General features: G+C 29.6%; 54 protein-coding genes and 1 other annotated feature (1 of these 55 running past the window's edge). Of the genes, 9 read left to right on the top strand and 45 right to left on the bottom strand.

Annotation, left to right across the window (positions count from 1 at the left end; all coding sequences use genetic code 11):
- From trpC to N4A55_RS09795, 15 genes are all read right to left on the bottom strand, one after another.
- Positions 1-176, bottom strand: the 5' end (the start) of a protein-coding gene (gene trpC, locus N4A55_RS09865) for an indole-3-glycerol phosphate synthase TrpC (protein ID WP_293755656.1). The gene continues 610 nt to the left of window position 1, outside the view; 176 of the gene's 786 nt are visible here — the first part of the coding sequence; it begins with the start codon at positions 174-176; its stop codon lies off the left edge, out of view.
- A gap of 12 nt (positions 177-188) precedes the next feature.
- Positions 189-1,202, bottom strand: a complete 1,014-nt coding sequence (gene trpD / locus N4A55_RS09860; RefSeq protein ID WP_293755654.1) for an anthranilate phosphoribosyltransferase — start codon at positions 1,200-1,202, stop codon at positions 189-191.
- Positions 1,199-1,774 (bottom strand): anthranilate synthase component II, encoded by a 576-nt coding sequence (locus N4A55_RS09855; RefSeq protein ID WP_293755651.1) that lies wholly within the window; start codon positions 1,772-1,774, stop codon positions 1,199-1,201. The genes trpD and N4A55_RS09855 overlap by 4 nt, the downstream gene beginning before the upstream one ends.
- A gap of 26 nt (positions 1,775-1,800) precedes the next feature.
- A complete protein-coding gene (gene trpE, locus N4A55_RS09850; RefSeq protein ID WP_293755648.1) occupies positions 1,801-3,195 on the bottom strand; it encodes an anthranilate synthase component I in 1,395 nt (464 codons plus the stop codon).
- Positions 3,196-3,706: 511 nt separating this feature from the next.
- Positions 3,707-5,494: a YARHG domain-containing protein gene (locus N4A55_RS09845; RefSeq protein ID WP_293755645.1), complete on the bottom strand. Its 1,788-nt coding sequence runs from the start codon at positions 5,492-5,494 to the stop codon at positions 3,707-3,709.
- Positions 5,495-5,604: 110 nt separating this feature from the next.
- Positions 5,605-7,068, bottom strand: coding sequence for a coproporphyrinogen dehydrogenase HemZ (gene hemZ, locus N4A55_RS09840; RefSeq protein WP_293755642.1), 1,464 nt, complete (start codon positions 7,066-7,068; stop codon positions 5,605-5,607).
- 45 nt (positions 7,069-7,113) lie between these two features.
- Complete coding sequence (locus N4A55_RS09835) at positions 7,114-7,740, bottom strand: MBL fold metallo-hydrolase (protein WP_293755640.1); 627 nt, start codon at positions 7,738-7,740, stop codon at positions 7,114-7,116.
- 74 nt (positions 7,741-7,814) lie between these two features.
- On the bottom strand, positions 7,815-8,264 hold the full coding sequence (gene dtd / locus N4A55_RS09830) for a D-aminoacyl-tRNA deacylase (protein WP_293755638.1): 450 nt from the start codon (positions 8,262-8,264) through the stop codon (positions 7,815-7,817).
- 17 nt (positions 8,265-8,281) lie between these two features.
- A complete protein-coding gene (locus N4A55_RS09825) occupies positions 8,282-10,492 on the bottom strand; it encodes a RelA/SpoT family protein (RefSeq protein ID WP_330666369.1) in 2,211 nt (736 codons plus the stop codon).
- A 336-nt stretch (positions 10,493-10,828) separates the two neighbouring features.
- Positions 10,829-11,341 carry an adenine phosphoribosyltransferase gene (locus N4A55_RS09820; protein ID WP_293755635.1) on the bottom strand — a complete coding sequence of 171 codons (513 nt, stop codon included), beginning with the start codon at positions 11,339-11,341 and terminating at the stop codon, positions 10,829-10,831.
- A 248-nt stretch (positions 11,342-11,589) separates the two neighbouring features.
- Positions 11,590-13,665: a single-stranded-DNA-specific exonuclease RecJ gene (recJ, locus tag N4A55_RS09815; RefSeq protein WP_293755633.1), complete on the bottom strand. Its 2,076-nt coding sequence runs from the start codon at positions 13,663-13,665 to the stop codon at positions 11,590-11,592.
- A 58-nt stretch (positions 13,666-13,723) separates the two neighbouring features.
- Positions 13,724-15,877, bottom strand: coding sequence for a protein translocase subunit SecD (gene secD / locus N4A55_RS09810; protein ID WP_293755630.1), 2,154 nt, complete (start codon positions 15,875-15,877; stop codon positions 13,724-13,726).
- 213 nt (positions 15,878-16,090) lie between these two features.
- Positions 16,091-17,446, bottom strand: a complete 1,356-nt coding sequence (scfB, locus tag N4A55_RS09805; RefSeq protein ID WP_293755680.1) for a thioether cross-link-forming SCIFF peptide maturase — start codon at positions 17,444-17,446, stop codon at positions 16,091-16,093.
- 128 nt (positions 17,447-17,574) lie between these two features.
- Positions 17,575-17,715, bottom strand: coding sequence for a six-cysteine ranthipeptide SCIFF (scfA, locus tag N4A55_RS09800; protein ID WP_113675541.1), 141 nt, complete (start codon positions 17,713-17,715; stop codon positions 17,575-17,577).
- Between the two features lie 95 nt (positions 17,716-17,810).
- Positions 17,811-18,206 (bottom strand): TIGR04086 family membrane protein, encoded by a 396-nt coding sequence (locus N4A55_RS09795; RefSeq protein ID WP_293755624.1) that lies wholly within the window; start codon positions 18,204-18,206, stop codon positions 17,811-17,813.
- Between the two features lie 140 nt (positions 18,207-18,346).
- On the opposite strand from N4A55_RS09795, the gene N4A55_RS09790 reads away from it, so the two are divergent.
- Entirely contained in the window at positions 18,347-19,195 is an 849-nt protein-coding gene (locus N4A55_RS09790; RefSeq protein ID WP_293755622.1) for a PHP domain-containing protein, read from the top strand.
- 72 nt (positions 19,196-19,267) lie between these two features.
- Here the strand turns inward: N4A55_RS09790 and yajC are convergent, their stop codons facing one another.
- From yajC to N4A55_RS09775, 3 genes are all read right to left on the bottom strand, one after another.
- The gene (gene yajC / locus N4A55_RS09785; protein WP_293755619.1) at positions 19,268-19,648 is read right to left on the bottom strand and encodes a preprotein translocase subunit YajC; all 381 of its coding nucleotides are present in this window, start codon (positions 19,646-19,648) and stop codon (positions 19,268-19,270) included.
- Between the two features lie 202 nt (positions 19,649-19,850).
- The gene (gene tgt, locus N4A55_RS09780) at positions 19,851-20,972 is read right to left on the bottom strand and encodes a tRNA guanosine(34) transglycosylase Tgt (RefSeq protein WP_293755616.1); all 1,122 of its coding nucleotides are present in this window, start codon (positions 20,970-20,972) and stop codon (positions 19,851-19,853) included.
- A gap of 145 nt (positions 20,973-21,117) precedes the next feature.
- Positions 21,118-23,430 carry an EAL domain-containing protein gene (locus N4A55_RS09775; RefSeq protein WP_293755614.1) on the bottom strand — a complete coding sequence of 771 codons (2,313 nt, stop codon included), beginning with the start codon at positions 23,428-23,430 and terminating at the stop codon, positions 21,118-21,120.
- Positions 23,431-23,709: 279 nt separating this feature from the next.
- Here N4A55_RS09775 and aroC point away from each other — a divergent pair, with 279 nt between their 5' ends.
- Entirely contained in the window at positions 23,710-24,807 is a 1,098-nt protein-coding gene (gene aroC / locus N4A55_RS09770) for a chorismate synthase (protein WP_293755611.1), read from the top strand.
- Between the two features lie 50 nt (positions 24,808-24,857).
- On the opposite strand, the gene N4A55_RS09765 is transcribed toward aroC, so the two are convergent.
- Positions 24,858-25,292: a Fur family transcriptional regulator gene (locus tag N4A55_RS09765; RefSeq protein WP_293755609.1), complete on the bottom strand. Its 435-nt coding sequence runs from the start codon at positions 25,290-25,292 to the stop codon at positions 24,858-24,860.
- Positions 25,293-25,467: 175 nt separating this feature from the next.
- On the opposite strand from N4A55_RS09765, the gene N4A55_RS09760 reads away from it, so the two are divergent.
- From N4A55_RS09760 to N4A55_RS09740, 5 genes are all read left to right on the top strand, one after another.
- The gene (locus tag N4A55_RS09760) at positions 25,468-26,364 is read left to right on the top strand and encodes a metal ABC transporter solute-binding protein, Zn/Mn family (RefSeq protein ID WP_293755607.1); all 897 of its coding nucleotides are present in this window, start codon (positions 25,468-25,470) and stop codon (positions 26,362-26,364) included.
- Positions 26,365-26,377: 13 nt separating this feature from the next.
- Positions 26,378-27,070: a metal ABC transporter ATP-binding protein gene (locus N4A55_RS09755; RefSeq protein WP_293755605.1), complete on the top strand. Its 693-nt coding sequence runs from the start codon at positions 26,378-26,380 to the stop codon at positions 27,068-27,070.
- A 2-nt stretch (positions 27,071-27,072) separates the two neighbouring features.
- On the top strand, positions 27,073-27,876 hold the full coding sequence (locus N4A55_RS09750) for a metal ABC transporter permease (RefSeq protein WP_293755603.1): 804 nt from the start codon (positions 27,073-27,075) through the stop codon (positions 27,874-27,876).
- 117 nt (positions 27,877-27,993) lie between these two features.
- Positions 27,994-28,362, top strand: a complete 369-nt coding sequence (locus tag N4A55_RS09745; protein WP_293755600.1) for a GntR family transcriptional regulator — start codon at positions 27,994-27,996, stop codon at positions 28,360-28,362.
- 55 nt (positions 28,363-28,417) lie between these two features.
- Positions 28,418-29,263 carry a CPBP family intramembrane glutamic endopeptidase gene (locus N4A55_RS09740; protein ID WP_293755598.1) on the top strand — a complete coding sequence of 282 codons (846 nt, stop codon included), beginning with the start codon at positions 28,418-28,420 and terminating at the stop codon, positions 29,261-29,263.
- 71 nt (positions 29,264-29,334) lie between these two features.
- Here N4A55_RS09740 and N4A55_RS09735 read toward each other — a convergent pair whose 3' ends face one another.
- Positions 29,335-29,538 (bottom strand): hypothetical protein, encoded by a 204-nt coding sequence (locus N4A55_RS09735; protein ID WP_293755596.1) that lies wholly within the window; start codon positions 29,536-29,538, stop codon positions 29,335-29,337.
- 178 nt (positions 29,539-29,716) lie between these two features.
- Here N4A55_RS09735 and N4A55_RS09730 point away from each other — a divergent pair, with 178 nt between their 5' ends.
- Positions 29,717-30,817 (top strand): hypothetical protein, encoded by a 1,101-nt coding sequence (locus N4A55_RS09730; RefSeq protein ID WP_293755594.1) that lies wholly within the window; start codon positions 29,717-29,719, stop codon positions 30,815-30,817.
- A gap of 126 nt (positions 30,818-30,943) precedes the next feature.
- Here the strand turns inward: N4A55_RS09730 and lspA are convergent, their stop codons facing one another.
- Complete coding sequence (gene lspA / locus N4A55_RS09725) at positions 30,944-31,390, bottom strand: signal peptidase II (RefSeq protein ID WP_293755591.1); 447 nt, start codon at positions 31,388-31,390, stop codon at positions 30,944-30,946.
- A gap of 191 nt (positions 31,391-31,581) precedes the next feature.
- On the opposite strand from lspA, the gene spoVB reads away from it, so the two are divergent.
- Positions 31,582-33,114 (top strand): stage V sporulation protein B, encoded by a 1,533-nt coding sequence (spoVB, locus tag N4A55_RS09720; protein WP_293755589.1) that lies wholly within the window; start codon positions 31,582-31,584, stop codon positions 33,112-33,114.
- A 580-nt stretch (positions 33,115-33,694) separates the two neighbouring features.
- Here the strand turns inward: spoVB and N4A55_RS09715 are convergent.
- The 24 genes from N4A55_RS09715 to N4A55_RS09605 all read right to left on the bottom strand — a co-directional run bounded on the left by N4A55_RS09715 (position 33,695) and on the right by N4A55_RS09605 (position 57,090).
- Positions 33,695-34,129 (bottom strand): hypothetical protein, encoded by a 435-nt coding sequence (locus tag N4A55_RS09715; RefSeq protein ID WP_212691191.1) that lies wholly within the window; start codon positions 34,127-34,129, stop codon positions 33,695-33,697.
- Positions 34,130-34,200: 71 nt separating this feature from the next.
- Positions 34,201-34,404 carry a hypothetical protein gene (locus tag N4A55_RS09710; protein WP_293755585.1) on the bottom strand — a complete coding sequence of 68 codons (204 nt, stop codon included), beginning with the start codon at positions 34,402-34,404 and terminating at the stop codon, positions 34,201-34,203.
- 140 nt (positions 34,405-34,544) lie between these two features.
- Positions 34,545-34,754 carry a hypothetical protein gene (locus N4A55_RS09705; RefSeq protein ID WP_293755583.1) on the bottom strand — a complete coding sequence of 70 codons (210 nt, stop codon included), beginning with the start codon at positions 34,752-34,754 and terminating at the stop codon, positions 34,545-34,547.
- Between the two features lie 717 nt (positions 34,755-35,471).
- Complete coding sequence (locus tag N4A55_RS17055) at positions 35,472-35,600, bottom strand: hypothetical protein (RefSeq protein ID WP_443083830.1); 129 nt, start codon at positions 35,598-35,600, stop codon at positions 35,472-35,474.
- A gap of 81 nt (positions 35,601-35,681) precedes the next feature.
- Positions 35,682-35,928, bottom strand: a binding site (T-box leader).
- Between the two features lie 58 nt (positions 35,929-35,986).
- On the bottom strand, positions 35,987-36,913 hold the full coding sequence (metA, locus tag N4A55_RS09700; RefSeq protein WP_293755580.1) for a homoserine O-acetyltransferase MetA: 927 nt from the start codon (positions 36,911-36,913) through the stop codon (positions 35,987-35,989).
- A 134-nt stretch (positions 36,914-37,047) separates the two neighbouring features.
- On the bottom strand, positions 37,048-38,229 hold the full coding sequence (locus N4A55_RS09695) for an iron-containing alcohol dehydrogenase (protein WP_293755577.1): 1,182 nt from the start codon (positions 38,227-38,229) through the stop codon (positions 37,048-37,050).
- Between the two features lie 18 nt (positions 38,230-38,247).
- Positions 38,248-38,730 carry a hypothetical protein gene (locus tag N4A55_RS09690; protein ID WP_273319363.1) on the bottom strand — a complete coding sequence of 161 codons (483 nt, stop codon included), beginning with the start codon at positions 38,728-38,730 and terminating at the stop codon, positions 38,248-38,250.
- Between the two features lie 360 nt (positions 38,731-39,090).
- Positions 39,091-40,740 carry an amidase family protein gene (locus N4A55_RS09685; RefSeq protein WP_293755573.1) on the bottom strand — a complete coding sequence of 550 codons (1,650 nt, stop codon included), beginning with the start codon at positions 40,738-40,740 and terminating at the stop codon, positions 39,091-39,093.
- A gap of 125 nt (positions 40,741-40,865) precedes the next feature.
- Positions 40,866-41,486, bottom strand: a complete 621-nt coding sequence (locus N4A55_RS09680) for a histidine phosphatase family protein (protein WP_293755570.1) — start codon at positions 41,484-41,486, stop codon at positions 40,866-40,868.
- Between the two features lie 78 nt (positions 41,487-41,564).
- On the bottom strand, positions 41,565-42,527 hold the full coding sequence (locus N4A55_RS09675) for a hypothetical protein (RefSeq protein WP_293755567.1): 963 nt from the start codon (positions 42,525-42,527) through the stop codon (positions 41,565-41,567).
- A 28-nt stretch (positions 42,528-42,555) separates the two neighbouring features.
- Positions 42,556-42,999: a hypothetical protein gene (locus N4A55_RS09670; RefSeq protein ID WP_293755564.1), complete on the bottom strand. Its 444-nt coding sequence runs from the start codon at positions 42,997-42,999 to the stop codon at positions 42,556-42,558.
- Positions 43,000-43,212: 213 nt separating this feature from the next.
- On the bottom strand, positions 43,213-44,301 hold the full coding sequence (locus N4A55_RS09665) for a GGDEF domain-containing protein (protein ID WP_293755562.1): 1,089 nt from the start codon (positions 44,299-44,301) through the stop codon (positions 43,213-43,215).
- 189 nt (positions 44,302-44,490) lie between these two features.
- Positions 44,491-45,195 carry a TVP38/TMEM64 family protein gene (locus N4A55_RS09660; RefSeq protein ID WP_293755560.1) on the bottom strand — a complete coding sequence of 235 codons (705 nt, stop codon included), beginning with the start codon at positions 45,193-45,195 and terminating at the stop codon, positions 44,491-44,493.
- Positions 45,196-45,275: 80 nt separating this feature from the next.
- A complete protein-coding gene (locus N4A55_RS09655; RefSeq protein ID WP_293755558.1) occupies positions 45,276-46,646 on the bottom strand; it encodes a radical SAM protein in 1,371 nt (456 codons plus the stop codon).
- Between the two features lie 251 nt (positions 46,647-46,897).
- Positions 46,898-47,461, bottom strand: coding sequence for a TetR/AcrR family transcriptional regulator (locus tag N4A55_RS09650; RefSeq protein WP_293755555.1), 564 nt, complete (start codon positions 47,459-47,461; stop codon positions 46,898-46,900).
- Between the two features lie 121 nt (positions 47,462-47,582).
- On the bottom strand, positions 47,583-47,729 hold the full coding sequence (locus N4A55_RS09645; RefSeq protein ID WP_293755553.1) for a hypothetical protein: 147 nt from the start codon (positions 47,727-47,729) through the stop codon (positions 47,583-47,585).
- Positions 47,730-47,989: 260 nt separating this feature from the next.
- Positions 47,990-48,790, bottom strand: a complete 801-nt coding sequence (spo0A, locus tag N4A55_RS09640) for a sporulation transcription factor Spo0A (RefSeq protein ID WP_293755551.1) — start codon at positions 48,788-48,790, stop codon at positions 47,990-47,992.
- Positions 48,791-48,982: 192 nt separating this feature from the next.
- Positions 48,983-50,266, bottom strand: a complete 1,284-nt coding sequence (spoIVB, locus tag N4A55_RS09635) for a SpoIVB peptidase (protein ID WP_293755549.1) — start codon at positions 50,264-50,266, stop codon at positions 48,983-48,985.
- Positions 50,267-50,520: 254 nt separating this feature from the next.
- The gene (gene recN / locus N4A55_RS09630; protein WP_293755547.1) at positions 50,521-52,218 is read right to left on the bottom strand and encodes a DNA repair protein RecN; all 1,698 of its coding nucleotides are present in this window, start codon (positions 52,216-52,218) and stop codon (positions 50,521-50,523) included.
- A 53-nt stretch (positions 52,219-52,271) separates the two neighbouring features.
- Positions 52,272-52,730: an arginine repressor gene (gene argR / locus N4A55_RS09625; RefSeq protein WP_293755544.1), complete on the bottom strand. Its 459-nt coding sequence runs from the start codon at positions 52,728-52,730 to the stop codon at positions 52,272-52,274.
- A gap of 64 nt (positions 52,731-52,794) precedes the next feature.
- Entirely contained in the window at positions 52,795-53,655 is an 861-nt protein-coding gene (locus tag N4A55_RS09620; RefSeq protein ID WP_293755541.1) for an NAD(+)/NADH kinase, read from the bottom strand.
- A 92-nt stretch (positions 53,656-53,747) separates the two neighbouring features.
- Positions 53,748-54,560 carry a TlyA family RNA methyltransferase gene (locus N4A55_RS09615; RefSeq protein WP_293755538.1) on the bottom strand — a complete coding sequence of 271 codons (813 nt, stop codon included), beginning with the start codon at positions 54,558-54,560 and terminating at the stop codon, positions 53,748-53,750.
- Positions 54,561-54,607: 47 nt separating this feature from the next.
- A complete protein-coding gene (gene dxs / locus N4A55_RS09610) occupies positions 54,608-56,479 on the bottom strand; it encodes a 1-deoxy-D-xylulose-5-phosphate synthase (protein WP_293755536.1) in 1,872 nt (623 codons plus the stop codon).
- A 29-nt stretch (positions 56,480-56,508) separates the two neighbouring features.
- Positions 56,509-57,090: an Mg2+ and Co2+ transporter CorB gene (locus N4A55_RS09605; protein ID WP_293755533.1), complete on the bottom strand. Its 582-nt coding sequence runs from the start codon at positions 57,088-57,090 to the stop codon at positions 56,509-56,511.
- Positions 57,091-57,671: the final 581 nt, after the last annotated feature.

Here is a 57,671-nt window from a genome sequence, read left to right as displayed (position 1 = left end):
GCTTTTTTTATTTCACCAATAATTGATAGACCTTCTTTTTTCATAGCGTCATAAAATGATGGTCTGGTCTTAACTTTACTAATCTTTTGTAATAATGTATGGATATCATAATTTTTACCGATAATCCTCTTTTTCTTCATTTTTATAATGTCTTCTAGGTATATTCTATCTCTCATTTCATCACCTCTCTAAAAACTATTTGAATATCTAATAAATTCTTCTAATTTTAATCTTGCTTTTCCTGAATCTATAATTTCTCCTGCAATATTTATTCCTTTTTCAAGAGAATCTGCTTTTCCTGCAACATAGATGGCAGCTCCTGCATTAAGAACTAATATATTCCTCTTAGCCCCTTTTTTTCCATCTAACAATTTCCTTATTATCTCTGCATTCTCCTGAGCTGTACCTCCAGTAATATCCTTCATCTTGGCTTTTTCTATCCCATACATACGTGGATTTATTTCATAGGTTTTTATACTCTTATTATTTAGTTCTGTGACTTTACTATCACATGTAATAGTCAATTCATCTAAACCATCTTTTCCATGAACAACTAAGGCTCTTTCAACTCCTAGATTACTTAATACATGAGCAATCTTATTCATCATATTTTCATCATAGACACCAACTATCTGTGCATTCGCTTTTGCAGGATTAGCCAATGGACCTAATATATTAAATATTGTTCGAAATCCTAAGTCCCTTCTAACTGGTGCAACATATTTCATGGTTTGATGATACTTAGGAGCAAATAGAAAGCATATACCAATATCCCTTACCATTAATTCTGACTGTTTAGGAGTAAGGTCAATATTAATGCCCAATCTCTCTAGCACATCTGCACTCCCACAATTACTTGATACAGAACGATTTCCATGCTTAACTACCGGAATTCCTGCTGCTGCTATCACTATTGATGTTGTTGTTGAGATATTATAGGTTGAAAACCCATCTCCACCAGTACCGCATGTATCCACTGTATATAGATCATTAAGGTTTACTGGAACTGCTTTTCTTCTTAAAACTTTTGCACCTCCAGTAATCTCCTCTATTGTTTCACCCTTTATAGTCATTGCAGTCAAGAAACTTGCTATTAATATATCACTAACTTCTCCTGTCATTATCTTTTCAACACAATCCATCATCTCTGCCTCTGACAAATCAATACCTAATTTTAATTTATTAACAACATCTCTTATCATACACAGCACTCCTCATCTACAAAATTTTTAATTAATCTTTTCCCCTCATCTGTCATTATAGATTCAGGATGAAATTGTAATCCAATAATATTTAATTCCTTATGTTTAACAGCCATTATTTCTCCATCACTTGTTGCCGCTATGTTTTCTAAACATAAAGGCAAACTTCCTTTTTCAATTGCCAACGAGTGATATCTTGCAACTTTCAAAGGGTTCTTTATACCTCTAAAAATATACCTGTTATTATGTTTAATCAAACTACTTTTCCCATGAAATAAGGATTTGGCATGAGTTATATTTCCCCCAAAAGCTTGACCAATACATTGATGTCCCAAGCATATACCTAGTATGGGTATCTTACCAGCAATAATTTTAATAATACTTAAGCAGTTACCCGCATTATTAGGTATTCCCGGACCAGGTGAAATAATAACCTTCTCAGGATTAAGTTCCAATATTTCTTCTCCAGTGATTTTATCATTTCTATATACTCTAATATCTTTTATGAACTCACCAATATATTGATATAGGTTATAAGTAAAAGAATCATAGTTATCAATAATTATTATCATTTTTAAGTCCTCCTTCATAACGATTATCAGCTTTTTATAGCTATTATCAAACCTTTTACCTTATTCTCAGTCTCTTCATATTCTTTAACTGGGTCAGAATCAGCAACTATACCTGCTCCTGCCTGTAAATATAATGTATCATTCTTAACTACCATAGTTCTTATAGCAATACACATATCCATATCACCATCAAATCCAAAATATCCAATAGCCCCTCCGTATATACCTCTCTTTTCTTTCTCCAACTCATCAATAATCTCCATAGCTCTTATTTTAGGAGCTCCAGATAAAGTACCCGCTGGAAGGAAACTCATTAATACATCAAACATATCTTTATCATCCCTTTTTGTACCACAAACCAACGATACTAGATGCATAACATGAGAATATTTGTGCACTTGCATAAAAGATTTTATTTTAACAGAAGATATCTTTGAGACTTTCCCCATATCATTCCTACCAAGGTCAACCAACATTACATGTTCTGCCTTTTCTTTTTCATCATTCAGTAAATCATCAGCCAATTCCTTATCTTCCTTATCATTCACCCCTCTTTTTCTTGTCCCTGCTATTGGACAATTAAGTATTTTCCCTTTTCTCAATTCAACCAGCATTTCTGGAGAACTACCTATAACATTATAACTACCAAAATTAAAATAAAACATATACGGAGATGGATTAACTTGTCTAAGTTTCCTATACAGCTCAAAAGGAAGTATCTCACTTTTCCCACTCCATCTTCTAGAAATAACCACTTGAAAAATGTCTCCCTCGTAAATATATTCCTTAGCCCTTTTCACTGCATCCTCAAATTCTTCCTGTGTACTATGACTATGAAATGAAACCTTTACTCTATTGTTGCATCTCTCATTACATTTGATATTTTTCTGTAGATTATTTTTTATAATATTAATCTTCTTATTAGCTCTTAAACTTGACATTTCATCCTCTTTTTCCAAAACGATAATATTAATTTTGTTAAGAAAATGATCATACGCAATCAATTCTTTAACAAACATCATATGTAAATCTGGTAACTTTACCTTGTCATTATTTTCATTTGGTAGATATTCATATTGTCTTATAATGTCATACCCAACAGTACCTACAGCTCCTCCTATAAACGGAATATTAGTTGTATTAATCAAATCGTATCTCTCTAAATATGATTTAACAATATCAAGTGCCCTACCTTCTTCCTTTCTCTCAACTCCATTTTCACTAATGAATACTTGATATTCAAAAGCTTTAATTACTATAAAAGGATCAATACACAAAAACGAATATCTACCCTTAGGCTGCTCTTTACTCTCAAGGAGAAAACCTACCTGATCTTTCACATATTTCTTAAACAACGTTATAGGTGTCTCTGTATCTCCTGAAATTGTTTCCACATAAGGTACTAGTTTAATTTTATCCATCACACTACCTCCATTTAATTCTGAATACAAAAAAACCACTCCACCCCCTATTGGGACGAAATGGTTTTTCGCTAATGCCACCCAACTATAGATTCAGTAATCTATAAGTCTATTTTAATAATAAACTTATAATAATAAAAAAACGGTACTCTCGTCATGTTGAGACGAAAGACCGTTAACCACTCAAATCTATGCTATATTTTCAGATACAGAATTACATCGATATCCTAACTCAATAACGGGAGTTCCCGGCATCAACTACTCAGTCCATAACCTTTCATCTAGCATCTCATGGAGCCATTCCTATTCATCATCTATACCGTACCTCACACCTACCGACGGCTCGCTGTAATAAATTCAGAAAAGTACTCTTTCCAATCACAGATTTTTAAAATATTTTATCAGATTATAACATATTTTATTATGTTTGTAAATATTTAAATTAATATTTTAATATTTATTAAGTTAGTAAGCGTAGCTTATAATTCATGATTAATAGGTATAGAAATACTTACATCTCTTCAACTTCTACTTCAAGTGTATCTGGTTCAAAATAATACCAAGCAACAATGACTGTATCTTTACATTTTCTGACTCCAATTATATATCTTCCTTGTTCGTCTATACCTTCATATGCGAAATACACTGAATCATTATCATCTGTTTTAGGAATATATGAACCCTTATGATTGTCCTCATAGTCATAATCTTTATGTAGAATATTCATTGCTTTCTTTATGCCATTATAATCTTTCTTTGTGACATAATTCCCAAATCCTAATGAAAATCCTTTTTCACTATTTGTTTTTTCTATTTCTTCAACTTTAATGCTAACAGTATCTTCTGATATACATATCTCACCTCTACCTTTATTTCCCCACAAATCGTCATTAAATGAAAAAATTCCTTTCCCAAAATAGTCAAATTTAGTTTCTGTTTTTATTTCTGCCAAACCCTTTTCCTCTGAACTGCTAACTAATGTTATCATTGCACTTTTATTATCCTCTAAAAAATGTAGTTTTATCATATTAACACCGTCATTAACATTAATAAATGAAGTATCGTACCATTCCCCTTCATACTTAGAAAAATTATAGATAGTGTAATCTGTAACACCTTTATCTGTTTTTGTTTTTAATATACTTTTAGTTTTTCTATCACATTGAACCTCAATAAATCCATTATCATCTACTATTTTAAAATCCCAAAAAGCATTTTTTTCTGCAATCTCTTTTATTAAGTTATAAGAATATATATCATGCAATTGGTCATGCTCTACATAATAAATAGGATATGTTTTATTTTTTAATTCAATCTTTAATAATTTATATCCTCTATATTCAAGAGCTTCTTTTGTTGGATGATTATAGCTTTCTATATCCTGTATTATAATTTCTTCTTCATTTATTTTTTCTTTTACTTCTTCTTTTACTTCTTCTTCACTATCTGCAGATAAATAATAAAATATTTTATCTCCAAACTTTACAGCTAGCGGTTCATGTTTATCGGTTTTAATATTAAAATCAAGGGCCAATTCATCAATGCTTATGTCAGTGACATCTTGTATAATGAGTTTCCCACCAGTTAATTCATTCTCACTTACCATAGATGGGGATGCCTTAACTAACTTTCCCCCTTGATAATACTCCTCTTGTATAGGTTGCAAATACAACTTATTATCTAGTATAAACCACTTGCCCATATATGCTCTAATTCTATTATCACCAATATACTGACTAAAATGAAATGAGTAAGTTCTGTCACTATTAAATGTATATAATTCCCCATATCCAGCTGCAACATAAGGTGAATCATGCCATAACCCAACTAAGCTTTGTTCAACAGTAGTTAAATTATTAGATAAAACATTGAAGTTTTTTTCTATTTTTAGTATTAAGTCTATATTAAGCCTATCGTTTTCATTTAATAACACGTTTATATCAGTAATTGTTTCATCTGGCTCATACCAACTTTGCTTTCTAAAGAAAATATCATATTTGGAAGTACTAAATACATAACCATACTTAGCAAAAATTGCATTTCTTAATATACTCAAATTTTCCTTTGATATATTACTAATTTCCTTGAATGTAATAGTAGAATTTAGGTCTACTTCTATTTCATTGAATACTAGCTTGTATTCTAAGATATTATCGTCAATAACTTCTTTATCTTCTTCAATTTTATCTGCATTTTCTAAATCAGAGTTATCTATTTTATCAGTATTACTTAAATTTTGGTTTTGACAACCAACTAAAAAAAATAATATTGCAAATATCACTAGATTCTTTTTAAACATATCATATAACCCTCCTAAGATTATGAATACAAAGCTTAATTTTTCTATTACTATTATTAGCACAGTAGATATATATATCTATAATGATTTAACCTGAACGATTTATATTTTCAACCAAAAAATTTTCTCTTCCTATCAATCATCTCATCAATCCGCTCAATATATTGTTCTACATTTTTAACATTTTCAATCCTCTCAATTCTATTCTCACCCCTAAATACAATCTTACAAACAGAACCCGCACCAAGAGCAATAATAGTCTGTGCCTCTTCCATGATCTCAATATTATATATACATTCTTTCCCTATTGAACAATATCCCACATTCTCATATCTACCAACCATATTCTTCTGCCTATACATATAATATGGATTCAATCCTACTAACTTACATTCATGATAAACCATATCAATCATATCTCTAATTATCTTATCACTAGCCAAATCATAACTATTAATACTCTCTTTTAACCTAGAAGCCCTCTTCACTGCCATAATATGAACTGTAACACTCTCAGGATTTAACTTCTTTATCTGTTCCATTGTCTCCTTTACATCAAAAAAATTCTCCCCAGGAAGCCCTATTATTAAATCCATATTAATGTTATCAAAACCTACTCTCCTAGCCATAGAAAAAGCACTATATATATCCTCAACTGTATGCCGTCTTCCAATAATCTCTAATGTCTCATCATTCATGGTCTGAGGATTAATTGAAATCCTTGTAACACCATATCTCTTTAATACTTCTAACTTATCCACATTGATTGTATCCGGTCTACCTGCTTCTACAGTAAATTCTTCCAATGATTCAACATCAAAATGCTTATCTATCATTATCATAAACCTTTCCAACTGTTCAGCATTAAGAGATGTAGGTGTACCACCACCTACATAAATCGTTTTAACCTTCTTACTAGCCAATAATTCTTTTGAAACATACTCCATTTCCTTTTCCAAAGCTTCCAGATAATCCATAACACGAGACATCCATTTATCTATTGGATATGACGTAAAAGAACAATACAAACATCTAGTAGGACAAAATGGTATCCCTAAATATATATTAATTTCATCATCTTTATTAGTGCTTAATATCCCCATTTCATTTCTTACAATTTCCATCATCAAATCAATTTTCATTGGCGATATCTTATAATGATTTTCAAGACAATATCTAATTTTATTCTCATCATTACCGTATCTATCTATTAAATCAAATACTATCTTAGTAGGTCTTATACCTGTCAATATACCCCACGGTTGCTTTATACCTGTTACTTTTGAAGCTATATTATAAAGTAATATCTTCAACAACATTTTTGATTGTTTTCTTCTTTCTAGAGGTTCAATTGGTAGTTCTTTAATATACTCCTTGTCAAAAGAAGAAGTTTCTATAATTTTACCATTTTCATAATATGCAGCTTTATAATAATCCTCACATACTACTGTCTCAATTGTAATACCTTCCCTGGTTATATCTTCTACAATATTATAATCTTCCCCATGATAAAATAAATTAAGTAGCATTTTGACTTCATATTCATAATCATGACCTCTTAGTAATAAATACATTAAATCTTACTCCTATATATTAAACTCTTTTTAACATAATTAATCTTAACACATGTATATATTGGTTTTTTTCTCATAACCAATAGTTGTTTGAAAACCATGCCCTGGATAAACTTTTGTCTCTTCTGGTAAACTCATAAGTCTATCCTTTATATTATTAATCAATGTATTTTGGGGTCCATCATAAAAATCAGTTCTACCTATAGAGCCAGCAAACAATGTATCCCCACAAAACAATATATCATTCTCTCTATTATAATAACACACACTTTCTGGCGAATGACCTGGAACAACAATACACTCAAACACTAATTCACCAAATTCAAGAATATCTTTATCTCCAACAACTTCATCATTTTCTACTACAACAACTTTTCTCATAAGATTCAGAGATAAATTTTGATTAGGATCCGCCATAAGCTTCCCTTCTTCTCTACTAGTAAATACAGGTACTCCATAATTATTCCTAATAGCATCCACTACTCCAATATGATCAAAGTGTCCATGTGTAACAAGAATTCCCATTAATCTTAAATTCGTCTCTTCAATAAATCTAATGATTCTATCTTCTTCTCCAGCCGGGTCAATAACTACTGCTTCTTTACTTTCTTCATCATAAACAATGTAAACATTTGTCTGCAAAATACCTAACATCATTGTTTTAACTTTCATAATAACTCCTCCTCTTACAAATAGATAGCTACCAGCAATAACATCCCACTACTATCAATTTGATTAACACTATGCTAAAACATTTTCTCACTATCTAAAAGTAAAGTTACAGGTCCATCGTTTAATAGCTCTACCTTCATATCAGCTTGGAACATACCTTGCTTTAAACCATCATATTTTTCATTAGCTCTCTTAATGAATTCATCAAAAATTATTCTAGCTTTATCCGGCTTAGCAGCTGATGAATAACTAGGTCTACGTCCTTTTCTACAATCACCATATAAAGTAAAATTAGGAACAATAATTATCTCACCTTCAATATCTTTGACTGACAGATTCATTCTATCATCTTCATCCTCAAATATTCTTAGGTTAATTATTTTATCAAGCATATAATCATATACTTTTATATTATCGTTATCCAAAAAACCTACTAACACTAATATTCCTTTACCTATTTCACCAATCAATTCGCCTTCAACTTTTACAGATACATGTTTAACTCTCTGTATTACAACTCTCATAATACTACTTATCCTTTCTAGCTATTGGTTCTTATTATTTCTTCAACACCTTCAATATTTCTCAACTTTTTAGTAAGTTTATTCAGTTGATTAACGCCATTGATATCCATAGTTACATTAAAGATAGATTTATCACCCTTATTAGAACGAGCATTTAATGATTTTACAGGGATTCTTTCTTCAGTTAATACTTTTGATACATCATATAATAACCCTACTCTATTTGAACTTATTATCTGAATTTCAACCTGATATAGACGACTAGATTCTTTTTCATCCAGATTTTGCCATTCAGCTTCAATCAATCTATGTCTTTCCAATTCTGATAGATTAATGATGTTACTACAATCCGTTCGATGTATCGATACACCCCTGCCTCTAGTAATAAATCCTATTATTTCATCCCCAGGCACTGGATTACAGCATTTACTAAATCTAACAGCCAAATCTTCTACACCTTTTACAACAATACCACTTTTGGACTGTCTTGCTGTTGAAGTGTTTATATCAAATACTTCTTCAACTACTTCATTACTCTTACCTATTGTCTTAATCTTCTTCTTATATTCTTCATAAAGCCTATTTACTATCTGTCCTTCTTTTAAGCCTCCATGACCTATAGCAGCACATACAGCATCCCAATCCTTGAAACCATATTTCCTCTTAACAGCTTGAGTAAATTCTGGCTTAATTATATCACTAAGGGGTATCCCCTTGCCTTTTGAATATTTTTCTATTAATTCTTTACCTCTGATAATATTGTCTTCCTTAAATTCTTTCCTGAACCACTGGTTGATTTTACTTTTAGCTTGTGAGCTTTTTATGATGTTTAACCAATCTCTACTTGGACCATGAGAATTCTGTGAAGTAATTATCTCAATTCTATCTCCATTTTTGATTTTATAATCAAATGTAACTATTTTACCATTGACTCTGGCACCAACCATTTTATTCCCTACAGCACTATGGATATGATAAGCAAAGTCAATAGGTGTTGAACCAGCTGGTAGATCTATTACATCACCTGAAGGCGTAAATGCATATACCTGATCGGCAAAAACATCTAAATCGGATTTGAGAACATCTAGGAATTCTTTATTATCAGACATATCTCTCTGCCATTCTAGAATCTGTCTTAACCAATTTAATTTTTGTTCTTCGCTCTGCTCCATTGACTGTGTTGTCTTACCTTCTTTATATTTCCAGTGAGCAGCTATACCATATTCAGCCGTTCTATGCATTTCATATGTTCTAATCTGCATTTCAAAAGGTTCTCCTTCTGGACCAATAACCGTTGTATGTAACGATTGATACATGTTTGGCTTAGGCATAGCAATATAGTCCTTAAACCTTCCTGGTATTGGTTTATACATTTCATGGATTACACCTAAGACTCCATAACAATCTTTTACTGATTCTACAACAGCTCTTACTGCAAAAAGATCATATATTTGATCAATAGTCTTATTCTGTCCAACCATTTTTTTATAAATACTAAAGAAGTGTTTTGGTCGACCGTCTACTTCTGCTTTTATTCCAATTCTATCTATTTCACCTTTTATATCTACAACAATTTTATCAACAAAGCTTATTCTATCATCTCTTTTTCTAGCTATTTTTTCAACTAGGTCATAATAAGCTTCGGGATTAATATATCTAAAAGATAGGTCTTCTAATTCAATTTTAAATTTTGAAATACCTAATCTATGGGCTAAAGGAGCATAAATATCTAATGTTTCCTTAGCAATCTTTTTTTGCTTTTCTTCTGACTTATATCTTAGAGTACGCATATTATGAAGTCTATCTGCCAACTTAATAAGAATTACACGTATATCCTTTGACATAGCTAAAAACATTTTTCTATAATTTTCTGCTTGTATTTCTTCTTTATCTGTAGAATAAGGGATTTTTTCTAGTTTAGTTACTCCATCAACCAATAGAGCAACTTCCTTACTGAATTCATTTGTAATATATTCTATTGTATATTCTGTATCTTCTACAACATCATGAAGTATACCCGCCATTATCGATTCTTTATCAAGCTCTAGTTCAGCTAACAAATGAGCAACAGCCAAAGGATGTATTATATAAGGCTCCCCTGATTTTCTAAGCTGTCTTTCATGAGCTGTCTTAGCAAGTTGATACGCTTTTTCAATCATCGAAAAATCTTCGGATGGGTGGTATTTTCTTATTACTTGTAATAAATCCATATAAATTTTATCAGGCATTTCATCACCGCTTCTATTTACATTTTTATTTAGTATTTCTAGTTTTTTAAACTGAATTATTGATGAATCTAATATATCTATATATTATAGTTTTTTTTCTTACAAAATGCAAGAATTATTGCACTCTAAACTATAAACTATTAAGCATAATCATATATATTATTATTTAATATGTATTATACGTTATTACTGAATAAATGTTCTATAGATGAAAAGACATACGTCTTGTCTTCCAAGAAGTTATCTATACCACATATGCTAATGACTTTCCTATAAGATGAATAATAATAAAAATAAGACCTTTACTTTAACTTATTCAGAGTAAAGGTCTTATTTTTATTCATGTATAATAGAATCTACATCATAATTCTTTAATTTGTCTCTACCTTTTAGGAAGTCAAGCTCGATTAAGTATACTAACTTTACAACTTCTCCTCCTAAACTTTCAATTAATTCTACGGTAGCTTTTGATGTTCCACCTGTCGCTAATAAATCATCTATGATTACAACTTTATCGCCTGGTTTAATAGCATCAATATGCATTTCAATAGTTGCAGTACCATATTCTAAAGCATATTCTTTACTTTTCGTTTTATATGGTAATTTACCAGCTTTTCTAATAGGTAAAAATCCTTTACCCATATTATAAGCTACTGGTACACCAAAAATAAAGCCTCTTGATTCTGGTCCAATTATGTAATCGAATTCAATACCTTCCAATTTAGCTTGTATCTGATCGATAGAAGCCTTTAATCCTTCTGGATTTTGTAAAATTGTAGTAATGTCATAAAATAAAATACCTTCTTTTGGAAAATCAGGTACTTCTCTTATAAGAGTTTTAAGATCCATACTTCCTTACTCCTTTTCGTAATACCCTATAAGGAATTAATTAGACTATCATAATATAAAATAATGTATATCATTAATTACTTTTTAAAAATAGTAGTGCCTTAAAAGGATATTTATTTATCAAATTTATATGTTTACTTATCGCTTTTCAAACATAATTAAACATACAATATAAGTATACCAAATTTAATAACTTCTAGCAAAGCTTTTTCAAATTTTTCTTAAGGAAATATTATTTATTTTTTCAATCAAATTATTTTTTTGTATATACTCGATTCATCTAACTTTACTTTGATACCTTTATTCAATTTAAAAATCAATTTCATGTTATCTACTCTATATTCTAATAATCTAAGTTCGCAAAATACTTCTAGACAAATTAATAAAGTCAATATTTTATTAGGTTTAGTAAAACCTAGCATCTGTAATAATTTAGTTACTATAACAGTTTCTTTCATCTGTTTTTCTAGATTCAGGAGAGTTCTATATATAACTTCAAACTCTTTTCTAGTTGGAATTACTTGTTCATCTTGAAGATATCCTTTTGTATTCCCATCAAAATTCGAATTTTTAAAGTTCTTAAATTTATCATAATATCTTTTTATTGATACTATAAATTCATTATTAGGATTAATATCCTTCAACATGATTTGAGGTTTCTTTGTACCGTTCCATTCATTTATATTCAATGTTCCTAACAATGATATATCATGAGTCACATTAATATAATCATAGAAATGTGCCATTCCAAATCCTATTCCATCTAAGTAATTTTTATTATAATCTACTCTCATTTTAAGATGGTTACTCTCTTTACCTATTTTTCTAACATCATTCACTTTCCCTTTACATATGAATTTCGGTTCAGGATTTCCTACACCATAAGGCTCTAACTTTATTATTTCTTCAATAAGAGGTATGTTGATATCTTTTATATCTATTTCCATATCAGCAGTTAATTTTGGTATTAGTGTATCAGGTTCCATAGTATTCTTAGCATATTCATTGAGAAGTTCTCTAAGGTTATCTATATTCTCTTCTTTTAATGACATACCAGCTGCCATCTCATGTCCTCCAAACTTTATAAACACCTCTTTAGTAGAGCATAAAGCTTCAAATATGTTAAACCCATCTACACTTCTAGCTGATCCAGTAGCTACCCCATCTTCAATACTTAATAGTATACTTGGTCTATAATACTTCTCAGTAATTCTAGAAGCTACAATACCAATTACTCCATGATGCCAATTACTTGATGCTATTACTATGATTTTAGTATTATCTATATCAATATTTTCTTCAATTATATGTACAGCTTCCTCGAATATCTCTTGCTCCAATTGTTGTCGCTGAATATTTTCTTCATTGAGTTTTTCAGCAATATTAGCCGCTTTAATTTTATCTTCTGTGATAAATAATTCTACTCCTCTCTTGGCATCTCCAAGTCTACCTGCTGCATTTAATCTAGGAGCGATACGGAATCCAATTATACCAGCCGTTATTTTATCATCTTTTTTATTTCCTGATACTTTTATTAGTGCTTTTAACCCCACATTCCAAGTATCTTTCATAGTTTTAAAAGCTAACTTGGTAATAATCCTATTTTCATCTTTTAAAGGTACTATATCAGCCACTGTACCAACAGCGACAATATCTAAATACTTCCATATAGAATCTATATTACCTAATTTTATTGATAATGCATGAATTACTTTAAATGCTACACCTACACCTGCTAACATATCAAAAGGATATTGGCAGTCTTTTTGCTTGGGATCAATCACAGCTACAGCATTAGGTATTCTTTCTTGACATTCATGGTGGTCTGTTATTACCATATCCAAGCCTAATGAATTAGCTAAATCTACTTGTGATATAGCTGTAATACCTGTATCAACAGTAATAATTAACTTCGAACCACCTTGATATATGTTTTTTACAGCATCATCATTAACCCCATATCCTTCTTCTAATCTATTGGGTATATAGTAATCAACCTGAGTACCATTTTCTTTTAAATACATATATAGAACTGATGTACTTGTGATTCCATCCACATCATAATCTCCATATATAGTTATTTTCTCATTATTATCTATTGCTGTAATGATACGTTCTACAGCCTTGTCCATATCTTTCATTAAGTATGGATCATAGAATTTGTCTTTATCTGCATTAAGAAATCTGACAATATCTTTTTCGATTACTATATTACGATTAGCTAATATAGTTGCCATTATAGTAGACATCTTGTATTTTTCAGATAATTGGTCTACAATCTTTTCATTTTTTTGTTTTAAGTTCCAGATGTATTTTGGTTCCAAATAAACAACCTCCAAAAAATCCCCCTAGCAAAGATTTGCTAGAGGGATGTAAGTTTAATTATCTTTGTTGATGTGCTTTTTGAATTTTCTTTTCTTCTTTTCTTTTAAATACATACCATAATGGACTGGCAACAAATATTGAAGAATATGTTCCTGAAAGGATACCAACCATTAATGGTAGAGCAAACTCTCTAATTGAAGTAACACCAATTATATATAGTATTGCAACCATAACAAAAGTTGTAAGGGATGTATTAATTGAACGTGACATTGTTTGACTTATTGATGTATCAACAACACCTTTGAAATCTCCACGTTTCATATATTTTTGATTCTCACGAACACGGTCAAATAAAACTATTGTATCATTGATTGAGTATCCAACAATTGTTAGCATTGCAGCAATGAATGAATTATTAATAGGTACTCTAAATAATGAATATACTGCTAATACAATTAATACGTCGTGAATTAATGCAACAACCGCACTAACACCGAATCTATAATCTTTGAATCTTAATGTTATATATATTAACATACAGATAGCTGCTAATATTATAGATAGCATAGCACTCTTACGCATCTCATTACTTATTGTTGGACTGATACTTTCGCTTTCAATATCTTCAGAAGTTATACCATATTTTTCAATCAATTTTTCTTGTAATTTAGTTCTTGTTTCATTATCTAATTTATTAGTTTTGATAATAACTTGTTTCTTATCTGTAACTGCTTGGAATTGAGGACTCTTATCATTAGTTGCTTCAACAACTATCGGTGTCAACTCACTATCCATTTCAGCTTTACTCATTGTTTTTCCTATGTTAACAAGAGTTGTAGAACCACCACTAAATTCTATATCATAGTTAAGGGGAGTACCTTTTGAAGCGTTATATATTGGCATTGCAAGGATTCCTATAACTATAATAACAATTGAGATACTAAACCAAATTTTTCTCTTAGCAACAACTTTTATAGTTCTTGTTTTTTGAGCAATACCATATAATTTTTTATTCTTAATTCCTAATCCAGCAAATGCTCCGAGTATAAGTCTAGTAATTACTAAAGCTGTAAACATAGAAACAATAATACCAATTGCAAGAGTCTGAGCAAAACCTTTGATTGGTCCTGTTCCCATTAGATATAAGATAGCTGATGCTATCAATGTTGTAATATTACCATCCAAAATAGCTGATGTAGCTTTTTTAAATCCAGCTTTCAGTGAAGCTCTAAGTGTTTTCTCAAGTGCTAATTCTTCCTTTATCCTTGAGAATATAATTATGTTGGCATCAACAGCCATACCAATTGATAAGATAATACCTGCAATACCAGGCAATGTTAATGTAATCTCGAATACGCTTAATATGATAATTACTAATGAAGAATAGAATACTAATGCTATATCAGCAGCAAGTCCAGGTATTCTATAAAATACTATCATAAATAATAATATCAAAGCAAGACCAATAATACCAGCTTTTATACTTGTCTTAACTGCTTCTTCACCAAGTGTCGCTCCTACTACATTTGATCTTAATTCTTCAAGTTCTAGAGGTAGCGCACCGATACGAATATTAGATGCCATTGCTTCTGCTCTTTCCATACTTCCCATATTACTGATAGAAGCGTTACCATCTTTGATTGGTTCATTTACAATAGGCTCCATTATGTTTTCACCATTATAAGCAATGGCTATTCTCTTACCTACAAATTTTTTGGTAGCTTCATAAAATTTGTCTTTTCCACTTTCATTAAGTTCAAGGGATATAATATATGGATCAACTTCTCCAGCTATCATTTTTGCAGTAGCATTCTTTACGTCTTGTCCTGTTAATACTATATTTCCTTCTGGATCTAAAAATTCTAGTTTACCTGGTTTACCAAGTTCTTCTAATACTTCTTCTGCATTTGTTGCATTAGGAATATCAACATTAACACGGTCAGAACCTTCTCTATAAACTTGTCCTTCCGTATAACCCATTCCGTCTATTCTTTTTCTAATTTTAAAAACTGTATCATCTAGCTCTTTGTCAGTTGGTTTTTCTTTGACAGTAGTGTATGTTATACTAACACCACCAGCTAAGTCAAGACCTAATTTTACATTGTTTGCTCCACCAATTTCATCTTTTCCTACTCCTTTAACTGCTACAAATACAGAACATGCGATTATAACAACTAAAAGCAATAGGGTAATAATTTTTTTCCCCTTCATTGCAACAATATCCTCCTTTGTACATTATCATATTTATTTTCTAATATTTTTATATTGAATCTATAATATATTCTATAGATATCAATATATATTAATTATTTTGTAAGTTATACTTAAATAAATATCAGACTTATATCTATATATTATAACTTACATACTACGTTAAATTATAAATATTATCTTAAAATTAGTCAAGATAATTTATATATTGTATTATTCCATCATTTCTTTTGCTTTCATATAAATAGCAGATTCAACTCGTTTTTTCTCAAGTTCACACCCTATTTCATATGTATCATATATATTACCGTGGAATTGATATGCATTAGCTGTACATCCACCACTACAATAGAATTTTGCCCAACAATTTTGACATTTTTCTTTTGAATATACACAACATTCTTTGAATTCTTTCCGTTTTTCTAGATTAGTTATTCCTTCATCAACGGTTCCAAGCTTGAATTCATCTATTCCCACAAATTGATGACATGGGTATAGATCTCCCCATGGTGTAACAGCAATATATTCAGTTCCTGAACCACAACCTGAAAGCCTCTTTATCACACATGGTCCTTGTGATAAGTCAATCATGAAGTGGAAGAAATTAAAATCTCTACCTTGTTCTCTTCTCTTAATCATTTCTTTTGCTAATATGTCGTATTGTTCACATAGATATGGTATATCCTCTTCCTTAAGAGCATATGGCATATCAGCGGGTGCAACAACGGGTTCTATAGATATCTGCTTGAAGCCCTGGTCGGCTAGATGTAATACATCCTGTGAGAAATCAAGATTAAAATGAGTGAACGTTCCTCTTACATAATAATTCTCTTGATTTCTACTTTCAGCCATTCTCTTGAACTTAGGCATAATAATATCATAACTACCCTTGCCATTTTTAGATGCTCTCATTCTATCATTTACTTCTTTTCTTCCATCTATGCTAAGTACTACATTATACATATTTTCATTAACAAATTCCATGATATCATCATCAAGTAATATTCCATTAGTAGTTATTGTAAATCTAAAATTCTTATTATATTCTTTTTCTTTAGATCTTGCGTATTTTACAATATCTTTTACTACTTCAAAATTCATCAATGGTTCTCCACCGAAGAAATCTACTTCAAGGTTTCTTCTATTACCTGAATTCTCTAATAGAAAATCAATGGATTTTTTACCTATTGCAGTAGTCATAAGTGAACGGTCTCCATGATATTCACCTTCACCTGCAAAGCAATACTTGCAACATAAGTTACAATCATGTGCTATATGTAAACACAAAGCTTTTACAACGGGCTCTCTTTTTTTAAAGCTGATAATTGCTTCTTTGTATGTATCATCAGTAAAAAGTAATTCATTATCAATAAGTTCTTTAACTTCATTAATTGATTCAATTATTACTTTCTTATCGTATTTTGAAGAAAGTTTGCTTATTAAGTCATCCCTAGATAACTCTTCATAACTTTCTATTACATCATAAACAATATCATCAACTACATGAATTCCACCGCTATAAACATCTACAACAATGTTCATATCGCCCATTTTATATTGATGTACCATTGTTATTCTTCCTTTCTTATGCTTAGCTATATGTAATTCAGCTAAATTATTAGAATACTTCAATAATGAAGTATCCATTAAACCTAATATAAGCAGCGACTAACGTCACTGCTTAATAAACTTATAAATTATTTGTTTTCACAAGTTTGATTCCCAACTGTACATGATGTTTTACATGCTGATTGACATGATGTTTGGCATTCGCCGCATCCACCATTTTTTAAACTCTTTTTAAGAGTAGCTGAGTTTAATGTTTTAATATGCTTCATTGCTTTTTCCTCCTTTAAGCACATGTTACTTTAACTTAAAACATTATATCATAAGATTGTCACTTTTAAAAGTAGATTTTCAAGTAACTTATAACTTATCCTAGCATTCCTCCTAATGTACTACCACCAACGCACATAAAGAACAAACTTATTGCGTCTCCAGAAATTCCACTATTCTTGTTAATTATTATAGATGCTATGACGAATATAACAAAATAAATAACTCCAGCAATAGCACCGTACATCCATTTATTTTTACCTATGCCTCTTCCTATTAATAAGCCCATAATAATAGTTGCTAATATTATAATAACGACTCTTCCTATATTAATCTGACTATTACTAGGATCATATTTATATACGATGAATGAAAGAAGCAGTACACATAAAATAGTAATTATGTATCCAATCATAATAGCTTTTAGCATGTTCACTATTATTTTTTGTGTGTTAATGTCTGGTTTCTTTGAAATTCGAGATGTTCTGCCCATAATCCTCCCCCTTATTGTTCCATATAATATTATACTGTGCTATAATTTAAAATATGCCATGCTTTTAAGTTAAATTATGGTTTATAAATATTCATATTATGTATTACACATATATATTATGTAGAGAGGAATGATTTTATTTGAAAAAAATTATAGATTTGCATGTTCATACAACTGCTTCTGATGGGACTTATAAGCCATGTGAATTAGTAGAATATGCTTCCAAAAAAAATATTGTTGCTATTGCTATAACTGATCATGACTGTATCTCTGGAATTAAGGAAGCTAAAAAATGCGGTGAATCATATAATGTAGAGATAGTTAGCGGAATTGAATTCTCAACAAGATATAATGATACAGAAATACACCTTTTGGGTTTATATATTGATGAAACCGATGAAACATTTGTAAATGGATTAAATGAAATAGTAGATGCTAGAGAATCACGGAATATTAAGATGATAGAAAAACTCAATAATTATGGAATAAACATTTCCCTAGAAGATGTTTTGTCTACATCTAGTTCTGATGTCTATACTAGAGCTCATTTTGCTAAAGCAATGCTTAAAAAAGGCTATGTTTCATCTATGAGAGAAGCTTTTAATAAATATATAGGCAATGATAGTCCTTGCTATGTGCCTAGAGAAAAAGTGACTCCAGAAATGGCAATTCAACTTGTCTTATCATGTGGTGGTGTACCCATTCTAGCACATCCAACTCTATACAATATGGATCCTAGACAATTAGATAATCTTATTAATGAATTATCAGAAATAGGTCTATTAGGTATTGAAGGACTTTATTCTTTGTACAACAAATCTGAAGAAAAATATTTGAAATACTTCGCAGATAAATATAATCTTGTAATTTCTGGTGGTTCTGATTTTCACGGTAGTAATAAACCCGATATCGACCTTGGTGTGGGAAGAGGTAATCTAGAAATTCCTTATTCTATACTTGAAGCTATCAAGAACAAAACAACAAAATAGACTATAGATTTTCTAAAGGGAAAATATTAAGGGCTGTAATCATATACAGCCCTTGTGTAAAACCCATTAATTCTATTCTTCTTCTTTTTCTTCTTTTTTATCTTCAATTAAGTCATCTCTATTAATCGTTAAATCTGGTTCTTTAACTGCTGCAACAGCATTTCTTTCAATAGGAACTCTTACACTTTTGTTAGTACCAAGTTCAACTATAAGAACATTATTAACAGAGTCAACAACTTTTCCATAGAAACCACCATTAGTCATAACAGAATCACCAATATTAATACTTGACTGCATTCGGTCTATTTCTCTTTGTCTCTTTTTTTGAGGTCTAATAAGCATTAGGTACATAAAACCAAATAAAATTACCATAGGTATTAACATAGCACCTATACTACCAGCAGTAGATGGTTGTGCACCAGCTCCAGCTTCTAATACAAATAAACTTAACATAAATTTTCCTCCTTGTTTTTACACAGAAATTTATCTATTCAGTAGCTTATATGAATCACTATTCTTATATAATAAGATACACTGTTAATAACTTCCTGTCAACTATTTTATCCATATATTTGAACTTAATCATCTATACACCCATTTCAATTAGTTCAATATATTTTCATTGATACTTACTAGAAAATCTTTATATAATTTTTTATAACATATTTTCTATTTTATTATTTTTATATTCTTGGTATTCATTTTTATCAATAGCGTCTCTTATTTCTTCCATAAGTGTATTATAGAAATACAAATTATGAAGTACACATAATCGCATACCCAACATTTCTTTAGCTTTTAGAAGATGTCTTATATATGCTCTACTATAATGCTTACATGCTGGACACTGACAGCCTTCTTCAATTGGCCTATCATCTAGTTGAAATTTTGCATTCCATAGATTAAGTTTACCAAAATTAGTGTATACATGACCATGTCTTCCATTTCTGGCTGGATAAACACAGTCAAAGAAATCTATTCCTCTTTCAACAGATTCCAATATATTAATTGGTGTTCCTACCCCCATAAGGTATGTTGGTTTATTCTGTGGAAGATGTGGGACTACTTCTTCTAGAATTCTATACATTTCTTCATGAGACTCTCCTACTGCTAGTCCTCCAACAGCATATCCATCTAAGTCTAATTCGGAAATAACTTTTGCATGTTCTATCCTTATATCTTCATAAGTTCCACCTTGATTAATTCCAAATAGCATTTGTTTTCTATTAATAGTATCTTCAATAGAATTAAGTCTATTCATCTCAGCCTTACATCTTTTTAGCCATCTAGTTGTTCTATCAACAGAATTCTGCATGTATTCTCTTGTCGCTGGATAAGGAGCACATTCATCAAATGCCATAGCTATTGTTGAAGCAATGTTTGATTGAATTTGCATACTCTCTTCTGGTCCCATAAATATTTTACGTCCATCCACATGAGAAGAAAAATATACTCCTTCTTCTTTAATTTTTCTAAGACCAGATAGAGAAAAAACTTGGAATCCACCAGAATCCGTAAGTATAGGTCTATCCCATACCATAAATTTGTGAAGTCCTCCTAATTTCTTAATTACATCATCTCCAGGTCTGACATGAAGATGATAAGTATTTGATAATTCAACTTGACACTTGATTTCTTTTAAATCCATACTTGAGACTGCTCCTTTAATAGCCCCTGCAGTACCAACATTCATAAAAACCGGAGTCTGAATAACACCATGAACCGTGTGCACTTCAGCTCTTTTTGCTCTTCCATCTACATTCAATAATTTATACACTTTAATCACCATTCGTCAATTTTTTGTTTTTTTACACGTCTACCAAGTATACAACTAATTTATTAACATTTCAAGAACATATTATACAATCTAACTCAATCTTAATAGACCAATTATCCTACATCTACTAATTATATGTATGGTTTCACTTATCTATATATTGTATTAAGTCTACTTTTCCCTCTTTTATTATATCAACTACTAGTTCTGCGGGCATTGGTTTACCTGTTAAGAATCCTTGTATGTTATCACATAATGACTGATAAAGGAAGTTAAGTTGTTTATCATTTTCCACTCCTTCTGCTATAGTTTCAAGACCAATTTTCCTTACTAGATCTATAACCGATCTAGTAATTTCTCTTTCTACTCCTGTATATGTAGTATTCTTAATGAACGATTTATCAATTTTAAGAGTATCTATTGGTAATGATTTTAGGTAACTTAACGAAGAATATCCTGTTCCAAAATCATCTAATGATATTCTAACTCCTAATCCAATCAATTCATTCAGTAGCATTTTTGCCGAATCTAGAGCATCAATAAATAAATTCTCAGTAATCTCTAGTTCCAAACAACCTGATTTGATACCTGTTTCTTTTAAAATATTATGTACGATATCATAAAAATTGTGTGTTTTTAACTGAATAGGAGAAATATTTACAGATATAATACCATTAAATGAATACTCACAGTTCCATTTCTTATATTGATTACATGCTTCCTTCAATACCCATTCTCCTATTTCATTAATAATTCCTATTTCTTCTGCTATTGGAATAAATGTCATAGGACTTACTAATCCTAGTTTTGAATTAATCCATCTAAGCAATGCTTCAAAACCTCTTATCTTACCAGTTTTCATATCAAATTGAGGTTGATAAAAAAGTTTGAACTCATTATTTTCTAATGCTGATTTCAATTGTTTTTCAATATTAATTCTCTTCAAAAATTCTTCTTTCATATCTTGTGTAAAAAAAGATATGCTGTTTTTACACATGTTTTTAACTTTGTACATTGCAGTATCAGCATTCTTGAGCAAGTCTTTTGAATCAACTCCATCATAAGGAGAAACAGCAATTCCTAGACTAATACTCAATTGATGTATATTATTTTCAGCAATAAATGGTTCATTAAAACAATCTTTTACCAAATTGGCTCTTTCAATTATATCTTCGTTATTATCAACATTATTCAAGATAACTGCAAATTCGTCACCGCTAAGACGGGCAATAAAATCATTTTTAGTAATGGCTCTTGATAATCTTAATCCTACTTGTTTTAGAATACTATCACCTATTAAAAAACCAACACTATCATTAACACTCTTGAAGTTATCAACATCCATTACTATCAATGCAATTTTGTCATTAGTATCTAAATTTCTACTTAATTGTTCTAATAGATATGCTCTATTAGGTAGACCTGTAAGAGTATCATAATATGCTAAATACTTAATCTTATCATCTTTAATTTTCTTATTGGTTATATCAATATGTGCACCTGCCATCAAACAAGGTTTTCCATCAGCATTCTTTAAGACCTTTCCTCTAGAAATTATCCATCTATATTCTCCCCTTATTGTACGAATTCTATAGATACTTTCAAAACTTGAAGTTATTCCAGTAATACAATCATCCAAGGTTTTTTTAGCTTTTTCAAGGTCATCTGGATGAACAATTTTATCCCAAGTATTAATATCAGAGAATATCTCAAGATTAATTCCAAGCTCCTTATACCAGTCATATGATATGTTACGCTTTCCATTGCTCATATTCCAGTACCAGATACCATCATTTGACGCTTCTGAAATCAATTTATAAACTTGTTCTTTTTCTTTTATTAAATCATTACTCTGTTTTAACAACCTATTTTGTTCACTTAGAGTCTCTTCTGATGCAACCAGTTCTTCATACAATCCGCTAATATGTTCATTTTGTTGTCTTAATTCTTCTTCTGATGCAGCAATCTCTTCATATACTTGAGTAAGTTTTTCATTCTGCTGTCTTAGTTCTTCTTCTGATGCCGTAATCTCCTCAAATAACTTACTCAACTGTTCATTCTTTTTTTCCAATAACAATTCTTTTTTTTTCATCTCAGTAATATCAGTAAAAATTTCTGCAAAATACCCTTTTTTATCACTAAACACATTTACCTGATACCATTTATCAAATGATTTAAAATATTGTATAGTAGAACCATTACTACCCTCTATTGCTATCTTACCAAAAAAATTAACCCAATCAAATGATTCATCTACCATACTTGGAATAATTTCAGTTATTCTTTTTCCAATAATATCCTCTCTTTTTAATCCCAATAATTTACAATAATCATCATTAATATCTATAAACTCATAATCAACAGGATTCCCATCAGAATCTGTAATTACTTTATGATATGCATATCCGCTAAATATATTGTTAATTAAGGCGTAATAAAAATTTTCAGATATCTCCATTTGAACACCCCATCTTAGTAAAATTATTGTTTATAATATAATTTAAAAATTCAACATAACCATATACTTAATATCTTTTATTAATTGTCAAATTTACCCTTTATATTTATTCTAATATATTATATCACATTTATAAATATTTTTTTATATTCATGTCAAAAAATGTAATTTTTTTTATACTATTTACTAGTTTTGATACAAAAAATTATTATTATCTTGTTTAATTGTTAAGAATTGTATATAATATATGGCAAGCTATTAAGTATAGAAGGTGATTATATGTCAACAGGTTCCAACTTTGGAAAATTATTTACAATATCTACATGGGGAGAATCCCATGGTGAAGCAGTTGGAGTGGTTATCGACGGATGTCCAGCTGGTATTGAATTAACAGAAGAAGATATTCAAATTGAATTAAACAAAAGAAAACCTGGTAAATCTATTTTTTCTACACCAAGAAAAGAGTCTGACAAGGCTAATATATTATCTGGTGTGTTTGAAGGGAAAACCACAGGTACTCCTATATCTATAGTTGTTTATAATAATAATCAAAAGTCAAAAGATTATTCCGAAATATCCAGATTTTATCGTCCTGGACATGCTGATATGACTTATGATATGAAATATGGATTTAGAGACTATAGAGGTGGAGGTCGTTCTTCGGGTAGAGAGACCATAGGACGTGTAGCTGGTGGTGCAATTGCAAAAAAAATATTATCTACTCTTAGCATTAAACTAACAACATATACAAAATCCATTGGGAATATATCCACAAGCACAGATTTCCATGAAAATGAAATATGGAATAATGACCTATGTATACCTGATAAAGCTTGTGTAGAGAAAGCTGAAAACTATCTACTTGATTTAATGAAAAAAGGTAATTCTTGTGGAGGAATAATAGAATGTAGAGTAGACAATCTTCCATCAGGTCTTGGTGAACCTGTTTTTGATAGGCTAGATGCAGAACTGTCAAAAGCTGTCATGTCAATAGGTAGTATCAAAGGTTTTGAAATAGGTAATGGATTTTCAGCTTCCAAGTTAACAGGTATTGAGAACAATGATTTCTATAAATATGAAAATGATGTAATTGAAAAAGAATCAAACAATGCTGGTGGTATATTAGGAGGTATTAGTGATGGTTCTCGTATTGTATTAAGAGCCGCTGTTAAACCTACTCCTTCAATTAAAACCACACAGAGAACAGTTAACAAATCTGGAGAAAACATTGATATCAACATAAAAGGTAGACATGATCCTATTATAGTTCCAAGAGCTGTAATTGTCGTAGAATCAATGGTAGCTATTACTTTGGTTGACATGTTGTTCAGGAATGTAACCAGCAGAATTGATAACCTTAAGAAAATCTATTCTTAGCCACAATAATAATAACAATGGGTTGTCTCACTATGTGAAACAACCCATTGTTATTTTTTATCCAATTCACTATGACACTCTTTACAGTATCCATATAATTCTAAGTTATGTTCAATCAAATCAAACTCTTTGTCCTCAATAATTTTTTTGAACTCATTACTAAGGCAGCATTCTATTGCTTCTGCTTTACCACATCTTTTACAAATGAGAAAATGGGCATGATTTTCCATTAGATTAAGAGTATACTTAATGTTACCATCTTTTGGTCTGATTTTTTCTAGTAGCCCCAGATCCTCTAATACATCAATATTTCTATAAATGGTTGATAGATTAATACCTGGATTCTTATCCTTAGTTAACAATAACCATTCTTCCATAGATATTGGTTTATCACTATGATACAGAGCTTCTATTATAATCTTTCTCTGATTAGTCAATTTATAACCATTATTTTTTAATAGGTCAATAACTTTATTAAAATCCATATAAACACCTTTATTCTAAGAAGATTACTTGTCGTTAATTTATTATAACATATACTAATATTTTTTTAACTAATAAAATTAATTCTTTTAGTAAAAATGTACTTGTCAATACTATAATTAAATAGTATAATTTAAATGCAAATTATTTGCATTTAAATTATATAGGAGGATTTATATGAAAAGAAGTTTATTATTACTAGCATCTATAATATTAATATTATCTGGATGTTCTGGCAAATCTGTAAATAACAATAAAATTAATATAGCAGTATCAATTGGACCAGAAGAAGCATTTGTTAACGCTGTACTTGGTGATAAAGGCACTGTCACTACCGTAATACCCCCAGGCTTTAGTCCTGCAAACTATCAGCCTTCGCCAAAAGAATTAGAACATATAAGTGATGCTGACTTGTATTTTACCATTGGAGTAGCCTCTGAAAATAATATATTACCCAAGATAGTAAGTAATAATACAGAAGTTATCTCACTTAAGGATGTCTCTGAAAAAGAATACCCTATTCTTTATTTAGATAGTCATTCCCATGAACATGATGAAACTACCGAAAATGAGAAAGAAGAAACTAGCAAGGTAATAGACCCACATATATGGATGTCACCAAAAAGAGTAATAGTTATGATTAATTCAATCAGAGATTCTCTTTGTGATATTGACCCTGAGAATAAAGATTACTATGTTGACAATGCAGCTAAATATATTGCAGAATTAGAAAAATTAGATATTTACATCGAAGAAACTTTGAAAGACTCTGATATAGATAATTTTATTATATATCATCCTTCACTTGGTTATTTCGCTAACGATTACGGTTTGAAAATGATGGTTATTGAAGAGGATGGTAAAACTGCAACCATTGAAACTATGACTAATGTGATTAATTCTGCAAAAGAACAAAATATAAAAGTTGTATTCTATCAACAAGAATTTGATAGCAAACAAGCAACTGTCATTGCAGACGAGATTAATGGGAAAGTAATTTCTCTGGATATTTTATCAAAAGAATATATTGATAACTACAAAAAGATTGTTGATACTTTTGTATCTTCATATTAATAAGGTGACTAATATGGCATTATTAGAAATAAAGAATTTATCCGTTTACTATAATAATTATATAGCACTGGATAATATAAACTTAAAAGTTAATAAAAACGATTATATTGGAATAATAGGACCTAATGGAAGTGGTAAAACAACTCTTCTAAAATCCATAATAGGTGATATTACTCCAGATAAAGGCAAAATAGTTATAGAACCAAATGTAGTTATAGGTTACGTTCCTCAATTCTCCACATTTAACAGGGATTTTCCTATAACAGTATTTGATGTGATATTGAGTGGTACTCTTCCATCAGATTATAAATTGTTTTACCGTTATAAACAAAATGATAGAAGCAAAGTTACATTTGCAATAGATAAGTTGAAAATTAATTATCTAGCCAACAAGAGAATCAATCAACTATCTGGTGGTCAATTACAAAAAGTATTGCTTGCAAGAGCATTAGTAACCAATCCAGATATTTTATTACTTGATGAACCAACAGCTAGTCTAGATACTGATGCAAAAGAGGAAATCTATAATATCTTGACTACATTGAATAAAGAAATGACCATAATTATGGTTAGCCACGACATTGGTATGATAAAACATAATGTAAAAAAATTTGCATGTATTAATAAGACCATGCATGTTCATGACAATGACGAAACAATAGATCCTTGTCATTTTCAAAATTTATTTTATACGAAAGGAAAGTAGTTATGTTAGAAGCAATATGTAAATATGGTTTCATGCAGAATGCTATAGTAAGTATTATCTTAGCTAGTATTGTATGTGGAATAATTGGAACAATTGTTGTAGAAAAAAAATTAGTAATGATGAGTGGCGGTATCGCCCATGCATCTTTTGGAGGTATAGGTCTTGGTTTTCTATTAGGGTTTGAACCTATAATAGGAGGACTTTTGTTTGCAATAATATCAGCAGTTGCTATTGTCAGTATAAAAAGAAAGACTAATACTACTTCCGATACAATCATAGGTATGCTATGGTCATTAGGTATGGCACTTGGGATACTATTTATATCTCTTACACCTGGTTACCCACCAGATATGACTACTTATTTATTTGGAGATATATTAACCGTTTCAGTGAAGGATATTTATCTTATGGTTATTTTGACCCTCTTTATCCTTATAAGTTCATTTGCATTATTTAATTATATAAAAAGTTATTTATTTGATGAAGTTTTTCTACGCAGCAAAGGGGTTAATACTACTTTTTTAGAATACTTTCTATTTATTCTTATAGCCTTAAGTATAGTTATTTTAATAAAAGTAGTTGGTATCATATTAGTAATAACCCTATTAACAGTTCCTCCAGCAATATCTAAATTAATTACATATAATTTTAACATTATAATATTATTATCTTCAATAATGGGTATTATTTTATGCTTCTTGGGTCTGGTCTTCTCTTATTATTTCAACATACCTTCTGGTGCAACTATTATAATATTATCAAGTGTAGCCTATTTAATTACCGCACTAATCAAATCAAAAAAATAGTATTCATTTTACGTTAGTTTTTTTGATTAATGATAATTTATTCTTGACAAATGATATATATATGTTTATTGTGTATATATATAATATGCACGGTATTAACGGATAGGAGGTTAAACTTTGAATATAATCATATCAAACTCTAGTTCGGATCCAATCTATCTACAGATTACTAATCAATTAAAAAAATATATTATTACTGGTGATCTAAAAGAAACAGAGCCTCTTCCATCTATACGAAAACTAGCGAAAGAACTTCAAATTAGTGTTATAACAACCAAGCGTGCTTATGAAGAATTAGAAAAAGAGGGCTTTGTTGAATCAGTTAGAGGAAAAGGATTCTACGTTGCGCTTAAAAATGACGAACTAATACGAGAAAAAAGGATGCAAATGATTGAGAATAAGCTAAGTAAAATAATAGAAGAAAGTAAAATGCTTGGGTTAAGCATTGATGAATTGATTGAAATAATCAAGTTACTATACGAGTAAAGTAAAAAATAACTACTTAAAAGTCTAATAAAATTATATCTAAGGGGTAATGCTAATGAATTTTTTTAAGAATAAACATAACAAGATTTATTCTGGTATCAAAATAACACTTTTTATTACATTTTATTTTACCTTCCAGAAAGTAGCTTCTTTATTATTTAATCCACTAGATTTTACTAACTATTATATAGTATATATTCTAATCAAATCTCTATCTGTTATTGCATTAATAATTGCATTTATATTAGTCTATAAACTAGAAAAAAGATCACCAAGAAAATTTGGAGTAATCTTTTCCAAACAATCATTAAAGCACCTATTAATAGGTTTGATACTTGGTGCATTATCAATCACTATTATAGCATTATTATTATTTGCAACTGATAATGCTACACTTACATACAGTTTTGATAAACCAATTTTTTCTTCTAATATTATCTATGTATTGATAATATTTATCCTAGTTGGAATTGATGAAGAATTATTGGTTAGAGGCTATATAGTCCATACTCTTAACAGATATAACAACAAATATGTAGTTTACATTATTCCAGCAGTAATATTTTCAGCATTACATTTTCTTAATCCTAATGTTAGTATCGTTGGTCTTATTAATATTGTACTTATAGGAATTTTATTTACTTATATGACTTTGAAAACAAAAAATATTTTAATGGCTATTGGATATCATATTACATGGAATTTCTTTCAAGGTGGTTTTTTCGGTTTTAATGTTAGTGGTTCCACATTGTGGGATTCTGTATATCCCATTAGGATAATTCATGATAACCTCTTAACAGGTGGAGATTTTGGTTTAGAAGGGGGAATTTTGACTACCTTAATATTTGTAATCGTCACTATGATTGTATACCTAATACCTATTGAAAACAATCAATACTGATTAGTTTACTTAGGCTGACGGATAATACATGTCTATTTTCCAAAATGTATTATCCGTCAGCCCCTTTAGTATTAATTCAAAAATTTTTTACCATTAAGGTCATTTTTTATTATATCGCTTTCATCCAGATATTCCTCTTCTATATCTCTATTAGATTCAATAAATTTTTCAGGTAGCATTGTACCTATTTCATAATTAAATGAATTTTCAAGAATATTTCTAGTTATAATACTGTTGTGATAGAATTTGAAATCTCTTCTTTTAATTTTACCCATCTCATCCCTCCTTATTATTATTTTCTCTATTATGATTTCAATTATTCATAAATCAAGCTATAATAATTGTCTTAAAAAATTAATTAACTTTTATAAAAACATGCCGATATATGGTATAGGTAATATTAAATTAAATTATAACATTTATAAAAATTATAATAATAAGGGGGGAATTTAATTGAAAATTCACTATAACGACTTAGGAACAAATAATATTATTACTAACCCACTGAAAAACATACATCTAATAAATAAAAAATATGCATCTGATCAAAATGATAAAAATAATATTAGTGCAACTATTAATATATCTGAAGATGCTGTAAATAAATATTTTGATGAAGGTGCATTTAACAAAATTTCTGATAATATGGAATCTAATAAACTTTATACTACTAATGGTATCATCAAAGAATATGGTAAGAAATACGCTGAAGTATACAACAAAATCATGGATAATGCTCCAGAGAATAAACGTACAGCATATTTGGATAAATTAGACTCAGCCTTTCAAAAAGCTGTAGGTGATGAATGTAATAGAATGTTTAATAAAATTAAAAAATGTTTTTCTAACAGCGATATGGAATGCTCATTAGATAAAGAATCTTTTAGCGATCTTTTCTCTAAAATTGCAAATGCCACAAAAGATTATTTTGTAGATGGCTCAAAACTACAATTAGACACGTATATAAGTAATAAGATAGGTACTATGGATCTGGGGGATTTTAAGACCTATAATACTTTTACGAAAGCAATTGATATGTTTGATTATACAAATAAAATCAGTGATAAAATGAAAAAGTTAAGAGATATGCTAATACAGAATTCACCTGATGATATTATATCATCTTCTGATTTGATGAATAGGATTTTATCATATACTAATGAAATTAATAATGATATTGATAAGTTAAATGAACTAAAGAATTCTATTAATACTGATGAAATGAGTGATAAATTTGGTAAGGATTTCATGAAATTAATGGATAAAAAAACATCTGAATTCAGCGATATTAATAGCAAAATGCAAAAATACGCTGAACTACTTAAGAAATATAATAAAATTCAAAAACGAATTGATAAAGCTAATGCAAAAAGAGAAACTTTAAATCAAAAACTGGATAAAGCCAACGAAACAAAAAACCAAGATTTAGTTAGCATGTATCTAAAGAGAGTGGAATCTTATGATATCAAGATAGCTAAACTAGAAGCTAAATCAGCACAAATCCAATCTGAAATGGCTAGTTTGTTGAAGGATATCAAAGAATCTAAAATATAATTATCTCAAAACAAATAATGATGCCACTATAATTATAAGAAATGACTTAACGTTAAAGAATAAAAAACAGTGCATCAAATTATTAATACACTGTTTTTATTCTACCATAATAGTATTAATATCATATTAGGAACTTGGTTTTACTTCACTAATAATCAATAATATGCAACCTAAAAAGACAAACATATCTGCAAGGTTAAAAATCAAATCTGGTTTCCACTTAAAAGAAAAATAGTCAATAACTTTTTTGATACGTATTCTATCAAAAACATTGCTGAGTGCTCCCCCTGTCAAGAAAGCTAATCCTATAGTTAGTATATTGTTACCCTTCATAATAGCATAAGTTACACTAAGACAGATCAATATTATTACCGAGAGAATATTAATCAATAGTAAAAACCCCTTTTTATTCTTAAGAAATCCTAGAAAAGCACCTTCATTATAATTAAGCTTCAATAGTATATTATTCTTAAGTATTGGCTTACAAGTTGTATTATTCATCTTATTTACTGCATTAATCTTACATATCTGGTCAATCAAAAAACATAATGGTGTAATAATAAAATATCTCATTATATCCTCCTCCCTGTATTTCACTAAATACTTAGTGTTAATTATACCAAATTAAATGAATATGGAAAAGCATTAAAGAATATATTACTTTAGGCTACTTACTTAGGTCAATCTCCATTATAAGTACAAATAGATTATAAAGGAATTAATTAGCTATATTATTGTTACATAATGAAAGGATTGAAAGAAAAATGAAAAGAAGTTCAGTAATAAAAGGAACCATAATATTGACTGTAGCTGCACTAATTACTAGAATATTAGGATTCGCTAATAGAATATATTTAAGTAATTTAATTGGTGCTGAAGGTATGGGGCTCTACCAACTTGTGTTTCCTATATATATGATATGCTATACTATATGTTGTTCAGGTATCTTTACCGCTGTTTCAAAACTTGTTGCTGAGGAAAAAGCCAAAAACAATTATTCTAATCTAAAAAGGATTATTCGTACATCTTCAATCATAGCTTTTACTTTAGCTGTTATCTTGATGTTAGTACTTATTTTTAACGCTGAATTAATTAGTAGCAAATTAATCAATGAACCACGAACAGCCCTAGCAATCAAAATTATGGCAATATCAATACCATTTACCGCAATAATATCATGTATCAAAGGCTATTTCTACGGGCTGAAATATCCTACTGTACCTGCTGTTTCTCAGATTATAGAACAAATAACTAGAATAACAATAATATACTTCTTATCATCATTATTTGTACCAAAAGGACTTACTTATGCTTGTGCCATGGCTATAATCGGGATGGTAGGTGGAGAAATAGTTTCTTTTGTAATAGTAGTAGTAGCTTATAAATTCAATTCATTGAAGGAAAGGTCAAGTTCACCTCAAAGTTATTTTATAATATTAAAAAAAATATCAGCCATTGCAGTACCAATCACTTCCAATAGATTGATTACCACTATATTGACTAGTATTGAGACTATTCTTATTCCAACACAATTACAATTATTCGGCTTATCTCATTCTAGTGCTTTAGGTATATATGGTATTTTAACTGGTATGGCTCTACCACTGATCCTATTTCCTAGTGTGTTTACTAACTCCATATCCCTTATGTTATTACCAACGGTATCAGCAGCTTCTGCTAACAAAAATAAATCAATGATCAACTTCACTACAACTAAAACAATGAAATTTACTATTCTTATTGGAATATTAAGTACATTTTTATTTTTGTCTTTTGGTAAAACATTGGGAGTTATAGTATATAAAGAAGAATATGTAGGAGTTTTATTAACTATACTAGCTTGGTTATGTCCATTTATTTATCTGCAAACCACTCTAGGAAGTATCTTGAATGGACTTAATAAGCAATTAATTGTTTTTCGAAATAATGTAATAGGTCTTAGTATTAGAATCGCTTTTATTTTTATATTGATTCCCATGTACGGATTAAAGGGATATCTATGGGGTTTACTATGTAGTTTTGTTATAGTTTCTACACTTAATATTATACATCTTGTACGAATAACCTCAATTAATTTCAAAGTAGGTAATTGGTTGGTCAAACCAATTTTAGTTTGCTTAGCATCCGTTTTATTAATAGATTTACTAGGCAAATACATTACTTTACCATTTTCATTATTGGTAAATACCTTAATTAATATTTGTTTATTCATGATAATATGTATCCCTCTTCTCCTATTGACAGGAAGTGTTAATATTACTGAGGTTAATTTTATTTTAAATAGGAAAAAGAGGTAATTGGTAGGATGGTGAAATATTTTTCATAAATTGATATGTAGTGATTTTTAGTATTAGCACAAATGGCTTGATTTTTATAACTCAGATTTTAATATTTCGTCAATTACCAGTTACCAGAATTTATATCAATCCATTTGTCCAATTCCCTTTTATTTACAGTTAATTTCCAATCTGTATTACATAAGTACACATAGGATTACCCCCAAAATATAAGATATATTAAGAAATTCTAAAATAGACATACAAAAAGATCTTCAAATATGAAGATCTTTTTACATATCTATTTGTTACTTAAGTTACTTTTTCACATATAATTTTAGTTAATAATTGTCGTCATTTAGGGAGTAATTCTATCTGTAGATAGCATTATGACATCTTTTGACCTATAACATGAGATACTCTGGAAAAATCATTTCTAAGAATTGATCATAATTAGTTTTATTATAAACAATTAATATCTATTTACTCTAATTAAGCATTCTCTTTATATATCAATATATACTCTTGAAGGTGACAATGATTTCTTTTTTAAAGATATAATTTCCCAGTTTTATATTGTTTTATTGAACTTCATTAATACCTACTTCTCATTCTCTTGATTATCTAAGTCAATTAATTTATCGTCTTTAAATATATCCCATATTTTATAATCATATATTTCAGTATGAATTGGATTGCTATAGCTTGTTCTTAAGCGATAATTAGGAATATTATCTTTTTTAATACTGCCATAATATATTTCTATTGTAAACTCACTAGGTGGTTGACTTGATTCTGAATACTTTTTTCTTATTTCCACCATATTTTCTATTGTGGTAAATTCTCTTGCTATTTGTAATATATTATTAAGGTGGCTTTTATCAAAGCTATCATTTACCCCCAGATAACATGTTATAGAATTTATTTGATAGATTAACTCAACTTCATCAATATAAATTAACTCTTCTAATGATTCAGTGAATTTTTCTGATTCACTTGTTTTAATTTTTTGAGCACTATTCTTCTTATAAGCCAAGTTGCTAATTATAATGAGTGATATTATTATTAATAATGTTATAAATAAAAGTTTTTTTATATAAATCACCTCTATACTTTTTTAAAATAAATATATGTATTAGGATATGCATCTACAAGCAATTTTAAATTAAATGAATACCTTTCTCCCCATGATGAAATGGCAATAAAACGATCATCAGTATCATTATTTCTAAAATATTTAGTTATTGTTGTCCAATGCCAATTAAAATGATTTAAGTCACCAGTAAAGTCATCGTCATCATGTTGCATCATTGCTACTGGAGAGTCTATACTTAATCCTTCTTTAATAAAATTTGAAGTTTTATCAATATTATCTAGATATGATGGGTTGTCGTATGTTCTTGCATATAAGTATACATTCTTGCTTCTAGCATACTCTAAAAACTTATTTTTTATATCGTTACATCATCTAATAATATTTCATTATCAGTAATTATAATTTCTTCATTTAATTCTCTCTCAAGATATTCATTAATATGATATTCAGCTAATATTCTTATGTTATTTTTATCAAGATATTTTTCTTCCTCTTTTGCATTAACATTAAAAAAATTCAATATAAAAATCATTAATAAAATTAAAATCAATACATTTCTTTTCATAAGCACTCTCCTTTGTGTTTATATTCGATATAAATATGTATTCTTAATATTTACAATCATTACTTTAATATTTTATATTATAAATATAATGTTGTCAATAAAGCTTTTTTATCTAATATTCGATAAGTATTGTTTTTTCTCTAATTTAAGACAACTTTTTAAACTACTTGTTTTATATCTTTTAGCATATAATCGCATTATATATCAGTAATGTATACGTATTAACATATTGAATTTCTCACAGTATATTGAATAGAATGAGTTGACCTATTGACCATTAACATCGTTACGAAGGTGTCTTAAATGATATTTGATAATACTATAGATCTAAATAAAGCAATGAAATTTGCTCATTTTGAGTTTATATATTAAAAAACTATGTCTCCAACAGAATTTCATTATAAAATATAATATCATTTTATACCTATTGCATTGCCAATAATCCCCCTTTATAGTATCTCCTTTTTTACTTTCAACTTATATATTTTTCTATAAACATAATATATACATTAATAATTTACCATAATTAATAAATACCCCACCCCCAAAAAAGGTAATGGCACTAACACTAATCATAAAATTGAAGGTATTCAATCAATATTAATAAGTCCTAGCAAAATAATCATAATATGAACTTTTTCGAGTATTAATCTAGTCTTAATATCACAATAACTAACATATCCAAGTACTAAGACAAACAAAACCTCCTTAACCACTTCATCTCACTATATACTCATTTACCAATCTGCAACCATCACTTGTATATCTACTCCTTATGTAAATTTCACCATTATCTTCAAGTTTTCTAAGACTCCTACTTACAGAAGATTTACTAACACCTAATATTTCACTTTATTTTCTAGGTGATATATTAACTACTCCATTTTCATCTTATAAGATTGCATTAAAAAACCCTAAGCTTTAATAGCTTAGGGCGAATTCTTAATCCGTGGTACCACCTAAATTCAGAGATAATCTCTACACTCATCAAGTACAGGCAACTTATATTACCGATACTCTATCCTATGATAACGGTGGATTTCCGTTGAAGCCTACTATTATTTCGGTTCAAGGCTCTGAGACTACTTCAATATATTGATTGTGAAGATTCGCAGTACCCATCTTCTCTCTTAATAATACAAGTATATTTACTCCTTCTCTTCTTCGCCTTTATTTTTTATTTTAATTTTATCACTACATATCATTTTTATCAAATATAATTCCCGTAAAACCTAGCTTTCCTCACCAATTTCATCCATAAGGTATGGTGTTTGCTGATATACATAATAATTCAACCAGTTTGAATATATAAGATGAGCATGTGCTCTCCAAGATACCTTAGGATACTGATTTTCATCATCGTAAGGAAAATAGTTCTTAGGTAACTTCACGTCCATACCTTTTTCCTTATCTCTAAAATATTCTTGTTTTAAAGTAAGAGGATCGTATTCTGAATGTCCAGTAACAAATATCTGTTTAGCATCCTTGGACATAACAATATATACTCCTGCCTCATTGGATTCTGATAAAAGTTCTAGTTCAGGATTATTAATGATATCCTCTCTATTAATTCCTGTATGTCTTGAATGGGGAACAAAAAAACTATCATTGAAACCTCGTAATAATTTATAGTTAGGCTTTAACACATTATGTTCAAATATACCAAACATTTTATTAGAAAGCATATGTTTATTGACTCCATAATGATAATATAATCCTGCTTGTGCTCCCCAACATATGTGAAAAGTTGATGTAACATTAGTTTTAGTCCATTCCATAATCTCTTTTAACTCATCCCAATATCCAACTTGTTCATAATCCATATGTTCTACAGGTGCTCCTGTTATTATCATACCATCAAATTTCCTATGTCTTATCTCCTTAAATATTGTATAAAAACTTAATAAATGTTCCTTAGATGTATTTTTAGACTCATATGACTCAGGATGCAATAGCGTAATCTCAACCTGTAAAGGTGTGTTACTGAGTAAACGTAATAGCTGAGTCTCTGTAGCCTGTTTTAATGGCATCAAATTAAGTATAGCAATCTGTAAAGGACGTATATCTTGTCGCATAGCTCTATCTTCATCCATTACAAATATATTTTCTTGCTTTAGAACTTGTTTTGCTGGTAAGTTATTATCAACTTTAATTGGCATTTTAATCACCTTTTCTATTTATAGTAAATAATTATTAATAATTAATATAAATCATTTGTTAATTCATTATTATACTACAATGCAGTAAAAAACAAAAGGTGAAATAGACAACCAAATAAAATTATGGAAATAACCTAATAAGCTTTATTTAATATGGCAAGAACAGCTTCTTTACTTACATTTCTATAATTAACTATAGCTGCTCCATCATTGATGGCATTTTCAACTATTTTCTTAAAGTCATCTTTTGAAACTTTTACATCTCTAAGGCGAATGGGTAATCCACTTACTTCATTTAACTTATTCAACATTTCTCTGATTTCTTCAATGCATCTTATCCCACGTTCACTTCTTGGGATTACAGCTGCTTCTTCTATCCCTATAAAATGATGTAGAAGTTCCCCATATAAATTTCCAACAGCATCATAATTATATTCCATACAGTAAGGAAGTAAAATAGACATTGCATATCCATGAGGCACATGACAAACTCCACCAAGTGCATGACCAATAGCATGAACAATACCCACCATAGAATTAGAAAAAGCTGTACCAGCCATATATGATGCGTTAGCTAAAGCAAGTCTAGCATCTTCATCTTTACCATCCACCACTCCTTTTATTAGATAGTCGCATATGAATTTTATAGCTCTTATAGCAAATACATCACTGATTGGATTCTTTTGTTTACATGTATAAGCCTCAATAGCATGAACTAAAGCATCAAATCCAGTTGCCGCTGTTAATTTTGGTGGTAGTGTCAATGTCATTCTTGGGTCTAATATAGCTACATCTGGTACTAAATTATATGAGATAAATTCCATTTTTACATTTTGTAATTTATCAGCTATTACTGCTACTAAAGTTGCTTCTGAACCTGTTCCTGAAGTAGTTGGTATCATAATCGACGGTACAGTTTTTCTTTGTATAATCCCAAGTCCCATTATATCTAATAAATTATCTGCTCCCGACGATAGTGTTAAATTAACTCCTTTGGAAGTATCTAGAACCGAACCTCCTCCTAATGCTATTAAGCAATCACATTCATTATCTCTATATATACTAGCAATAGCATTACACACTTCAACACTAGAGTCAGCTGGTACATCATCATATATAAGTGGCTTATCTATATCCCCTTCTTTTAACGCTTTCAATAATATATTTACATGACCAAATTTAACTAGCATCTTATCAGTAATAATAAGCGGTTTCTTACACATCATATTATTAAGTTCATAAGCTATATGATCAATAGCATTTTTCCCTGAAAGTAGTTTCCCACGGTTTTGATATTCAAAATACTCTGAATTCATATTGTCTCTCCTCCTTCCTTATTTTAACCCGAATATTGTAGCCATATATATGTTAAATGTATTAGAAGTCAATTTAGGTTTCTCGGTAATAATCTTTTTCCAAATGAATTTTGGAAACAAATAACATTCACATATATAAAACATTCTAACTATTTTTAGTGTTTGAAATATATCTCCCTTCACGATCATTCTATTCTGGGCATATGCCTTGTCAAGCCCAATCTGTCCTGTAAATATTTCATATACTATATTGGTATATTTGAAGATTATTCTAATATCAGTTTTCATATCATCCTGATATTTCTTTTTTAATAAACTGTTTCCCTGCTTGACAAAACAGATTTTAGGTCCATTCTTATAAGTGTCGATTACAATTGTATAACCATCTTTCCATTTAATGATTTCTTCACGGGCATTGTAATCCATTCTGACTGTTGCTTGTAACCCTCTTCCTATTATCTTAGCTATAAACCAAATAATAATCTTTTTAATCCAAACCACCTCCCTAATTAAGTTTTAATGAAATTAAATAATACTCAAATATAAGAAATTTACAATAGAATAAAAAAACATATAGTTGAAAAAAGTTAGGTTTTATTTCAAATATATGTTTAATAAGTATATTAATATGCGATTTTTATTAAGTAATATGTTCGGACGTCTATCCCTCTTAAGATTACCATATAATGGTTAAAATGTCAATCAACCATACAATAAGTAAAGGTAATACGATGAATAATAGTATAAATATAAGTAAACTAGTTCGTCTATTACTATAATTTTGACAAAGATTCTCTTTTCATTATCTTCACTTGGATTTGATAACACAGTCTATCCTCGTAAATAACGTTTATCAAATTTCTATTTAATATTAGGCTGTATTCTATGCTTAGTACCTTGTTCATAAGCATATGCCGCTTTTATTAATAGACCTTCACTAAATTTAGTACTGGTTATTGTTAAACCTATAGGCTCACCAGAATCTCTATATCCTGCTGGTACTGTGATTGCAGGATAACCTGCTATAGGGTAAATCCCTGATAAATAATTATTAAGAGAGATTAAAACGTCAACTTTGTCATTTTCTAGTGCTTCATCTATTGCAGAACCAGTATTTGATCTATTATGGGACAAAATTTTTGTATTTTCATCCTCTGTAATATTGATATCCCTTGCTTTTTCAATAAAGTATTGTCCATAATATGCTCTGCTGTCTAAATCTCTTTTGTTAAAACCTGTTATTTCTTTTATAGTCTTGACTGGAGCATTGTCACCTATGGCATTCAGATATTCTTCTACTCCTGTTTTATATTCATAAGCCATCATATCTACATGTTCATCTATCCTAAAAGCTTTATCGTCCAATTCAACATTTTTTACATCAGCACCTAGATTAATTAATTCTTCCTTAATTTTATTGATAATATCACTATCATCATTACGATAACTAGAAGTCACTTCTTTGTTAGTTACTATTCCAATACTCATACCTTGTAAACCATTTTTATCTAAGTATGTTGTATAATCTTCTTTTTCAGGTACATCAGAAGTAACAATGTCATTCTCATCTTCACCAACTAATTCGCCTAGTAACATAGCTGCATCTTCAACAGTTCTCGCAATAGGTCCTGCTGTATCCAAATCAATAGCAAGAGGGATAATTCTATCTCTACTCCAAAGACCTACTGTAGGTTTGATTCCTACTACACTATTTTGACTAGAAGGAGATATAATTGATCCGGCTGTCTCTGTACCAATAGCTAATGGAGCAAAATTAGCAGAAACTCCTGCTCCTGAACCAGAACTAGACCCTCCAACATCATAATTACCATAAGGATTATGGGTTTGTCCTCCAAGTGCAGAATAACCATTAGATGAATCAATACTCATAAAATTAGCCCATTCACTTAGATTAGTCTTTCCTAATATTATAGCTCCTGCCTCTCTTAGTTTCTTAACAATATAAGCATCTCTATCACATGAAGAATCTTCTAATACTTTGGCACCAGCAGTATTAGTAAGTTTATCTCCTGTTCCAATATTATCTTTTAGAAGGACTGGAATACCATGCAAATCACTAAGTTTTTCACCATTATTTTTCTTTTCATCCATTTCTCTGGCTACTACTACAGCATCTGGATTTAGTTGTAAAACTGTATTTAATCTGTTATTATCAATTTCCTTAATTCTTTTTATATAAAATAATACAAGTTCTTCATAAGTTAGATTTCCTGATTCAATACTTTTTTGTATAGATTTAATATCTGATTCAATCAATGATTTTTCAATCTCTTTGTATCTTTGGTCTCCTAATTTATTAAGATCCGATTCAAATGCTGAAAAATCAAGAGGTCTTTTTGCTGTTGTCTTTATATCTTTTTCTTGTTTATCTACTTGTTTTTTTGATTGATTATTTGAACTAGCTATTTTCTTGATTTGTGTATATAGAATAACAGCTGCAACTACAGCGAAACTAAATACTACTGTCAAAATTGTTCTTAACGATTTCATAGTAACCTCCTTGGTATAAGCTATTAGTTGAATAGCTGAATAATCACTGTCTCTATTGCAATTATTTATTCAACATATATACTTATTATTATCTCCAAAATGCTTTTTATAATTATAAAACTTACTTAACCAACTTCAATATCATAATGATCTGTTTGATTATATTTTACTATTTTATACTCACCATCTAGTATCTCAACTTCATTAAGACAAGTTGAATACATGAAATGATCCTCAAACAATTTTTCCAATGGTCTATTCTCAAAAAAGCTCATAACAACTTTTAGTACTAGAGCATGAGCAACTATTAAAATATCTTTCCCTTTATTGCTCTCAGCGATATCCAATACTGTTCCTACAACCCTTTTTTCAAATTCACTGAAGCTTTCTCCTGGAAACTCTTTTACTAAGTGAGGCTTGTTCCAAAAAGTATCATACATCTCTTCATTGTCTTCTTTTATCACTTCAAAAGTTTTACCTTCCCAGATACCCAAGTTCATTTCCTTCAAGCCATCCATCTTAATTACTTCTATATTCCTATTACCAGCTATTATTTTTGCAGTATTATAGGCTCTACCACTGGAACTTGAATAAATCACATCAATATCAGTGTTCTCTAGATATTTACCTAGTTTTGTTGCTTGTATAATGCCTTTTTGTGTTAAATTGGAATCTCTACTGCCTTGAACTTTTTTAATAAGATTCCATTCGGTTTCTCCATGTCTTGTTAAGTATAATCTTGTCATTTTTTCCTCCAAATATTATTACATGCTAATTTATAAATAGATACTAAGAACAATTTTTCATAAGATAATATATTTGATTTATTTACATACACTAAATTTGTAGCGTAAGTAACCAATATTATCTTGATATTCAAATAGATTAAAACTGTCCTTTAGAATTTGATATAATTTCTTGAGAGTTTCATGTGACTTAGTTTTTTGATAAGAATCAACTCTAGTTCCTATATTCTCATTATTCAACACATCACGTGGAAAATCTCCTAATCTGGGTTTCATTACTTCTTTCCTTGTCAACGTGATTAATTCCTTAACTTTTTCAGCTTTTATATCCTTAACATCTTCCTTAATAAATTCTAAGTCCACATAATTACCAGAATAAGGATTAGGAAACATTAAGTACGCATAAGTAATGATTTTCAGATAATCATTTGGATAGTATAAAAGGCTAAAATTTTCATCACTCTTAATAGAATCCTCAGGATTAATCTTCAATCCTGTATTAACTGCAAACGTTGGTAATCCAACTTCACCTGCCCATCTAAGAGCTATATCTTCCGTATCTGGATAATCAACAGAACCTTTGAAGGGTATTTTATCTTTATAAATACGATAAAGTATTGAAGCTATCACTTTTCTATCTATTTCTATAGTAAGCTCATCTTCCATTATATAACCATCTTTAACTAACCTATCAATTCTAAGCATTCTCTCCTGATGTGGATCCCAAAATGGAATCTGTTCACCTTCACTACTAACAACTTTGCCTTCATTTAAGTATTTATCCGAATCTTCATAAAGAGTTTCATATAAACACAACATAAATCCCTCATTAGAATAAGCAAATACCTGGTCGAAATGAGCATTCATAAGTCCGTCTACATATTGTCGAGCTTTTGAAAGAATAGGTTCACTTAGTTCAATATATATATCCTCACTCTCTTCAAAATTATTTTGTAGTGTTTCAGTATTCCCAGCAAAAACATTTGATGTCATCAGCATAATAGCGAATAATAAACCAATTATTGTAGTTGTTCTTTTCATTTAAACTTACCTCCATAACAAAACCAACTTACTCATTACTATTTTCTTGAATTATTCTTTCTATAATCTGTTCCAACTTTTTATCAACAATTATTTCTCCCTCAACCCCTTCAACACTTAGATTATATTTTTCATTCTGCCAATAATCTGCTTTAGTACTTTTACCATCCTTATAAAATCTTAATTCATAATTTGCCCCACCCCTGTCTGGAGTAGCTTCTGTATCGATTTTACCGTTATTGATGGTATTGATGATATTAAATAATTCCTGTTTATCTGTAACAAAAATCTCTTCACCATATTCATTTTTTTGTTGTTCAGTATTATAGTTTATATTAATTATACCTATTTTTTCTGCACCTGAAATTCCATTCAGCATATTAATTCTTGACGGAACATTCAATAAGCAAAGTACTGCAATGACTATCATTAAAACAATTGGTATATTTAATAATTTTTTGTTAAACTTCATCTTTATCTCCTATTATATATCTTATCATTATAGTATATTATTAATAATCTTACTATCTAATGAGACAAATAAGACCTATAACATTATATCATTAATTACTAAAGTTAACAATTTATAAAACATTTTTTATATATAAAAAAACACTAATGAATCGACATAACACTAGTGTTTTACATTATATAATACTCACTTTTTCTTTTAGCTTATTAAAGTCTATGCTATTATTATATTTCTTCCATTGTTCTTAGCATCATACATCTTCTCATCCATACTCCTAATATAATCTCTTATGTCTTCCCCATTATACTCAGCCACACCACCACTTATTGTAATATATCTATCAATATTTTCTATCTTTAATCTAGATACTGCTTGTCTGCATTTTTCAGCTATCATATATGCTTCATTAACTGTAGTGTTAGATAGGATAACCAAAAATTCTTCTCCGCCGTACCTACCTATTACATCATCTTGTCTTACTATTTTCTGTAGACATTTAACTATTGCCTGCAATGCACAATCACCTTCAACATGACCGTATGTATCATTGATACTTTTAAAATGATCCACATCAAAAAGAACAGCAGCAAATGGAATATTCTCATTATGAAATTGTTCTTGATTCTTTTCTAATTCACTCATTAAGTATCTATGATTATACATTCCCGTCATTGAATCAGTTATTGAAAGAATTTCAAATTCCTTCTTTTTTATAGCATCCTGTAATAACTCATTGGTTTTCTTAGTTAATAAAAATATTATAACATATGATATTATGACTAGCATTGCATAAGTTATATAGCTTATAATGAAATCTTTGAACAATCCTCCGATACGCTTAGAAATCAAATTGTTTTGTAATCTTTGATAGGATCTATAGTAACTTGTAAAACCTAACACAACAACATCAAAAATTACCGTAATGGTATTAAACTTATTAGAAAAATACATACAGCTTATCAATAGTGGAAATATCCATAAAATCAATACCATATAATCATATTCTAAATAAATTAATGGTAATATCATTACAACTAAAATCAATAGTATATACTTAAACCACTTCTTTTTATGTACATGTACTATTGTTAGTATTCTAGGCATAATTAAAAGAATAAAAGCAGTTACTATTGCCATTATTGCATCAACCATGTAATATATGAACACTCCAAGTAACTGTAGAACTATCACTAATGGAATAACTGTTATAGCAATATAGAATAGAACTTTTGCTATACCATAGTTTACTTTTACTTCGTTATCAAATAATAGTTTTTCCTCATTATAATAATTATCTTGCATCATATTCCCCCAATACTCGTTACTTGCCAAAAGATGTTTGGAATATACCATTTTCTTAGTACTCATTACTCTTAATATTAACATAATAATTAAATATCATAAAGAGAATTTTTGTACTTAAGTAATATTAGGTAAAAAAAAAGAAGCAAACTTAATTATCTTATTAAGTTAAACTCCTTTTTTGGCTAATTATAATCTGGTTATTACTTTAGCATTATTTCTACCATCTTCTTTTTTCATAAATCTCTGATGCAAGAACATTGACCCTCCAGTTAACACAACCGTAATTACGCACGACAGTATAAATACTGGTGAGGTAGGATCTGTTATGGTTGAACCTAGACATGTAGCTACTACCATTCTAGGCAATAATCCCACTATTGAACCCACTATATATTTATTATAATTAATATTCATAGCTCCTAGTGACATACTAACTATATCTCCTGGTAGAATACCAATCATACGCAATATATATGATAAAAACCATTCATTCTTACTCTTAATTGTCTTAAGCTTCTCTATGTTTTTATATTTCACTAATAATCTATCTAATAAACCCTTTCCACAAAATCTACCTAACAAATAAGGTATTGTCAAACTAATAAACAATCCAATCAGATTAACAATAATACCCCACAACGGCGAAAATATCATTCCTGAACTAATGTAAAGAGCCATCAAAGGTAATACCACGCTAAGTGATTTAATCAAAAATAACCCTATAATAGTAATAGCAGCTAATAAGTAATTATCAGGAACATAATTAAAAATATCTTCTGGTGTAATTTTTCCCCAATAGTGGCTTATAATAATAGCAATAAGCACAACATTAAAAATGGAAAATAATTTCAAAAAAAGTAATAATGCATTGATTCGCCTGTCTCGTTTCAAAGTGCCATCCTCCCAAAATGATTAAAAACTATAATCCTTTATTGCAAAGTATTATGTCCCATTATATAGCTTTTATTAAATTATTGGTTAGCAGCTTTACAATTAATACATCTATGTGATTCTTGCCAAAGTTCTTCTGCTACGGGTGCCCATTTTTCTGCAACTTCTTTGGTTTTAGTTGTAAGGTCGTCTACATCCTCTCTATCCATTGGCTGTGTTGAAAGAGCTCCTGAATCATGTACCATTTTTTTAAGCATTTCTGGATTATCAAGTAATGGACAAGGTCTAAGCATATTATCATTGAAAGGTTGATGTTTTCTATACTGTCTGAATAAAGGTTGCTTTAATGCATCTAATAGGCTTACATCTTTGATGTTAGCACTTGAATAATGAATGAATGCGCAAGGTTCAACATCACCATTTGCATTGATATGAAGATAATTTCTTCCTCCAGCAATACATCCATTAACATATTCTCCATCATTCCAAAAGTCCATAGTAAATATTGGTTTTGTTTTTCTATATTCACGTACTTTATAGTACATATCTTTTCTTTGTTCAGCTGTTGCTAATAGGTCAAGTACTGCATCTTTTCCTAATGGCATATAAGTAAATATCCATCCAAAATAACAACCTTTTTCAATCATAAAATCTATGTATTCTTCAGAAGATACTATCTCTTCATTTTTATTATGATAACATGAAGAAAATCCAAAAGGAATACCATGCTCCCTTAATATATCCATTCCTTTGATTACTTTCTGATATGTACCTTTTCCTCTTCTCATATCTGTTTGTTCTTCATAACCCTCGATACTTATAGCAAATGTAACATTCCCGACATCCTGAAGTCTTTTTGCGTAGTCTTCATCAAAAAGAGTACCGTTAGTAAATGCCAAGAATACACAATCATTATGTTCTCTTGCAAGTTTTATTATATCATCTCGTCTAACCATAGGTTCGCCACCAGAGTAAATATACATATATGTACCTAGTTCTTTACCTTGTTTTATTATATTACTCAAGGTATCATAGTCTAATGAATCATTTTTCTTATATTCTGCAGCCCAGCAGCCAATACATTTTAGATTACATGAAGAAGTTGGATCCATTAAAATCGCCCATGGTATGTTACAGTCATATTTCTCTTTGTTCTCATTAATAAGCTTTAGTCCTTCTATTCCAGCATTGATAGAAAAATTCATTAAAAGTGTCTTTCTAATATTGGGATGTATCTTAGTCAATATTCTTTCTATAAAATCGTGCCATATAGAGTTTTTATCTTGCCATATATCAATTATTGCCTCATATTGATGCCTTTGGGTTGGTAACATAGGAATCTTACCTGCCCAATCAATAAGCTTTGGAAAATTAGTTATAGGATCTTTTTCTAAATATTTTATACCTTCTTTTATTGCTACCTTACTAAAAAATGATTTTGGTGATTTCATAAAAATGACCTCCTTTATATTTATCTTATATAATTTAAAAAGACTTTTATGACAATTGCAGATTAGTTATCTACATTTTGTCATAAAAGTCTTGCTTTCCATTACAGGACTATAAAGCCAGGTATTACATACCGCGGTTGTTGACTTTATAACTTTGAAGCTACTCCCTTTTAACAACAAGGTTAAATTATTTAAATAAGCTTATATATAATAATGCTTTGTATAAATTATTCCTAAACATATGAAACTACTTAAAAAGATGATATAACAGATATTATACTTTCGCTCAAAAACTCTTTTTCACTGGTAATCTGATTAAGCATAGACATTATCATTGAGTATTCAATTAACTGCTTTTTATCTCTCTTAGAATTAACCATATATTTTGCTTTTTGCACAACAATTTTATTGATAGATTTGTTCATTAATATTATTCTATTTTTGATTCTATCAAATAATTCTCCTTCTTCTCTTTTTATGGCAAACCACATTTCAACAAGCAGTAATAGAATATTATTATTGTTAAATTCATTATCCCATTTATTAGTTAGATATTTTTTTTTTATTAAAGTCATCTCATCATCTTTAGAAATATCTATAATATCATTCTCAAGAGTTTCTATAACATATAATATAGTATGTTCAAATATCTCATCCTTATTTTTAAAATAGTGATAAATTGTTGTTCGCTTCATATTACAGCTCTTGGTAATATCCATCATGCTTGATTTGTAATAGCCTTTCTTAACAAAAACATTAAATGCTTTTTTTATTATCTCTATTCTTATAGCTTCTGCATCAACTATTTTAGGCATAATCATTTCCTTTCTTTGACCTAAAACTATGTAGTAATTATTAATGACACTTATGACTAAAACAATTATATACTATTATAGTCATTAGTGTCAATAATAATACCAAAAAATATCAAATAATTTAATCTTTATGACTCAAATTATCTGAATCACAACTTGTGGTATCCTTAGAATTTTTAATTTTCCCATTTACACTCCTATTATTGTTATGACTTTTAGATAGTCCACCAAGAGTTCCACCTTTGTCTTTTACTTTTTCTTTAGCCATTATAGCCCTCCATATTTCCAAATAGTATTATTGTGGTATTAAAAAGCTAGTAATCTTTTACAATTACTAGCTTTAATACTTATAAATGCTGATTACCTCATTACATCTAAAACAGTTACATTAATAACTTCTATTAAATGTACATTGGCTCTAACACCTCACTTATAAGTCAGCGTAAAGATAGTGAAATTAAATCATTAACTTTACAATATTTATTATATCCTTGAATAAAAATTATATACATTATATTAATAGTGAATTTATCCTACTCTAAGCTCTAATCTTAACTTGTCAGCAATTAAAGCAATAAATTCCGAATTAGTTGGTTTACCTTTACCATGATTTATTGTGTATCCAAATAATTTATCAATAGTATCCATCTTACCTCTTCCCCATGCCACTTCTATTGCATGTCTGATAGCCCTCTCAACTCTGCTAGGTGTTGTATTGAATTTCTTTGCTATAGATGGATATAGTAATTTAGTTATGGAATTAAGTATGTCCATATCATTAATAGCCATTATTATAGCATCTCTAAGATATTGATAACCTTTAATGTGTGCTGGAACTCCAATTTCATGAATTATATTAGTTACTTCAGCTTCTAGACTTCTTGCTGAATAAGCTTTTTCAGTTTCAGAAACAAAATCATTTCTTCTATCCCGTTTAATTAACTGCATCTTACCTTTTAATTGTCTTATTCTTTTAACGATTGTCTCATTATCAAAAGGTTTCATTATATAATATTCCGCTCCCAGATTAAGTGCACTAGATGTTATTTTTTCTTGCCCTACTGCTGTCAACATAATAAACATAGGAACTTTCTTAATGTCTTTATCTTCGTACATTCTCTCTAATACTCCCAGCCCGTCTAGTTGTGGCATAATAATGTCAAGTAAAACAACATCAGGTTCTTTTTCCTTTATTTGCTTACATGCATCCTCACCATTATTAGCAACTCCAACTACAGTGATATCTTCTTTTGCATTTAAATATTCAGATAAAATAGTACACATTTTTATGCTATCATCTGAAATCAATACTTTGATTGTATCGCTCAACCTTTTTCCCCCTTCTCTTCCTTGAAACGATATTACGTTCCATATTATTATCTTATGATATCCTGTTTATTCATTTATATAGAGAATACGTTACCATATGACATGATATAATTATAATACTATCTATATATTAATTCAATAAATAATATTCGCAAGATTCGACATGCTCAAGATACATATTCCCTATATATATTACTCCTCAATTAACATATTTTCAATAAAAACACCATACCCTTTTTTTGAATCTTGGACAAAAACATGTGTAACTGCACCTATTAATTTATTATCTTGAATAATAGGACTTCCACTCATCCCTTGAATGATTCCATTTGTTGTTTTTATCAAATCTTCATCAACAACTTCAATAATCATACCTTTATTAGATTCATCACCTAGATAAATCTTTTTAATTAATATCTCATAATCTTTTAATCTGCCGCTAACATCACTTCGAATAAAGGCTTTTCCCTCATGTACATCATATCTAAAACCTATGGGAATTATATCATTATCTAGAACTTGGTCTATTCCTTCATTAGATGCTTCTCCAAAAATACCATGAGATGTATTCTTCTTTATTTCACCTAAGCGATTTCCTTCACCACCAACTATGATTCCAGATATCTCTCCAGGCACTCCATTTTCGCCTTTTTTAATTGTTGTAATCATTGTATTAACGATTTCCCCAGTCTCAATATCTATAAGCTGCTTTGTGTCAACATCTGTTATACCATGTCCTAATGCCCCGAAAGTTTTTTTATCCAAATCCATATATGTCATTGTTCCAATTCCTTGAGTATCATCTCGAACCCAAACTCCGATTTTATATTGATTATTTTCTATAGTTCTAACAGGAGTAATGTTAATTTTTTGTTTTATATCATTTCTTATGACATCTAATTCTATAGATTCACCTTGATTTTTCTTTACAATCTCTATTAATTCTTTTTTTCTTGATATTTGTTTTCCATTTACTGCTTTAATATAATCACCAGTATATAGTTTTCCTTTTGCGGGATTATACTTTTTTCCATCTTCACCATACACCAAACCAGTTCCAAGTACTAAAATTCCATCTGTATATACTGTAACACCTATGGTTTTACCTACTGGAACAACCCTTTTTTTATCTATTACATCAACTTTTACTTTTTTTATTGGCAATATACCAAATAATTTTAGTTCTACATCAATAACACCTGTTTTTCTAGGTTTAATTGTAAAAGATTTTTGTAGATTGAGTACAAGATTATCTTTGACAGGTTCCTGATTAACCATTACAACGCCTTCTAGGTTTCCATTTATTTTAGCGTCTAATGGAACATTAAATAGGAAGTCACGTTCTTCGTTAACTAAAATTTTGATTTCACCTGGTAAATACCTGCTAATAATTAGATCTGATCCAACGTTAATTACTAAAATGACTAATAGACTAAAAAACAGAAAAATTCTAAATCTGTATCCTTTGCTTCTCATTATTTCACATCCTATTTACTATTCTTTTGGGATTTTTAATACTTCTCACTTCTCATTATTTGTGTACTATTAAAATTCCCTTAGGCAAATCTTATTATGCTAGTAAATAGAATCAATATATGAAATTATTGACTATACAAATAAACCAGAATTTTTCTATCCATAATAATCATTATTCAAATATAAATATCATTGTAAACAACCAATAAATATGAAAAAATCAAGAATTAGATTCTTGATTAGGTTATGAATAATTATGAGTTTTTTTTAACTTCTTCTGCGTAGTCCTTCATTTCTTTTGCATTTGCAATAACAGCATCAGTTATTTTTATACCACCAAGTAATCTTGCTAGTTCATTAATTGAGCTTTTTTTATTTAATTTATTTATTAAAGTATGTGTGATATTGTCTTTCACTTTCTTTTGGATAATGAAGTGAGCATCTCCCATAGCAGCTATTTGAGCCAAATGAGTAATACAGATGACTTGATGTTCTTTTGAAATCTGAACCAGTTTTTCTGCAACCAGTCCTGCAGTTTTTCCACTAATACCAGTATCAATTTCATCAAAAATCAATGATTCAATATCATCACTACCAGCTAGAACTGATTTGATAGCCAGCATAATCCTTGATAACTCTCCTCCTGAGGCTACTTTACTAAGTGATTTCAATGGTTCTCCTACATTTGTAGAAATTAAAAACTCAATATCATCCCATCCATTTGCATTAAATTTGTTGGCTCTGTTGACTTCTATTACAAAATTAGTATTCAACAGATTAATGTGCCTTAATGCATTTATAATCAATTTACTGATATGTACAGCTTTTTCTTTTCTAATTCTTGTTAAGTCGCCACAGTAAACTTCGATTTCATTTTTTAGATTATTTATTTCTTCATTTATTTGATTCAAGTGTTCTTCATGATTGATTAATTCTTCTAGATATTTTTCTTTTTCTTCTTTATAATTTAATACCTCTTCTATAGTATCTCCATATTTCATTTTTAAATTATTAATTAAGTCTATTCTATCTTCAATCTCAAAATATCTTGATTCATCTAGCTCAAAACTACTTATATAGTCGTTTATATCTCTATTAAAATCACTTAACATAATTTCAATATTGGAGATTTGTTCTTCCATGTTCATTATATTTTTATCTAGTGTCTTTATTCCAGACAGTAGCTTTACTGCTTGCCCTATATGGTCTATTGCACCAGTGATATTGGTACTGTCTCCATTAACATAAGTATGTATTTCTGACATAGACTTAATAATCTTTTTACCATTTGAGAGTAAAGTGTATTCTTCTTTGAGTTTCTTATCTTCACCAATTATCAGATTAGCTGATATTATCTCATTTATTTCATATTCTAAAAAAGATATTTCTTTTTTTCTAGTGTGTTCATCAAGCATAAAATGATCTATTTTACTACTGAGCTCCATATAATATGTATACTTTTCTCTAAGTTTATCTTTTAATTCTAATACATCCACACCACAAAAAGTATCTAATAAGGATAGATAATTCTTTTTATTTAGTAAAGATTGATGTTCATGTTGACCATGAATGTCAATTAGCTTAGTTGAAATATCCTTCACTATGGATGTAGTAACAACTTGTCCGTTCATTCTAAACACACTTCTACCATTAATATTTATTTTCCTAGTTATAAGGAGTTCTTTATTATTATCCATGCTAATATCATATTCATGTAATTTACTTAAAACAACATTATTATCAACATAGAACAGTAGTTCAATTATAGCACTTTCGCAACCTGTCCTTATCATGTCCTTACTAACTTTCCCTCCAAGAACAGCATTAATAGAACCAATAATAATAGATTTTCCTGCTCCTGTTTCACCAGTTAATATATTTAGGTTATCGTTAAAATCTACGTTGATTTCATCAATTAACGCATAATTTTTTACATGAAGGTGTAATAACATATTAATTTCCTCCTACTTGATAGAAAGTATAATAGTATCATATCCAATTGAATCTATAGGTTATTATTAACCAATTTATTCATTTTTTCCATAATTCTAATTGCATCGTTTTCTGTTCTTACTGCACAGAAAATAGTATCATCACCAGCTATACATCCCACTATATCATCAAAACTAAGTGCATCAATAGCAGCAGCCACAGCCATAGCCATACCAACTAATGTCTTCAAAACAATAATGTTACCTGCTCGGTCCATAGATGAAAAACCATCTTTGAATACTCTTATGAATTTTTCATTTAATTTGGTCTCTTTATTATTTAATACAACGTATTTCTGCTTTCCATCTAATGTAGCAATCTTAGTCAACCTTAATTCTCTGATATCTCTTGATATAGTTGCTTGAGTTACTATAAACCCTTCCTCGATAAGTCTACTTGCTAAATCTTCCTGAGTCTCAATATCATAATGATTAATTAATTGAAGAATCTTAGTTTGGCGTTCAATTTTCATCTTTTCCCTCCTATATATATTGACTTAAACATCTATAACAGCCATTTCAATAAGTTCAATATAATTAATTACCCAATTTCTTCCTTAGAATCGTATAAAATCCATTTTTATTACATGTAATTAGTTTAGCACTTTTATAAGAGTTAGATATTACGATTTTATCTTTTTGGTCTATGTTAATACTCTCTTGACCATCAATAGTAATCATAGTATCTTCATTCCAACTCTTTCTGTTATTTTCTAGTGATATTTTAACTACATCGTTTTTTGAAAGTACAATACTTCTAGACATCAATGTATGAGGGCATATAGGTGTTATAACCATCATTTCATTCTTTGGGTCCAATATAGGACCTCCAGCAGACAAATTATATGCTGTAGAACCTGTAGGTGTGGAAACTATTATACCGTCTGCAGAATAATTGTTAACATGTCCATCATTAACATAAATACTGTATTTCATCATTCTAGATATAGACGTTCTAGCTATTACAATGTCATTTAATGCAACTCCAATTAAATCTTCTTTATCATTAATTAATCTTTTTACATCCAACATCATTCTTCTTTGGACATAGTAATCACCTTTAATGATCTTTGATAAAGTACTAAGTGCATCTTTTTTTTCTACTTCAGCCAGGAAACCTAGATTACCTAGATTAACACCAAGTATAGGCAAATCATATTTTAGTAAATTTCTTGCTGCATTAAGAATCGTTCCATCTCCTCCTAATACAATAGCACAATCAGCATTATTATATATATTACTTTCCGAACAGCTATATTGTTGCTTATTGATATAATTAGCTATTTGTGCTGGTAAACATATTATACAGTCATTTTTTTCTAACCAATCAACAATTAACTTTGTTGTTTCTAGTTTTTTATCCTTAGTTAGATTAGGTATTATTACAAATTTATTCATAAAACCATCCTTCTATAATTCAGGAAATACTTATTTTACAGAATTCTATTAGAATATCATGTTCATTTCCTAAATAATGGCACATTTATATTTTATAATTTTTCGTGAGCTTTATCAACTACTGTTTTTACAATACTAATAATTTCTTTGTCATCCATAGTTAATTGCCCTTTATTAGTCAAGTAAAGCAAATACTCTATATTTCCTTCAGGACCTTTTATTGGTGAAAAACTCAAGTCTATTATAGAAAAATCTATTGTCAAAACATGTTTTATAATTTTTATGATAACTTCTTCGTGAACAGCTCTATCTCTTACAACACCCTTTTTACCAACTTTCTCTCTTCCAGCTTCAAATTGTGGTTTTATAAGACAAACCATCTCACTATCTTTACTCATCAATTTTTTAACAGGTTCTAATACCTTTGTTAGAGATATAAAAGAAACATCGATGGAGACAAAATCAACTTCGTCATCTAACATATCTTTTGTAACATAACGAACATTAGTTTTTTCCATGCATACAACTCGTTCATCCTGTCTTAATTTCCAAGCGAATTGTCCATATCCAACATCAATGGAATATACTTTCTTGGCACCATTTTGTAGCATACAATCAGTGAATCCACCTGTAGAAGCTCCCACATCAGCACATATTTTGTTTTCTAATTTCAAGCCAAAGTCTTTTACAGCTTTATCTAATTTTAATCCTCCACGACTTACATATGGATTAGGGTTCTTCTTCACAATTATCTCTGACTTAATATCAAATTTGGTACCTGGTTTATCTTCTCTTTCACCATTTACGAAAACATTTCCAGTCATAATAATCGATTTTGCTTTTTCTCTTGAATCAGCAAGACCCTTATTGAATAGTAATATATCTAGTCTTTCTTTTTGCGCCATAATTATATACATTCCTTCCGTTAAAACAAATTCTTAGTGTATATATCTTACTTATTTACGTATGTCATAATTCTATTATATATACTTTCTTCGTCTAATCTACATAATTTAATTAATTCATCCCTTTTACCATGTTGTATAAATTCATCTTCTATACCTATACATACAACTTTTGCATTAACTTGGGTATCAGATATAAATTTCACAACATTATTCCCATATCCACCAGAAATAACATTTTCCTCAATAGTGAATATATAATCATGGTTATTTGCAATCTCTTCAATTAAAGCTTTATCAATAGGTTTTACAAACCTAGCATTAATCAGTGTGCTTATAATATTATTCTCTTCTAACATAGTAGAAACGTTATATGCTGTCTGTGTTAAGGTTCCAACACCGATAATAGCTATCTTACTGCCTCTTTTAATGATCTGACTTTTTCCATAAGTTATTTCTTCACTATATTCTTTTAATTGATTTGAGGCTTTACCCTTAGGGTATCTTATGGCTATAGGTGCTTCATAGTCTACAGCAAATTTAATCATAGATTGTAATTCACTTTTATTTTTGGGAGCCATTACTGTCATATTTGGCATATGGTTCAAAAATGATATGTCAAATATACCTTGATGTGTTTCACCATCCTCACCTACCAAACCTGCTCTATCAATTGCAAATACTACTGGTAGGCGCTGCATACAGACATCATGTATAATCTGATCATACGCTCTCTGTAAAAATGATGAGTATAAAGCTACTACAGGTTTAATGCCACTAGCCGCAAGTCCTGCTGCATAAGTTACTGCATGTTGTTCAGCTATCCCAACATCAATAAATTTATCAGGATATTTTTTTGCGAATTTATTAAGCCCTGTACCTTCTGGCATCGCAGCTGATATTGCTACTATACCTTTCTTCTTATTATCTACTATGTTAATAAGTGTATCACCTAGTACTTTTGAATACGTATCTGTACAAGGTATATTCTTAGGTCTGCCATTTTTTATATAGAATGGTTTAGTTCCATGATATTTGGTAGGATTTAATTCTGCTGGTTTATATCCTTTGCCTTTAACTGTGTTAACATGTATGAGCACGGGCTCATTTAGTCTTTTAGCTTGATTGAGTGTTTTTATTAATGCAGATATGTTATGTCCATCTATTGGACCTAGATAAGTAAATCCTAATTCTTCAAATAGCATTCCAGGTATAACCAACTGTTTGATTGAAGATTTGACATCTCTTATGACTTTAACAACTTCCTTACCTATTCTAGGAATTTTAGTAAGTGCTTTTTCAACTTCTTCTTTCATTTCTTTATATACTGTACCTGTTCTTATTGTATCTAAATAAGATGATAACCCACCTACGTTTCTGGATATTGACATTTGATTATCATTGAGTATCACAATAAAATTAGATCCTAGTCTCCCAGCATTATTTAATGCTTCAAAAGCCATTCCACCTGTCATAGACCCATCACCTATTATAGGTATCACATAATTATTCTCATTCAACAATTCTCTCGCTTTTGCAAAACCAAGTGCCGCTGATATTGATGTTGAGCTATGCCCTGTTTCAAATATATCATGTTCACTTTCTGCTCTTTTTGGGAATCCACTTAATCCTTGTAATTTTCTAACAGTCTTAATCTCTTCTTTTCTACCAGTAATCATTTTATGGATATAAGTCTGATGCCCTACATCCCATATTAATTTATCATATGGTGAATTAAAGCAATAATGAAGTGCTAATGTTAATTCTACGACTCCTAAATTAGAACTTAAGTGCCCGCCTGTATTACTTACAACTTTTATCAGATATTCTCTAAGTTCTTTTGCTAGTATGTTCAATTGGTCGATTTCTAAAGCTTTAATATCACTAGGACTACTAATCCCATCTAATATTTCGTTCACTATTTTCAACACCTTTACTTATCTTTAATTTATTTGTTCTTGTTTTGCTTCCTGAACAGGCTATAAATTACACCTAATTTATAAACTATCAAGTTAGAGTGCCTTAGTGCAATTTCTTTTCCTATAGCTTTACCCCCTACTGTAATAGCAGCAATCACTCCAGTAAGAAGTACATTAATGATAGTATCTTGTATGGAAAATTTAGCTACTAATTTGAGAACAATGACTCCAGTGGCTAGTCCTGATATAATACCAGATATATCTCCAATTACATCATTAAAGAAATTAGCCACAGCTCCAGCATTCCTAATAATAGTTATACTTTCTTTAGACCCTCTTACCTTACTTGCAGCCATTGAATGAAACGGTGTTTCTTCTGCTGCAGTAACCGCAATACCTAGCAAATCAAAAAATATACCTAACAATACTATTATTAATACAATAAAAATAGCACCGTATAGGCTTACATTGTCCATAAGTACTAGTGCAATATATCCAAGTAGTATGGCTGTTATTAACGTAATGATTGTTATTATTCCAATCCAAAAAGTATTTATTTTTTTATGTGTATATAAACTCCTAAACTTTACTTTAGTTTTATTTTTACTCAAATTATTATACCTCGATTTTTCTTATGAAATATTTTATTATGTAATTTAGTATTAACATGAATTAATACTAAAGATAGCAAATTTAGTAAATTTTGCGGCTTATAGTCCAGCAGGTTTTCCCGAATTAATACTTTTTTGTCGCCAAAAAAGTGGTTCCCCATTAAATTAATTCCTACTATGTCACCATAAGTAGCGCTAGATCACCTTACAACCACACTGTAATCCTAAATAAGCTTCAAAAAATGAACAGCCTAGGAGTTTTCCTCAGTGATACCATTTAATCCCTAGCCTCTTTAGCGAAAAGAAGTTTCAAGTAACAATATCTGCTCCACTTTTGGCCAAAAGTTTTGCTCTTAAATTACTATTCCCTTTATTTCACGCAAGGCAGGCTACTCTGTCCACAGCTTTCGCCGCATGACAGGTTTACTCCCACGCCGTAGATAACTGTATCTAACAGTTTCCACATACGCAGGTCTCCACGACAAAAGGGTCCACGCCCACATGCCATTGTGGATCGCCCTTATGTCTTAACTCCCAGCATAAGCCCGCGACTGGGCGTCACCAGCCAACACCAGGAACTT

The sequence above is a fragment of the Vallitalea sp. genome (genome assembly GCF_025211055.1).
Lineage (GTDB): Bacteria > Bacillota > Clostridia > Lachnospirales > Vallitaleaceae > Vallitalea.
Note: the sequence above shows the minus strand (reverse complement) of the source record. Positions and strands in the feature narration are given on the sequence as shown.

What these genes read in the sequence shown, in the direction of transcription:
- trpE (WP_293755648.1), bottom strand. Translation starts at nt 3,195, where the DNA reads ATGGATAAAATTAAACTAGTACCTTATGTGGAAACAATTTCAGGAGAT.
- N4A55_RS09705 (WP_293755583.1), bottom strand. Translation starts at nt 34,754, where the DNA reads ATGAAAAGAAATGTATTGATTTTAATTTTATTAATGATTTTTATATTG.
- N4A55_RS09615 (WP_293755538.1), bottom strand. Translation starts at nt 54,560, where the DNA reads ATGGCGCAAAAAGAAAGACTAGATATATTACTATTCAATAAGGGTCTT.
- scfA (WP_113675541.1), bottom strand. Translation starts at nt 17,715, where the DNA reads ATGAAGCATATTAAAACATTAAACTCAGCTACTCTTAAAAAGAGTTTA.
- N4A55_RS09765 (WP_293755609.1), bottom strand. Translation starts at nt 25,292, where the DNA reads ATGGATTTTAATAAAGTTATTGACCTATTAAAAAATAATGGTTATAAA.
- N4A55_RS09620 (WP_293755541.1), bottom strand. Translation starts at nt 53,655, where the DNA reads ATGAATAAATTTGTAATAATACCTAATCTAACTAAGGATAAAAAACTA.
- N4A55_RS09820 (WP_293755635.1), bottom strand. Translation starts at nt 11,341, where the DNA reads ATGGATCTTAAAACTCTTATAAGAGAAGTACCTGATTTTCCAAAAGAA.
- lspA (WP_293755591.1), bottom strand. Translation starts at nt 31,390, where the DNA reads ATGAGATATTTTATTATTACACCATTATGTTTTTTGATTGACCAGATA.
- spoVB (WP_293755589.1), top strand. Translation starts at nt 31,582, where the DNA reads ATGAAAAGAAGTTCAGTAATAAAAGGAACCATAATATTGACTGTAGCT.
- dtd (WP_293755638.1), bottom strand. Translation starts at nt 8,264, where the DNA reads ATGAGAGTTGTAATACAGAGAGTTAAACATGTATCTGTAAAAGTTGAA.
- N4A55_RS09750 (WP_293755603.1), top strand. Translation starts at nt 27,073, where the DNA reads ATGTTAGAAGCAATATGTAAATATGGTTTCATGCAGAATGCTATAGTA.
- scfB (WP_293755680.1), bottom strand. Translation starts at nt 17,446, where the DNA reads ATGGTACATCAATATAAAATGGGCGATATGAACATTGTTGTAGATGTT.
- N4A55_RS09855 (WP_293755651.1), bottom strand. Translation starts at nt 1,774, where the DNA reads ATGATAATAATTATTGATAACTATGATTCTTTTACTTATAACCTATAT.
- trpD (WP_293755654.1), bottom strand. Translation starts at nt 1,202, where the DNA reads ATGATAAGAGATGTTGTTAATAAATTAAAATTAGGTATTGATTTGTCA.
- N4A55_RS09670 (WP_293755564.1), bottom strand. Translation starts at nt 42,999, where the DNA reads ATGAAGTTTAACAAAAAATTATTAAATATACCAATTGTTTTAATGATA.
- N4A55_RS09825 (WP_330666369.1), bottom strand. Translation starts at nt 10,492, where the DNA reads ATGCCTGATAAAATTTATATGGATTTATTACAAGTAATAAGAAAATAC.
- N4A55_RS09680 (WP_293755570.1), bottom strand. Translation starts at nt 41,486, where the DNA reads ATGACAAGATTATACTTAACAAGACATGGAGAAACCGAATGGAATCTT.
- N4A55_RS09845 (WP_293755645.1), bottom strand. Translation starts at nt 5,494, where the DNA reads ATGTTTAAAAAGAATCTAGTGATATTTGCAATATTATTTTTTTTAGTT.
- N4A55_RS09760 (WP_293755607.1), top strand. Translation starts at nt 25,468, where the DNA reads ATGAAAAGAAGTTTATTATTACTAGCATCTATAATATTAATATTATCT.
- N4A55_RS09650 (WP_293755555.1), bottom strand. Translation starts at nt 47,461, where the DNA reads ATGCCTAAAATAGTTGATGCAGAAGCTATAAGAATAGAGATAATAAAA.
- N4A55_RS09835 (WP_293755640.1), bottom strand. Translation starts at nt 7,740, where the DNA reads ATGAAAGTTAAAACAATGATGTTAGGTATTTTGCAGACAAATGTTTAC.
- N4A55_RS09755 (WP_293755605.1), top strand. Translation starts at nt 26,378, where the DNA reads ATGGCATTATTAGAAATAAAGAATTTATCCGTTTACTATAATAATTAT.
- hemZ (WP_293755642.1), bottom strand. Translation starts at nt 7,068, where the DNA reads ATGTATTTATTACTAAGAGGTCATGATTATGAATATGAAGTCAAAATG.
- argR (WP_293755544.1), bottom strand. Translation starts at nt 52,730, where the DNA reads ATGAAAATTGAACGCCAAACTAAGATTCTTCAATTAATTAATCATTAT.
- N4A55_RS09685 (WP_293755573.1), bottom strand. Translation starts at nt 40,740, where the DNA reads ATGAAATCGTTAAGAACAATTTTGACAGTAGTATTTAGTTTCGCTGTA.
- N4A55_RS09740 (WP_293755598.1), top strand. Translation starts at nt 28,418, where the DNA reads ATGAATTTTTTTAAGAATAAACATAACAAGATTTATTCTGGTATCAAA.
- N4A55_RS09710 (WP_293755585.1), bottom strand. Translation starts at nt 34,404, where the DNA reads ATGATGCAACATGATGACGATGACTTTACTGGTGACTTAAATCATTTT.
- metA (WP_293755580.1), bottom strand. Translation starts at nt 36,913, where the DNA reads ATGCCAATTAAAGTTGATAATAACTTACCAGCAAAACAAGTTCTAAAG.
- N4A55_RS09735 (WP_293755596.1), bottom strand. Translation starts at nt 29,538, where the DNA reads ATGGGTAAAATTAAAAGAAGAGATTTCAAATTCTATCACAACAGTATT.
- N4A55_RS09675 (WP_293755567.1), bottom strand. Translation starts at nt 42,527, where the DNA reads ATGAAAAGAACAACTACAATAATTGGTTTATTATTCGCTATTATGCTG.
- N4A55_RS09645 (WP_293755553.1), bottom strand. Translation starts at nt 47,729, where the DNA reads ATGGCTAAAGAAAAAGTAAAAGACAAAGGTGGAACTCTTGGTGGACTA.
- spoIVB (WP_293755549.1), bottom strand. Translation starts at nt 50,266, where the DNA reads ATGAGAAGCAAAGGATACAGATTTAGAATTTTTCTGTTTTTTAGTCTA.
- N4A55_RS09655 (WP_293755558.1), bottom strand. Translation starts at nt 46,646, where the DNA reads ATGAAATCACCAAAATCATTTTTTAGTAAGGTAGCAATAAAAGAAGGT.
- N4A55_RS09695 (WP_293755577.1), bottom strand. Translation starts at nt 38,229, where the DNA reads ATGAATTCAGAGTATTTTGAATATCAAAACCGTGGGAAACTACTTTCA.
- N4A55_RS09775 (WP_293755614.1), bottom strand. Translation starts at nt 23,430, where the DNA reads ATGGAGATATCTGAAAATTTTTATTACGCCTTAATTAACAATATATTT.
- secD (WP_293755630.1), bottom strand. Translation starts at nt 15,877, where the DNA reads ATGAAGGGGAAAAAAATTATTACCCTATTGCTTTTAGTTGTTATAATC.
- recN (WP_293755547.1), bottom strand. Translation starts at nt 52,218, where the DNA reads ATGTTATTACACCTTCATGTAAAAAATTATGCGTTAATTGATGAAATC.
- aroC (WP_293755611.1), top strand. Translation starts at nt 23,710, where the DNA reads ATGTCAACAGGTTCCAACTTTGGAAAATTATTTACAATATCTACATGG.
- yajC (WP_293755619.1), bottom strand. Translation starts at nt 19,648, where the DNA reads ATGTTAAGTTTATTTGTATTAGAAGCTGGAGCTGGTGCACAACCATCT.
- N4A55_RS09665 (WP_293755562.1), bottom strand. Translation starts at nt 44,301, where the DNA reads ATGCAAGATAATTATTATAATGAGGAAAAACTATTATTTGATAACGAA.
- N4A55_RS09795 (WP_293755624.1), bottom strand. Translation starts at nt 18,206, where the DNA reads ATGGGCAGAACATCTCGAATTTCAAAGAAACCAGACATTAACACACAA.